General features: G+C 57.1%; 58 protein-coding genes and 1 tRNA gene (1 of these 59 cut by a window edge). 34 read left to right on the top strand and 25 right to left on the bottom strand.

The genetic code is table 11. The features are described from left to right. Positions 1-484, top strand: partial view of a dephospho-CoA kinase gene (gene coaE, locus A3K90_RS00365; RefSeq protein ID WP_303680636.1) — the 3' portion only. 176 nt of this gene lie to the left of the window's left edge; only the last 484 of its 660 coding nucleotides appear in the window; its start codon lies off the left edge, out of view; its stop codon occupies positions 482-484. Here coaE and A3K90_RS00360 read toward each other — a convergent pair. Both A3K90_RS00360 and tatC read right to left on the bottom strand, forming a co-directional pair. Continuing rightward, complete coding sequence (locus A3K90_RS00360; protein WP_011357955.1) at positions 452-1,477, bottom strand: alpha/beta hydrolase family protein; 1,026 nt, start codon at positions 1,475-1,477, stop codon at positions 452-454. The genes coaE and A3K90_RS00360 overlap by 33 nt on opposite strands. After that, complete coding sequence (gene tatC, locus A3K90_RS00355) at positions 1,474-2,457, bottom strand: twin-arginine translocase subunit TatC (RefSeq protein WP_011357954.1); 984 nt, start codon at positions 2,455-2,457, stop codon at positions 1,474-1,476. The genes A3K90_RS00360 and tatC overlap by 4 nt, the downstream gene beginning before the upstream one ends. Before the next feature lie 226 nt (positions 2,458-2,683). Between tatC and A3K90_RS00350 the strand changes: the two genes are divergently transcribed. Together A3K90_RS00350 and A3K90_RS00345 are read left to right on the top strand one after the other, a co-directional pair. Beyond that, positions 2,684-3,658 carry a polyprenyl synthetase family protein gene (locus tag A3K90_RS00350; RefSeq protein ID WP_303680635.1) on the top strand — a complete coding sequence of 325 codons (975 nt, stop codon included), beginning with the start codon at positions 2,684-2,686 and terminating at the stop codon, positions 3,656-3,658. A gap of 144 nt (positions 3,659-3,802) precedes the next feature. Continuing rightward, the gene (locus A3K90_RS00345; protein WP_238974561.1) at positions 3,803-4,468 is read left to right on the top strand and encodes a PASTA domain-containing protein; all 666 of its coding nucleotides are present in this window, start codon (positions 3,803-3,805) and stop codon (positions 4,466-4,468) included. Between the two features lie 25 nt (positions 4,469-4,493). Here the strand turns inward: A3K90_RS00345 and A3K90_RS00340 are convergent, their stop codons facing one another. The 3 genes from A3K90_RS00340 to A3K90_RS00330 form a co-directional block, all read right to left on the bottom strand. Beyond that, entirely contained in the window at positions 4,494-4,667 is a 174-nt protein-coding gene (locus A3K90_RS00340) for a hypothetical protein (RefSeq protein ID WP_011357951.1), read from the bottom strand. 302 nt (positions 4,668-4,969) lie between these two features. Next, positions 4,970-5,158, bottom strand: coding sequence for a 4Fe-4S binding protein (locus tag A3K90_RS00335; protein ID WP_011357950.1), 189 nt, complete (start codon positions 5,156-5,158; stop codon positions 4,970-4,972). Positions 5,159-5,337: 179 nt separating this feature from the next. After that, positions 5,338-5,526 carry a 4Fe-4S binding protein gene (locus A3K90_RS00330; protein WP_011357949.1) on the bottom strand — a complete coding sequence of 63 codons (189 nt, stop codon included), beginning with the start codon at positions 5,524-5,526 and terminating at the stop codon, positions 5,338-5,340. A 192-nt stretch (positions 5,527-5,718) separates the two neighbouring features. On the opposite strand from A3K90_RS00330, the gene A3K90_RS00325 reads away from it, so the two are divergent. After that, a complete protein-coding gene (locus A3K90_RS00325) occupies positions 5,719-6,954 on the top strand; it encodes a hypothetical protein (RefSeq protein ID WP_303680634.1) in 1,236 nt (411 codons plus the stop codon). On the opposite strand, the gene A3K90_RS00320 is transcribed toward A3K90_RS00325, so the two are convergent. From A3K90_RS00320 to A3K90_RS00290, 7 genes are all read right to left on the bottom strand, one after another. Next, entirely contained in the window at positions 6,927-8,345 is a 1,419-nt protein-coding gene (locus tag A3K90_RS00320; protein ID WP_303680633.1) for an ATP-binding protein, read from the bottom strand. The genes A3K90_RS00325 and A3K90_RS00320 overlap by 28 nt on opposite strands. Continuing rightward, positions 8,342-9,040 (bottom strand): response regulator transcription factor, encoded by a 699-nt coding sequence (locus A3K90_RS00315; RefSeq protein WP_011357946.1) that lies wholly within the window; start codon positions 9,038-9,040, stop codon positions 8,342-8,344. The genes A3K90_RS00320 and A3K90_RS00315 overlap by 4 nt, the downstream gene beginning before the upstream one ends. Before the next feature lie 10 nt (positions 9,041-9,050). Further along, entirely contained in the window at positions 9,051-9,584 is a 534-nt protein-coding gene (locus A3K90_RS00310; protein ID WP_011357945.1) for a DUF4405 domain-containing protein, read from the bottom strand. Positions 9,585-9,642: 58 nt separating this feature from the next. Next, a complete protein-coding gene (locus tag A3K90_RS00305) occupies positions 9,643-10,074 on the bottom strand; it encodes a YgiW/YdeI family stress tolerance OB fold protein (RefSeq protein WP_157858156.1) in 432 nt (143 codons plus the stop codon). 219 nt (positions 10,075-10,293) lie between these two features. Continuing rightward, entirely contained in the window at positions 10,294-11,250 is a 957-nt protein-coding gene (locus A3K90_RS00300) for a PhoH family protein (RefSeq protein WP_011357943.1), read from the bottom strand. After that, a complete protein-coding gene (rfaD, locus tag A3K90_RS00295) occupies positions 11,247-12,266 on the bottom strand; it encodes an ADP-glyceromanno-heptose 6-epimerase (RefSeq protein WP_303680632.1) in 1,020 nt (339 codons plus the stop codon). The genes A3K90_RS00300 and rfaD overlap by 4 nt, the downstream gene beginning before the upstream one ends. A 163-nt stretch (positions 12,267-12,429) precedes the next feature. Next, a complete protein-coding gene (locus A3K90_RS00290; RefSeq protein ID WP_011357941.1) occupies positions 12,430-12,852 on the bottom strand; it encodes an RNA polymerase sigma factor in 423 nt (140 codons plus the stop codon). A 167-nt stretch (positions 12,853-13,019) separates the two neighbouring features. Between A3K90_RS00290 and hisC the strand changes: the two genes are divergently transcribed. The 3 genes from hisC (at position 13,020) to A3K90_RS00275 (ending at position 15,566) form a co-directional block, all read left to right on the top strand. Further along, positions 13,020-14,093: a histidinol-phosphate transaminase gene (gene hisC / locus A3K90_RS00285; RefSeq protein WP_303680631.1), complete on the top strand. Its 1,074-nt coding sequence runs from the start codon at positions 13,020-13,022 to the stop codon at positions 14,091-14,093. Positions 14,094-14,099: 6 nt separating this feature from the next. Continuing rightward, entirely contained in the window at positions 14,100-14,642 is a 543-nt protein-coding gene (locus tag A3K90_RS00280) for an RNA methyltransferase (protein WP_303680641.1), read from the top strand. A 78-nt stretch (positions 14,643-14,720) separates the two neighbouring features. Beyond that, positions 14,721-15,566 (top strand): alpha/beta fold hydrolase, encoded by an 846-nt coding sequence (locus A3K90_RS00275; protein WP_011357938.1) that lies wholly within the window; start codon positions 14,721-14,723, stop codon positions 15,564-15,566. A 46-nt stretch (positions 15,567-15,612) separates the two neighbouring features. Here the strand turns inward: A3K90_RS00275 and pth are convergent, their stop codons facing one another. Both pth and A3K90_RS00265 read right to left on the bottom strand, forming a co-directional pair. After that, positions 15,613-16,185, bottom strand: a complete 573-nt coding sequence (gene pth / locus A3K90_RS00270; protein ID WP_011357937.1) for an aminoacyl-tRNA hydrolase — start codon at positions 16,183-16,185, stop codon at positions 15,613-15,615. Between the two features lie 84 nt (positions 16,186-16,269). After that, a complete protein-coding gene (locus tag A3K90_RS00265; RefSeq protein ID WP_303680630.1) occupies positions 16,270-18,348 on the bottom strand; it encodes a sodium-translocating pyrophosphatase in 2,079 nt (692 codons plus the stop codon). Positions 18,349-18,700: 352 nt separating this feature from the next. Between A3K90_RS00265 and A3K90_RS00260 the strand changes: the two genes are divergently transcribed. Genes A3K90_RS00260 through A3K90_RS00250 form a run of 3 tightly spaced genes read left to right on the top strand, consistent with a single transcriptional unit; the run spans position 18,701 to position 21,295 of the window. After that, complete coding sequence (locus tag A3K90_RS00260; RefSeq protein ID WP_041463845.1) at positions 18,701-19,153, top strand: LexA family transcriptional regulator; 453 nt, start codon at positions 18,701-18,703, stop codon at positions 19,151-19,153. Continuing rightward, entirely contained in the window at positions 19,131-20,465 is a 1,335-nt protein-coding gene (locus tag A3K90_RS00255) for a Y-family DNA polymerase (RefSeq protein ID WP_369690392.1), read from the top strand. Before A3K90_RS00260 ends, A3K90_RS00255 begins: the two co-directional genes overlap by 23 nt. Beyond that, a complete protein-coding gene (locus A3K90_RS00250; protein WP_303680629.1) occupies positions 20,462-21,295 on the top strand; it encodes a DUF1848 domain-containing protein in 834 nt (277 codons plus the stop codon). The genes A3K90_RS00255 and A3K90_RS00250 overlap by 4 nt, the downstream gene beginning before the upstream one ends. Here A3K90_RS00250 and A3K90_RS00245 read toward each other — a convergent pair. The 3 genes from A3K90_RS00245 to A3K90_RS00235 all read right to left on the bottom strand — a co-directional run bounded on the left by A3K90_RS00245 (position 21,292) and on the right by A3K90_RS00235 (position 24,709). Further along, the gene (locus A3K90_RS00245) at positions 21,292-21,897 is read right to left on the bottom strand and encodes a cytochrome b/b6 domain-containing protein (protein ID WP_011357932.1); all 606 of its coding nucleotides are present in this window, start codon (positions 21,895-21,897) and stop codon (positions 21,292-21,294) included. The two genes, A3K90_RS00250 and A3K90_RS00245, sit on opposite strands and share 4 nt — an antisense overlap. Further along, on the bottom strand, positions 21,894-23,504 hold the full coding sequence (locus A3K90_RS00240; RefSeq protein WP_041463844.1) for a tetrathionate reductase family octaheme c-type cytochrome: 1,611 nt from the start codon (positions 23,502-23,504) through the stop codon (positions 21,894-21,896). Before A3K90_RS00240 ends, A3K90_RS00245 begins: the two co-directional genes overlap by 4 nt. Positions 23,505-23,662: 158 nt before the next feature. Further along, positions 23,663-24,709: an endonuclease/exonuclease/phosphatase family protein gene (locus A3K90_RS00235; RefSeq protein ID WP_303680628.1), complete on the bottom strand. Its 1,047-nt coding sequence runs from the start codon at positions 24,707-24,709 to the stop codon at positions 23,663-23,665. Between the two features lie 78 nt (positions 24,710-24,787). Here A3K90_RS00235 and A3K90_RS00230 point away from each other — a divergent pair, with 78 nt between their 5' ends. The 13 genes from A3K90_RS00230 to A3K90_RS10245 all read left to right on the top strand — a co-directional run bounded on the left by A3K90_RS00230 (position 24,788) and on the right by A3K90_RS10245 (position 35,616). Next, a complete protein-coding gene (locus tag A3K90_RS00230; RefSeq protein ID WP_011357929.1) occupies positions 24,788-25,192 on the top strand; it encodes a hypothetical protein in 405 nt (134 codons plus the stop codon). An 88-nt stretch (positions 25,193-25,280) separates the two neighbouring features. Then, positions 25,281-26,000, top strand: a complete 720-nt coding sequence (gene purC, locus A3K90_RS00225) for a phosphoribosylaminoimidazolesuccinocarboxamide synthase (RefSeq protein ID WP_011357928.1) — start codon at positions 25,281-25,283, stop codon at positions 25,998-26,000. Then, a complete protein-coding gene (locus A3K90_RS00220; RefSeq protein ID WP_011357927.1) occupies positions 25,997-26,641 on the top strand; it encodes a DedA family protein in 645 nt (214 codons plus the stop codon). The genes purC and A3K90_RS00220 overlap by 4 nt, the downstream gene beginning before the upstream one ends. A gap of 103 nt (positions 26,642-26,744) precedes the next feature. Further along, the gene (locus A3K90_RS00215; RefSeq protein WP_011357926.1) at positions 26,745-27,650 is read left to right on the top strand and encodes a transketolase; all 906 of its coding nucleotides are present in this window, start codon (positions 26,745-26,747) and stop codon (positions 27,648-27,650) included. A 15-nt stretch (positions 27,651-27,665) separates the two neighbouring features. Next, entirely contained in the window at positions 27,666-28,202 is a 537-nt protein-coding gene (gene rsmD / locus A3K90_RS00210; protein ID WP_303680627.1) for a 16S rRNA (guanine(966)-N(2))-methyltransferase RsmD, read from the top strand. Between the two features lie 12 nt (positions 28,203-28,214). After that, entirely contained in the window at positions 28,215-28,721 is a 507-nt protein-coding gene (gene coaD, locus A3K90_RS00205) for a pantetheine-phosphate adenylyltransferase (protein WP_011357924.1), read from the top strand. Between the two features lie 17 nt (positions 28,722-28,738). After that, entirely contained in the window at positions 28,739-29,947 is a 1,209-nt protein-coding gene (locus A3K90_RS00200; RefSeq protein ID WP_303680626.1) for a pyridoxal phosphate-dependent aminotransferase, read from the top strand. 7 nt (positions 29,948-29,954) lie between these two features. After that, positions 29,955-30,716: a lysophospholipid acyltransferase family protein gene (locus tag A3K90_RS00195; protein ID WP_011357922.1), complete on the top strand. Its 762-nt coding sequence runs from the start codon at positions 29,955-29,957 to the stop codon at positions 30,714-30,716. Between the two features lie 41 nt (positions 30,717-30,757). Next, positions 30,758-31,753: a stage 0 sporulation family protein gene (locus A3K90_RS00190; RefSeq protein WP_011357921.1), complete on the top strand. Its 996-nt coding sequence runs from the start codon at positions 30,758-30,760 to the stop codon at positions 31,751-31,753. A gap of 67 nt (positions 31,754-31,820) precedes the next feature. After that, positions 31,821-33,929, top strand: a complete 2,109-nt coding sequence (gene metG, locus A3K90_RS00185; RefSeq protein ID WP_303680625.1) for a methionine--tRNA ligase — start codon at positions 31,821-31,823, stop codon at positions 33,927-33,929. 46 nt (positions 33,930-33,975) lie between these two features. Continuing rightward, positions 33,976-34,048, top strand: a tRNA-Met gene (locus A3K90_RS00180). Between the two features lie 254 nt (positions 34,049-34,302). Continuing rightward, positions 34,303-35,370 (top strand): DUF1343 domain-containing protein, encoded by a 1,068-nt coding sequence (locus A3K90_RS00175; RefSeq protein ID WP_303680624.1) that lies wholly within the window; start codon positions 34,303-34,305, stop codon positions 35,368-35,370. Positions 35,371-35,493: 123 nt separating this feature from the next. Continuing rightward, positions 35,494-35,616: an antitoxin MazE-like protein gene (locus A3K90_RS10245; RefSeq protein ID WP_338047141.1), complete on the top strand. Its 123-nt coding sequence runs from the start codon at positions 35,494-35,496 to the stop codon at positions 35,614-35,616. Between the two features lie 63 nt (positions 35,617-35,679). On the opposite strand, the gene cfa is transcribed toward A3K90_RS10245, so the two are convergent. From cfa to A3K90_RS00155, 3 genes are all read right to left on the bottom strand, one after another. Further along, positions 35,680-36,801, bottom strand: a complete 1,122-nt coding sequence (gene cfa / locus A3K90_RS00165) for a cyclopropane fatty acyl phospholipid synthase (protein WP_303680622.1) — start codon at positions 36,799-36,801, stop codon at positions 35,680-35,682. Positions 36,802-36,874: 73 nt separating this feature from the next. After that, the gene (locus A3K90_RS00160; RefSeq protein ID WP_011357917.1) at positions 36,875-37,489 is read right to left on the bottom strand and encodes an STAS domain-containing protein; all 615 of its coding nucleotides are present in this window, start codon (positions 37,487-37,489) and stop codon (positions 36,875-36,877) included. Between the two features lie 166 nt (positions 37,490-37,655). Continuing rightward, positions 37,656-38,417, bottom strand: coding sequence for a YdiY family protein (locus A3K90_RS00155; RefSeq protein WP_303680621.1), 762 nt, complete (start codon positions 38,415-38,417; stop codon positions 37,656-37,658). Between the two features lie 56 nt (positions 38,418-38,473). On the opposite strand from A3K90_RS00155, the gene A3K90_RS00150 reads away from it, so the two are divergent. The 7 genes from A3K90_RS00150 (at position 38,474) to A3K90_RS00120 (ending at position 44,315) form a co-directional block, all read left to right on the top strand. Beyond that, entirely contained in the window at positions 38,474-39,937 is a 1,464-nt protein-coding gene (locus tag A3K90_RS00150) for a sensor histidine kinase (RefSeq protein WP_303680639.1), read from the top strand. Between the two features lie 39 nt (positions 39,938-39,976). Beyond that, entirely contained in the window at positions 39,977-40,687 is a 711-nt protein-coding gene (locus tag A3K90_RS00145) for a response regulator transcription factor (RefSeq protein ID WP_303680620.1), read from the top strand. Between the two features lie 106 nt (positions 40,688-40,793). Then, positions 40,794-41,483, top strand: a complete 690-nt coding sequence (locus A3K90_RS00140; protein WP_303680619.1) for a fibrobacter succinogenes major paralogous domain-containing protein — start codon at positions 40,794-40,796, stop codon at positions 41,481-41,483. Continuing rightward, positions 41,480-42,121, top strand: a complete 642-nt coding sequence (locus tag A3K90_RS00135; RefSeq protein ID WP_303680618.1) for a fibrobacter succinogenes major paralogous domain-containing protein — start codon at positions 41,480-41,482, stop codon at positions 42,119-42,121. Before A3K90_RS00140 ends, A3K90_RS00135 begins: the two co-directional genes overlap by 4 nt. A 192-nt stretch (positions 42,122-42,313) precedes the next feature. Then, a complete protein-coding gene (locus tag A3K90_RS00130; protein ID WP_303680617.1) occupies positions 42,314-42,688 on the top strand; it encodes a VanZ family protein in 375 nt (124 codons plus the stop codon). Positions 42,689-42,883: 195 nt separating this feature from the next. After that, on the top strand, positions 42,884-43,666 hold the full coding sequence (locus A3K90_RS00125) for a hypothetical protein (protein WP_303680616.1): 783 nt from the start codon (positions 42,884-42,886) through the stop codon (positions 43,664-43,666). Between the two features lie 19 nt (positions 43,667-43,685). After that, on the top strand, positions 43,686-44,315 hold the full coding sequence (locus tag A3K90_RS00120; protein WP_303680615.1) for a hypothetical protein: 630 nt from the start codon (positions 43,686-43,688) through the stop codon (positions 44,313-44,315). A gap of 352 nt (positions 44,316-44,667) precedes the next feature. Here A3K90_RS00120 and miaA read toward each other — a convergent pair whose 3' ends face one another. The 5 genes from miaA to A3K90_RS00095 form a co-directional block, all read right to left on the bottom strand. After that, positions 44,668-45,591 (bottom strand): tRNA (adenosine(37)-N6)-dimethylallyltransferase MiaA, encoded by a 924-nt coding sequence (miaA, locus tag A3K90_RS00115; protein WP_303680614.1) that lies wholly within the window; start codon positions 45,589-45,591, stop codon positions 44,668-44,670. Between the two features lie 25 nt (positions 45,592-45,616). Next, entirely contained in the window at positions 45,617-46,198 is a 582-nt protein-coding gene (locus A3K90_RS00110; RefSeq protein WP_303680613.1) for a nucleoside triphosphate pyrophosphatase, read from the bottom strand. A gap of 7 nt (positions 46,199-46,205) precedes the next feature. Further along, positions 46,206-47,963 (bottom strand): sodium:solute symporter family protein, encoded by a 1,758-nt coding sequence (locus A3K90_RS00105; RefSeq protein WP_303680612.1) that lies wholly within the window; start codon positions 47,961-47,963, stop codon positions 46,206-46,208. Between the two features lie 79 nt (positions 47,964-48,042). Then, entirely contained in the window at positions 48,043-48,954 is a 912-nt protein-coding gene (locus A3K90_RS00100; RefSeq protein ID WP_011357911.1) for a PfkB family carbohydrate kinase, read from the bottom strand. Between the two features lie 73 nt (positions 48,955-49,027). After that, complete coding sequence (locus tag A3K90_RS00095; RefSeq protein WP_303680611.1) at positions 49,028-50,932, bottom strand: alpha-amylase; 1,905 nt, start codon at positions 50,930-50,932, stop codon at positions 49,028-49,030. Positions 50,933-51,033: 101 nt separating this feature from the next. On the opposite strand from A3K90_RS00095, the gene truA reads away from it, so the two are divergent. From truA to A3K90_RS00075, 4 genes are all read left to right on the top strand, one after another. Then, positions 51,034-51,795, top strand: coding sequence for a tRNA pseudouridine(38-40) synthase TruA (gene truA / locus A3K90_RS00090; protein WP_011357909.1), 762 nt, complete (start codon positions 51,034-51,036; stop codon positions 51,793-51,795). Between the two features lie 101 nt (positions 51,796-51,896). Next, entirely contained in the window at positions 51,897-53,402 is a 1,506-nt protein-coding gene (locus tag A3K90_RS00085; RefSeq protein ID WP_303680610.1) for a lytic transglycosylase domain-containing protein, read from the top strand. Between the two features lie 173 nt (positions 53,403-53,575). Continuing rightward, positions 53,576-54,766 (top strand): ArsA family ATPase, encoded by a 1,191-nt coding sequence (locus A3K90_RS00080; protein WP_011357907.1) that lies wholly within the window; start codon positions 53,576-53,578, stop codon positions 54,764-54,766. Positions 54,767-55,614: 848 nt separating this feature from the next. Next, positions 55,615-55,848 (top strand): integrase, encoded by a 234-nt coding sequence (locus tag A3K90_RS00075; RefSeq protein WP_303680609.1) that lies wholly within the window; start codon positions 55,615-55,617, stop codon positions 55,846-55,848. The last annotated feature ends 289 nt before the right edge of the window (positions 55,849-56,137 follow it).

The following is a 56,137-nucleotide window of genomic DNA, read 5'->3' as shown; positions in this document are numbered from 1 at the left end:
CAAGGACGTTTACTCTAAAACCCGTTCCGGCAAGCTCAGTCTCGACAGGAAGCGCATCGCAAGGGAGGTGTTTTCCCATCCCGCAACGCTTGGGGCGCTCAATAACCTTATCCACCCGAAAGTATACAACGCATTTCGCCAGAGGGCGCTTGAGGCCTTCGGGCGGGGGACGGCGATTCTTGTCATGGAGGCAGCCATCCTGTTCGAGACGGGTCGTGCCGCAGACCTCGATTTTGTTGTTGTCGTCGCCGCCGACACCGAAACCCGCATCAAACGGGCGGTCACGAGGGGGCTCGGCACCCCTGAGGACATACGGAAGCGCATCGCACTCCAGTGGCCTCAGGAGATGCTGGTTGCGCGGGCGGACTATGTGGTGTACAACGACATCGGGAAGACGAAGCTCAAAGAGGAGGCCGGGCGGCTGTACAGCGTTCTTGTAGAGGCCGCGGCTTCAGGCCCGGATTGCCAGAGCAAGCGCCGGTAGCGATACCTTGTAGCGGTAGGAGGTGCCTCCGTGCGAATCCATGAACTCCTCATGGCGGTGCGCTATGCCGTAACGCCGGAGTTCCCTTGTGAGAATGCGCAGTCCGAACTGGAGGTTGTACTCGTCCATTGTTCCGCAGTCAAGGAACAGCAGCTTCAAAGAGCTGAGCGCAAGGCGGTGCTCTTCGCCCTGCAGCATCTGCACCGGATCGAACCCGATCCACTCCTGCCAAACCTCTTCAATCGTTTCCGCGGTTTCGGGATCGAACGGCAGACGCATGTTTTCCGGTGCTTGCCGGGACCTGTCGGGCGAATAGGCTGCCGACATGGCGAGCAGGTCAAGCAGCGCGAACTCTCCCTGCGGGGGTTTCGGTGAAGCGAAGTAGCGCTCGTAAAATGCGGCGATGTTTCCGTTGTATCGTTCAAGTATCCTTGCGGCAGCGGGGAAGTTCGGCCTGTATGACAGGTCGAAGGCCATGTCGCCGCTGTGGCATGCAGCCGCAGAGAACACATCGGGGTGGCGCATGGCGAGCCGGAGTGCACCGAACCCTCCCGATGATTTGCCCGCGACTGCGCGGTGTTCACGTCCGGGCAGTGTTTTGAGATTCCGGTCTACAGCGCCGACGATCTCTTCAACCAGATAGGTTTCATACTTCCCCGTTGCCGCGGAGTCGACATACTGCGAGCCGCCGTAGCGCGTCATGCAGTCCGGCATGGCGATGATGGTCTCCTCCATCGTTCTTTCGCCGATCAGCCGCTCGGCAATTTCGGGAACCGAGGGCGTCATGAACGAGTAGTTGGTGAACGAGGCTCCGCTCGAGGCGAATCCGGCCAGGAGGTAGATGACGGGAAACCGCTTTTTGTCGTCGTAGGAGGGAGGGAGGTAGACCGGCATCAGCCGCAGGGAGGGATCGCCGAGCGGGTTGCCCTCCAGGGTCTTTCCCTGTACAGGAAGATTGATCAGACGGGGCTGATGTCCAGTAGTGCTGGTCACGAGCGTTTCAAAGCTGCGTTGTTGCGGTTGACATGCGCTGAAATCAGGATGCTTGCCTCATAGAGCAGGATGAGCGGTACGCCGATCACCAGCTGGGTGACGATGTCGGTCGACGGGGTGACGAGTGCCGCGACAATGAGCAGGGTGACAATGGCATGGCGCCGGTAGAAGCGCATGAAAGCCGGAGTCAGCAGTCCGATCTTGGAGAGTATATAGGAGATGAAGGGGAGCTCAAACACCAGCCCTGCGGTCAGGAGGGTGCCGATGAAGAAGCTGGCATAGTCCTGGACGGAGATGTTGTTCTCGATCAGGGGGGAGCCGAACGAGGCGAAAAAGGCCAGAGAGACCGGAAGGAACACGAAATAGCCGAACATGATGCCGAGGAAAAAGGAGAGCGAGATGAAGAGGATTGAGAATCGCCCTGCCGAACGCTCATGTTCATGCAGCCCCGGCGCCACGAACTGCCATAGCTGGAGAGCAAGAAAGGGGAACGAGACGATGAAGCCCGAAAAGAACACCGCCTGAAGATAGATCGATATCTGGCCGTAGGGCACAAGGTTCTGGAGCTGGAGGGTGCCGCTGCTTCTCTTGAGGGGGCCGATCAGCACGTTGTCGACGAGGAAGTCGGAGTATAAGGCCGAGAGGCCGGTGGCGAGGGCCAGGACCAGTGCCGAACGTATGAGTCTAGTTCGGATCTCGTCAAGATGTTCGATGAAGTGCCCCCCGCCTTCAGCATTGTCCTCCTGAGGGTCTTTCAGCTCATCGGCGGACGTTTTCCGGCCGTTGCCGACGGCAGCCAATGCCGGATCAATCGGTGTGAGGTCGAACAGCTCTCCCTGGTTTACATCGGGAGCGGGTTCAGGCGGCGTGCTGCCGTTTCCGACGGACTCGGCTTCTGCTGGCGGGGTCCCGGGCCGGGTGCCGTCCTGTTCAGTCCCTGAATCAGGGGGGGGTATGGAGGGTTCTTCGTCCTTCTTCATCGCTCGGTTCTCTGTGGAGGTGGTCGCTCGGGAGTCATGGCGCAGCTTTCAAAACATAGCAACAAAGATGCACGTTGGCAAACATTGTTTCCTGCTCGCTCCGATAGCGGCATCGCCCTGTGGTGCGCTACATGCCGCGTCGTTATTTTATTTGCATGCGGAATCGCGATATTTGTAAATTGCAGGGCATTGTATCGTCCTTTCACCCATTAAGACCGGGGAGCTGTTGAATATCAATGAAGTAACGGCATCGGTGGCCGATGAACTCGAGATTTTCCGGAAGAAGTATCGGGAGCTGCTGCATGCCCAGAATACACTGGTCGACAAGGTTACCCGGTACGTGCTCCGCCAGCAGGGCAAACAGATCCGGCCGGCGATGGTCCTGCTTTCCGCCGCAGTCTCGGGAGGCGTGACGGATGCGACCTACCGTGCCGCCATCATGGTCGAGCTTCTGCATTCGGCTACCCTGATCCATGACGACGTTGTCGACGGCGCCGAGATGCGCCGGGGGCTTCCCTCTATCAATGCGATCTGGAAAAACAAGATTTCCGTTCTCATCGGCGACTACCTCCTCTCCCGGGGCCTGCTCTATTCGCTCGACTCGGGTGACTACGGATTTCTGCATCAGGTTTCTGATGCAGTACGCCGCATGAGTGAAGGCGAAATTCTCCAGATACAGAAGACCCGGAGCCTGGACATCACCGAGGAGGACTATCTTTCCGTCATTTCCGACAAGACGGCTTCCCTCATTGCCTCCTCCTGCGCCATGGGTGCCCTCAGCGCAACGTCGGACGAGAAGAGCATACTCGCCATGAAGCGCTATGGGGAGCACCTGGGGCTTGCCTTCCAGATCCGTGACGATCTTCTTGATTATACCGGCGACTCAAAAAAAACCGGCAAGGAGATGGGCATCGACATCCGCGACAAGAAAATCACCCTGCCGCTCATCCATGCTCTCTCGAATGCTGCCCCCTCCGAAGCGAGGCGGATCCGCTCCATCCTGAAGAACTCCGGAAAACGCGCGCTGAAGCGGGGCGAGGTTATTGAGTTTGTGAAGCGTATGGACGGGCTCACCTATGCCGCAGGCGTGGCTGAACGCTTTGCCGACGAGTCGAGAGCTGCCCTTCAGCCATTTCCTGAGGGAAAGGCAAAGACGGCGCTTATGAACCTGGTCGATTTTGTAATGAACCGCCAGCACTGAGCTTGCCGCGCTATCCTGGTGCGGCCAGAAGCGCTCCTTGTGCTTTTATGAACCTGATTATGATTTTCTCTTGTTATGATGAAAAAAGCCGGACTGATTTTTCTTATAGTTTTTCTTGTTGCCGGGGTTATAGACAGGGTGATCATGCCCTGGTACGTTTCCCTTGGCAGTGCTGTCACCGTTCCCGATGTGACAGGCCTCCAGTATGACGATGCAGCTTCCAAACTGCGTTGGGAGGGGTTCGATCCGAGACAGCGCTACCACGTGAAGTACATAAGCGGCGTGGACTCGACCATTGTCTTATCTCAGTCGCCTGCCGCCGGCCAGAGGGTCAAAAAGGGGCGTGACATTTATCTCGTGTTGAACAGGAGGGAAAAACCGAGTTATCCCATGGCCGATCTCGTGGGACGCATCCAGTCCGATGCACTGCAGACCATGGCGCGGATGGATATCGCCATTGACGACGTGCAGATCAGCCCCGTCCGCAGCCGCGATGAGGACGGACGGGTGCTCTCCCAATCAGTTCCGGCAGGGGTATCGGTCAAGGCCGGTTCATCGGTTTCGCTGATAGTGGGACGCTTCGAAGAGTCGGATGAGGGAATGGAGAAGCTTATTGTGCCTGACGTGCTCGGCATGTCGCTTTCACAGGCCGACAAGGTCATTACAGAGGCTGGTCTCAAGCGGGGTAGGGTGACGAAGGAGTATTCCGCGATTCTGGTGCCGAACACCGTCATCAGCCAGCGTCCCGCGGTCAGCGCCTATGTATCCCCGGGGCAGGCCGTCGATCTTACCGTGGTGACCGCTGAATAGTATTGCACCGCCAGACTTGTAGCGGTTAGCGGTAGTTGGCTTTTTTGTATTCGTCCCTCAGCCCCTTGATTCCGGTCGTGCGGTCGTTTCCGTCGCTGATGATCCCGAAGTATTCCAGCACGATGCGGATGACGAGCCAGATGCCCGCCAGCAGCAGTTGCAGCGATGTAAGGATGGTAAGGAGGGCGTTTTTGATCATGCCGACATGCCGGGGTGGGTTGGTGTAGGTCGTTTAAGGATGATAACAAAAAAAGAGGCTGTCTCAAAAGGACAGCAACAGACACAAACGGGCTGCCTGCAATGGCGGCCCTTTTTCGTCACTCATCATTCCTTCGTCACTCCTGCGTCACTCATCCGTCAGTCATTGTTATGAGCTACTGAGGCTGGTGGTCCTCAGGACCCGCATCTCAGTACATCAAGGGTATGCTGTGAACGCAAAAAAGGCTGTCCCAGCGTTGATTCTGAGACAGCCTCTTTTCGATTGGGGCCCGTTTCCGGAGCTTATCCCTGAACGATGCACTCTGCAGGGCAGACTGCTGCACAGGCGGGAGCATCGGCGTAACCGGCACACTCGGTGCAGGTTGCTGCGTCGATGACGTAGATGTCGTCGCCGGCTGAAATTGCGGTGACCGGGCATTCGGGCTCACAGGCGCCGCAGTAGGTGCATTCTTCGGTAATGTAGAGTGCCATATTGACTTCCTCGCTTAAGAGTTGTTAAAACAGGTAAAAAAGAACGATTCAATACAAGTTTATCAATATAAGATAATTTCCCGCCCGAAAAAAAACTCCGCGCGCCTTTTCCTCCGGTTTCGTTGTACGAAGGCTACCCGCGAGTGCGATCCCACATGCCCCGAAGGTGGAACATCGGCTCATACTTTGATGATGCAGTCGACCGGACAGACGGCCACGCATGCCGCTTCATCATGGTAGCCGATGCAGTCGACGCATGCGGCTTCATCGATGACGTAAATCTCTTCTCCTGCCGAAATCGCATTGACAGGGCATTCGGGTTCGCATGCAGCGCAATAGGTGCATGTCTCTGTGATGCGGTGTGCCATGGTGGTTCTCCCTCTTTTAGATTGTCGATGTTCCTCCCGGCTACGGGAGGCAGGCTTCGTCAGTTTACAACAGCACCCGCCGGCGCAGAGTTCCTGTCCTTGCTTGGTGCAATTACGAAGTATTTGTTCATGTCCACGAATGGGGCTACATTTAAAGACGGAGCTTTCCGCCAGATTTTTCCCCCTCACGGAATGGAACGATGCAGTGTTTCACATCTTCCCGTTACCCGCCTTCCCGAGTGGTCGGTCCGGCATGGATCAGCCGGCTACGTCAAGGAGATTTCGGTTATCGGCAATGACATCATCCACAGCAGGGTGGTGGCCGACGTGCCGGTTGTGCTGGATTATATGGATAACGATCTCATCCATTCGGTCATTGACAGTCCCGTGCTTCGGGGCAGCCCGATCCACTGGATCTGGAACCTCCAGGATGTCGATGGTATGTCATGGGGCTATAAAAAAGACATCACCAATCTGTTATACCGGTGGTCTCCGAGCTTGAGGCTGATCGTGTTCTATAACCTTCGCCCGTCGTTCAGGACCATGATGGAGACTGCCGCATCGGTGGTTCCGGCTCAGATTGAGGTCATCTTTGCCGACAGTTTCAAGGACGCGGTGGAAAGCACCCTTGCCTTTAAGAGCGGTACCCTGCCGCAAGCGTCGTTCTGGGGCACTTCAAAGGATGAGGGGCATGCCCGCCTGCAGGAGTTTCTTTGTGCCGTGGCAAAGATGACATGGTTCAATATGCTTGATCAGGTTGTTCCTTTTCCGGCCGCTGACAGTCCATACTATCCGTTTCTTCGCTCCATTGCATGCATGCAGGACGACCTTCGCTCAAGAGCCGCCGAGCATCAGGCTGAGATGGCGGACCTCCGCCGCTCCTATGAGCAGCGTCTCGATCGGAAAAAACACCACATGAAGGCGCAGATGGAACTGCACCGGCAAGCCCTTCAGGGATTTGAAGAAGAACGATCAAGGCTGCTGTTGCAGTTGTGTTCGCAGGAACAAAAGTTGGAGAGTGTTTCGCGTTCGGTCGCCGAGAAAAGGGCTGCGCTTGCTGCGATTGCCCGAAAGGTTATGGCGCTGGAGGACGATGCGGGGCGGGGTGCGGGGATTGCTGCGACATGTCGATCGTTGTTTTCCTCCGGAAGCTCCGCTCCGATTGCGGATGCTCAGGCGGGCATTCGTTTTGCCGAACGGGACCGGGCCTTCATCACACTTCTGGAGAAGATCCATCCGAGCCTTACGCCGCGGGAGCTTCAGACGTTGCTTCTCATGAAGCACAACACTACGAACCGGGAACTGTCGGGCATGATGGGTGTTTCTGCGCGCGGAGTGGAGAGCCTGCGCTACCGCATCCACAAAAAGCGCGGCATCGGCAGGCACCGCTCGATCAAGTCCTACCTGCTGGAACTGTCTGAAGGGTAGGGGAAGAGCAGTCGGAACGTGGCACCTTCTCCAGGCCGGCTTTCCGCCCGTACCGTTATTCCCTGCAGGTCCGCCAGTTTTTTGACGATGGAGAGCCCTAGCCCCGAACCTCCCGAACCGATGCTTCTGGACGCGTCGACCCGGTAGAATCGCTCAAACACCGCCTCGAGCTTACTTTCCTCGATGCCCTTCCCCATATCGCTGATGGTGCAGAACGGCAGTCCGTTTTCCGTGCCGGTTCTGATTGTGACCGTTCTTGACCGGGGGGAGTAGTTCACAGCATTGGCGATGATATTGTCAAGGATGATGCCGAGCATTTCCCGATCAGCCGCTACGATGAAGCTTGACTCCTCTGGAACCCGGATGCTGATTTCCTTTTCTCCGGCGCGCGATTCCTGTCGCTCAGCTACCTCACGGATGAGTGCATTGATGTCGATGGAGCGGAGGGTGGCGGATACCTCTCTGGCATCGTGGCGTGCAAGCAGGAGGAGTTGCTCTATGAGGCCTGCCATGCGATGCAGCTCCAGCAGACAGAATCGGATGCGCTCTTCATAGTGCTCCCGCTCCCTTGGACGGCGGATGAGCACCTCCAGGGTGCCCTGCACTGCAGAAAGTGGGGTTTTCAGTTCGTGGGATGCGTCTGCCGTGAACTGCTTTTCCCGGTTGAATGCCTCCTGGAGGCGGTCGAGGAGCGCGTTGAACGTTGCAGAGAGCCGGTAAAGCTCATCACGGTTCGCTGGCAGGGGTATGCGGCGCTCGAAATGTTCCCTGGTGATGTTTTCGGCTGCCATGATTGCTTCTTCGACCGGTCGGATGCTTTTGGCTGCAATGGCGCGGGTGAGGGCGAAGAGGGTTATGAGTATGGCTGGAAACGACAGCATGAGAACACTTCTGAGGTCTAGGAGCATGGCGATGGCGTCCCCGAGAGGACGCGCCACGCTGATCCATCTGGGTTGAGGGTCTCCGTTACCCTCAACCGGGAGCTGGATCTGCCGGACCGCAAGCCCGCCGACCGTCGTGTTGAAGTAGATGGTAGCGGTGGAGCCCGTCTTTACCTGAAGGGCGTTCAGTCCCAGATTGCCGGAGCGGGAGATGGGGGTGCCATCGGCAGCGGAGTACTGTATGAACTCCGTCCTCAAGCGTTCACGGCGGTGCTTGCGGTGCTCATCGTCCTCTTTTTCCCGGTCAGAATCCTCCATTTCCATCGGGCGCCGGTCATTCAGGCGTCCATCCGTGATGCTCACAACCCTTGCGGCCGCCATCGTCAGCTCCTGGTCGAAGTGCCGGTAGACCACACCCTCTACCATCAGGTAGACCGTGGTGAAGACCAGTGCGATGAGCACGGCTGTGGCTGCGGTGTAGTATACCGCTATGCGGTTCCGAAGACTCACTCGTTACTCTTCTCCTCGTTGTTTGCTTCAGGTGTTCGGATGACATAGCCGACCCCGCGGACGGTCTTGATGAGGCCCGTGCATCCTGCGGCTTCGAGTTTGCGGCGGAGAAAATTGACATAGACGTCGATGACTGAGGTGTCAGCATCAAAATGGATGTCCCAGACATGCTCGATGATGCGGCTTCTCGTACAGACCCTGTCAAGGTTCCTCAGGAGGTATTCAAGCAGGGCGAACTCTTTGGGTGTAAGGGTGAGATCATGCCGATTGCACCCTGCCCGGTGTGTTTCCGGATCGAGCCAAAGTGCACCTGCAGTGAGCGGGCCCGTGGTTGGTGTGTTCTGTCGCAGGCGGGCGCGGATCCTGGCCAGGAGTTCTTCGAATGCGAACGGTTTTTTTACATAGTCGTCCGCACCCGCCCCGAGGCCGAAGACGACGTCGTCGAGGGTATCGCGGGCGGTGAGGAAAATGACCGGAACTGCCGAACCGGCTTTGCGGAGCTGGCGGCAGACTTCGATGCCGCTCAGTTTCGGCAGCATCCAGTCTATCAGGCAGAGGTCGTAATCGTTGCTCATGCCGAGCTCAAGCCCGCTTTCTCCGTCGAAGGCCGTGTCGACGGCAAAGTGCTCCTCTTCAAGACCCTCCTTGAGAAAGCGGGCTATTCCCGGTTCGTCTTCAATGATCAGCAGTCGCATGGGTTCCTGTTCAGTCGTTGCCTTTTTCGTGTCCGTTTTTCCCTCCGACGAGGATTGCCAGCACGTCACCGGCTTCCATGCCGCTTGCATCAGCAATGGCGCTTACGGTCATAGATGGGTCGGTATCCTTGATGCCCCGCCTCTTGAGGCGCATGTCGAGAGTTTCAGGGGTATCGTTGACGACCAGCGCCACGGTAGTGAGCGAAGAGGACTCAAGAGCGCGCACCAGACTTCGGGCGGTCCTTTTTTCTGTTTTCTCATGCTCTTCGTCACCAAAGAACGGCATTACTGAAAGAGCGGTCACGAGCATTGCCGCGGCAAATACGGCAAGGGCTGAGTTTTTTGAAAAGTACAGGCTGAACGCTTTCCAGTTTGCGAGGAGATGGACGGAAACGCCGCCCACAAGCAGCCAGCTGAGCCACTTGTGGACAGGTTCGACCAGCCCCGTTTCAATATGGAAAAAAATCAGCACTCCTGTAACTCCCGAGATCAGGAAGGCGCCGGCGGCGATTGGAGTTGCCCAGGATTTCATGGTCAGTTTCATAGCTTGAACGGGTTGGTTGATGATTTTGGGTTATAATTTATTGACGTATCAGGTTTGTTCAGCGCCCGGGTCCCATGGTGCCGGGACGCATCTGCGGGCCCACCGCCATCCTGCCCCTGTCTGCCCGCTCGATTTGTTTGACCTCCACGCAGGTTTGCCGTCCACGGCGCTCGGTCTTGCCGAATACCCTGACCAGGGTGGTATGGTCGGCGTTGAAGCCATTCCATGTCCGGTTCCTGATTTCCAGGAGCGTCTCCCCGCTGCGGTCGCGGAAGGTGTAGCAGTCGCCACGGCGTTTGTTGACGATGCGGCCTTCAAGCATGACCCTCGAGTTCTCAGGCATGTCCCGGACGGATGCGGCCGCTGCGGCACGGGGTCCCTTTGGCTGCACAACGGCCGCATCGGGGCCGCGGTACGCTGCAAAGCCCGGGGTGCTGAGGAGCATGCTCGTGGTACCCAGAAGTGCCATCAGTGTCATTTTTTTCATCATAATCTCCATTCTGTTGTTCATTGGTTTCATCTTTCTCTGCTGCAGCCGGCTGTGTATGGTATCCAACCGACTGATCATAACATAGCCCCGCAATCCTTAAACGGAGATGAAGGGCGGCTTAAAATTCGCTTAAAAATAAAACACCCCCGGTAGTGCGGGGGTGAGAGGCTGTCTGGACGGTATGTCCATCGGCGGAACGGAGCCCATTGGCGGGAGGGGTTATTTTTTTTCGTGGATTTCGTAAGCGTTTATGATGTCACGCACGAGTTTGTGACGCACCACGTCGGATTTGTCAAGGTGCACGAAACTGATCCCTTTGATCCCATTGAGGATCTTCTGCGAGTTGCCGAGTCCTGATTCGATTTCCTGCGGAAGGTCGACCTGGGTGACGTCGCCGGTGATGATGGCTTTGGAGTTCAGCCCGAGACGGGTGAGGCACATTTTCATCTGTTTCGTCGAGGCGTTCTGGGCTTCGTCGAGGATGATGAATGCGTTGTTGAGGGTTCGGCCGCGCATGTAGGCGAGCGGAACGATCTCGATGATCCTTCGTTCGGTGAGCAGACGGAGTTTTTCCGATGTCAGCATGTCCTGCAGGGCATCGTAGAGAGGGCGCAGATAGGGGTCTATTTTCTGGGCGAGGTCGCCGGGCAGGAACCCGAGGCTTTCGCCGGCCTCGACGGCAGGCCGGGCTAGGACGATGCGCTTGACGGTCTTGGCTTTCCATGCGGCGACCGCGATGGCCACAGCCGTATAGGTCTTTCCCGTTCCGGCCGGACCGATGGCAAAGACGATATCGTTGGTTTTGGCCTCAGTCACCATCCGCCGCTGCCCGTTGGTTTTGGCCCGTACGGCATAGTCCTGCGTCGAGACGATGATGTCCTCATCCGCCGCTTTTCCTTCTCCGCTCTCTTCAACGGGGGAGATGGTGAGGTGTATGAGGGTATTGAGGTCACTTTCTAGGATTTCTCCGTGCCGGAGAGCGAGCTGGCGCATTTCATCGATGATCCTGCCGAGGGCCCGGACATCGTCCCCTGATCCTTCCAGCGAGAGCTTCGCGCCTCTTGAGCTGATGCGGACGTCGGGAAACGCTTTCTTGAGGGTTTTCAGGTTTGCGTCGTGCGGGCCGAAGAGGATGACCGGTTCGATGCCTTCTATCTCAATCTGCCTGGTAGTCAAGTTGCGGAGGGTTGTGGGTTGGCCTTCGTGTCTGTATTCATGTCGAGAAACGGGCTCTCGTGCATGAGGTAGCGCTGTACATACTCCCTGACGCCCTCTTCAAGCGTCGTGAACGGCTTATCGTACCCGCATCCCCTGAGCGAGGCGGTTTCCGCCCGGGTATGGTACTGGTACTTGTCCCGCAGCGCCTCGGGCATCGGGATGTACTCGATCGAAGGGTCGCGGCCGAGGGCTGAAAACGTTGCTTCGGCAAGCTCGCGAAATGTCCTTGCCGTGCCGGTTCCGGCATTGAGGAGGCCGGTGGCGGAGGGGTTTTCGAGCAGCCAGGCCATGATGGCGGTGCAGTCCCGGACATAGATGAAATCGCGTTCCTGCCCGCCGTCCGTGTAGCCTTCCCGGTGCGATTTGAAGAGCTTTACTTCCCCTGTTTCCAGAATCTGGTGGTATGCTTTATAGACCACGCTCGACATGTCTCCCTTATGGTACTCGTTGGGGCCGTAGACATTGAAGAACTTCAGGCCGGTTGCTGCTCCGAGGACGCCGTTTTGGATGGCCCAGCGGTCGAAAAGCTGTTTGGAGTATCCGTACATGTTCAGGGGTCGCAGCCGCTCGACGGCTTCTGTGCCGTCCGTGTAGCCCTCGGCTCCGTCGCCGTAGGTTGCCGCGCTGGAGGCATAGATAAATCTTACGCCCTCTTCCATGCAGTAGGCGGCTATCTTCTTGGAGTATTCGTAGTTGTTCCTGAGAAGGTGGTCGGCGTCGGTCTCGGTGGTGGAGCTGTTCGCACCCATATGGATGATTGCCGTCACATCCTGGAGCGCATGGCGCTGAAGCAGGGCGGGGAAGTCGTCTTTATGGATGAAGTCCCGGTATCTTAGTCCGGAGAGGTTGCGCCACTTCGGCGGGGTGGTGAGGCCGAGCTCGTCAACGATCGTGACGTTTTCCTCTCCGAGGATGTTGAGTTCGGCAAGCATGGCGCTTCCTATGAATCCTGCGCCGCCGGTGATGATGATCATGCGGGGATGATGAAAATTGTTCTCAGGGCTGTCCTCTGGGTTCCCTGCAGCGGGCACCGTCTCTAGTTAAGGACCAATATAGTGAGGGAGGGCGTAAAACAAAAGACCGCCCGGTGAAGGAGGGCGGTCTTTGCACGACTGTTGCATTGGGGCCCTGAGCGGCTCAGGCTGAGACTTTCAGGAGCATGTCGGAGACAAGCAGCTTGCGGCCGAGGAAGAGCCAGGTGCGGATGGTCTCGACCGGTTTGCCGATGATTTCCGAGATCTCGGCGTGCTTCAGCCCTGAAATCTCGTTGAGCAGGACGCTGAGTTTTATGTCGGCTGCCCACTGGCGAAGCACGGCCATAAGATTCCGTTCCGGCTTGCAGTCGATGCTGTCGATGCAGAAGTCTGTTTCCTGGCCGTACCGGTCTATGTAGCACTCGCGGAACGTCTTGAGGATGGCGGTTTCCTCAGAGCGCATATCGGCATTGACATAGGTCATGTTGACCAGCTCGCTTGTGGCCTTCTCGCTGCCTGTCATCCAGTATGCAAGACTGTATATGTCATCAAGCAGGTCTATCGGGGATTTCTTGATCGTCGTCATTGTTGTCCTCCTTCTAGGATTTAGATACAGGATATTTTTTGTCTTGTTTTAAGTTACGAATAAAAAGGATCATTGTCCAGTTTATTTTCGTGAATTCTCGGAAAAAGATATTTTTCAACGGACCAGAGAACGTAATCAATATGTAAGCAACTCCTCTCCGCATTCCCATGCAGAACGACATCCACCGACACCTCAATCCGGCTCTTCAGAAGATAGGCGCATACGTGGTGGAGGGGGGCCAGGAGGCACCTGTGAAACTCAACCAGAACGAGAGCCCCTTTGACGTTCCGATGTGGCTCAAGGAGGCCATCGCCAGAGAGTTCGTCCGCGAGCCCTGGAACCGCTATCCCGACATCCTGCCCTACCGGGGGATCGAGGCCTACGCGGAGTTCCTGGGGGTTCCGGCCGGCCGCGTCATCATGGGCAACGGCTCGAACGAGCTGCTCTACACCATATTCATGGCGTGTCTCGGTCCGGGCCGCAGGATCCTGATTCCGGAGCCTTCGTTTTCATTGTATGAGAAGATCGCCCTCCTCATGCAGGCCGACATCGTTTCAGTGCCTATGCGTCGGGGACTGGATTTCGATGCCGACCTTATTCTTGAAAGGGCTAAAGCTGAGGCTGTGGACCTCATCGTGCTCTCCACGCCGAACAACCCGACCGGTAAGTCCATTTCTCCTGATGACATCCGGCGCATAGCCACGGAGTCCGGTGCCATCGTGCTTGTCGATGAGGCCTATATCGAGTTTTCACGCCATCCCTCAGCCCTTCCCTTAGTCGATGAGCTTCCGAACGTGGTGATCCTCAGAACCATGTCGAAGGCGCTTGCCCTTGCCGGCATGCGCATCGGTTTCGCTATAGCGCCGGAAGCGCTGATGGCCGAGCTCACAAAACCCAAAATTCCGTTCGCATCGAACCGGCTTGCCGAGATCACCCTCCGCCATGTGCTCGCGAATTATTCTATTGTTAAGGATTCGGTATCGTATATTCTGGATGAGCGTGAACGAATGTACTCTGAACTTGAGGGAATGGATGGCCTGCAGCCGTTCATGAGCGACACGAACTTCCTCATCATCCGCGTTGCCGATCCGAGGGCGGTCTTCCAGCATCTTCGTGGAGAGGGTATTCTGGTGCGGAACGTCTCGGGATATCCGCTGATGGAGGGTTGCCTGCGATGCAACATCGGGCTCCGGGACGAGAACCGTCGCCTGCTCGACGGGCTTTCCAGGGCGCTTCGCTAGATGGCAATGGAGGGCTTCCGCAAGCTTGAGGCCAGTGAGATGGGGCGGTTCGACCCCGGCGAGTATCCGCCCACGGACCGCCATCCCGTCGTGCTGCTCCTGCACAACATCAGGAGCATGTGGAATGTCGGTTCACTGTTCCGGACAGCCGACTGTGCAGGCATCGAAAAGATCCTCCTCTCGGGCTATACGGCAACACCGCCGCGCAAGGAGATTTCGAAGACCGCACTCGGGGCCGACTTGAGCATGCCCTGGGAGTACATCCAGGACCCGCACCGGGCGGTTCTTGAGATGAAAGCTTCCGGCCGGAAGGTCTTTGGCCTTGAAATTACCGAAGGGAGCCGGCCCTACACGTCGCTTTCGGTTGTTGATTTCCCCCTCTGCCTGGTGCTCGGCAATGAGGTTCAGGGGATTGATGACAGTCTGCTCAGGCTCTCGGACGGGGTTCTTGAAATTCCGCAGTACGGAACCAAGCACTCCCTGAACGTGTCAGTTGCCGCAGGCGTGGCGCTTTTCGAGCTGGTACGGGTGTTTCGGGCAGACGGGTGAGGTTTTCCGGCATTCCGGAGTTAGTAGGGGGTAGGGAGTGGGTAACTATAGAGAACGGCGTTTCAAAAGTGTTCTTCAATGCTGCATTACAAGACATATCAACTGGTTGAACCTGGGGCCCCGTGGGTCGTGTTCGTGCACGGCGCAGGCGGAAGTTCCTCGATATGGTTCCTTCAGATCAAGGAGTTCATCCGCCACTTCAACGTGCTGCTCGTCGACCTTCGAGGCCACGGGCGATCCAAGGCAGTCGCCGGATCAAAGGAAGACCGCCACTACAACTTCGAGGACATCACCCGCGACATTCTGGAGGTGCTTGACTCCCTCAAGATCCGTGAGGCCCACTTCATCGGCATCTCCCTCGGCACCATCCTCATCCGCAACCTCAGCGAACTGGCTCCCGAACGGGTCAGCTCCATGGTGATGGGCGGGGCCATCATCCGGCTCAACGTCAGGGCCAAGGTGCTCGTCACCCTCGGCAATATGTTCAAGCGTGTGGTGCCCTACATGTGGCTCTACAGCTTCTTTGCCTGGATCATCATGCCGCGGGAGCGCCACAAGAAGTCGCGCCTGCTCTTTGTGAACGAGGCGAAAAAGGTGGCGCAGAAAGAGTTCATGCGCTGGTTCCGGCTCACCTATGAGCTCACACCGCTCCTGCGGTACTTTGAGGAAAAGGATACCGGCATCCCCACCCTCTACCTGATGGGGGAGGAGGACCATATGTTCCTGCCGGCGGTCCGCATCATCATTACCCGGCATACCAACTCTTTTCTGCAGGTCATCACCAACAGCGGCCATGTCTGCAACGTCGACCAGCCCGTCGAATTCAACCACCGGGCAATCATGTTCCTTCAGGAGATATCAGGAGGTATGGATGCGGTTGCCGGGATCGAGGAAGCTGCACCCGCATGCCTCGTTGCCTGCTGAACGAGAGAGCGCGTCATTCTGCAATCATTCTGCAATCATTCTGAAGTTATTCTGCCGACTTGTTGTAGTGGTTCATGGCGTGCTCGATGCCGTTTTTGGCAAAGTCCAGAACGGCTTCCCGGCATGATTCGAGTGTCCGGTCCATCACAACCCGCTCTTCCGCACTGAATTTTCCCAGCACAAACGACGAAAACGACCCCGGCGGCATCTCTCCAAGGCGGATGCCGATGCGAAGGCGCGCGAACTCGTCGCTTCCGAGCGATTCGATGATATGCTTCAGGCCGTTCTGGCCGCCGGCCGAGCCTTTTGCGCGCAGGCGCATGGTGCCGGAGGGGAGGTTGAGGTCATCGCAGACGACGAGGATGTCGTTCTTCTGTACCTTGTGGAAGTTCATGGCTGCCACAACGGCATGGCCCGAGAGGTTCATGTAGGTGGTCGGCTTGATGAGCATCAAGGTCTCTTGACGGTGCGTGATCTTTGCGGCAAGGTATTTTCCCTTTCCGGAGCTGAACGATGAGCCGAACGCGGCGGCGAGGCTGTCGACAAGGTCGAAGCCGATGTTGTGACGGGTATTGTTGTAACGGGATTCAGGGTTCCCGAGGCCGATGATGAGTTTCATTGCTTGAGACCTTCAGAGAGAGGGTGAAAACAGGGACGGCCTTCATTTGAAGGCCGTCCAATGGTACGAAAAGCTGCCGAGTTATCAAAGCAGCGGGGCAATCACGAGCGCCACAACCGCAATCAGCTTCATAAGAATGTTGAGGCTCGGGCCGCTGGTATCCTTGAGCGGGTCGCCCACCGTGTCGCCGACAACGGCGGCCTTGTGGGTATCGGACCCTTTACCGTAAACCACTCCGTCGAACTCGATCTTGCCCTCGATGCGTTTCTTGGCATTGTCCCATGCACCGCCGGCGTTCGACTGGAAGATGGCCATCAGCACGCCCGATGAGGTCACGCCGGCAAGCAGACCGCCGAGCATGTCCTTGGATATGAACCCGACCACTACAGGAACGAGCACGCCCATGAGGCCGGGAAGGATCATTTCGCGGATGGCTGCCTTGGTGGAGATGTCGACGCAGTGCGCAAACTCTGCAGGAGCAGTTCCTTCGCGCAGGCCGGGGATTTCACGGAACTGGCGGCCGACTTCGTTGATCATGTCGCTTGCTGCGCGCCCTACCGCTCCCATGGCCATGGCGCTGAATACGAACGGCAGCATGGCACCGATCAGCAGGCCTGCCATGATGATCGGCTCTGCGATGTCGAGAGAGGTGATGTGGGCCTGCTGGCGGTAAGCAGCGAAGAGGGCCAGGGCCGTCAGGGCTGCGCTGCCGATGGCAAAGCCTTTGCCTATGGCGGCGGTGGTGTTTCCGACTGCGTCAAGCTTGTCGGTCCGTTCACGCACTTCGGCCGGGAGCCCTGCCATTTCGGCGATGCCGCCGGCGTTGTCGGAAATCGGTCCGTAGGCATCGACGGCCAGCTGGATGCCGGTGACGGAGAGCATGCCGAGGGCTGCGATGGCGATGCCGTAGAGGCCTGCAAAATAGTGCGAGGCGACGATTGCTGCAGCAAGCACGAGGACGGGAAGGGCCGTCGACATCATGCCGACGCCGAGGCCTGCAATGATGGTTGTTGCCGCACCGGTGATGCTCTGGCGGGCGATGCCGATGACCGGTGCCTTGTCGGTGGAGCAGTAGTACTCGGTGATGAGGCCGATCATGACGCCTGCGGCCAGACCGATGATGACGGCATAGAAAACATTCAGCGAGCTGTAGACGATGCCCTCAGCCGTCCAGCTTGCGGGGAGGTATGCTGTGATGAGGAAGTAGCTGAGCACCGCCATGACGATGGATGCTCCGAACTCGCCCATGTTGAGGCCGGTCTGCGGGTTGCCTCCCTCTTTCACCTTCACGAGGAACGATCCGGCGATGGAGACCAGGATGCCGACTGCGGCAAGCACCAGCGGAAGCATGACGGCGGCGATGGGGTTGGGGAACCCGATAGTGTTGAATACGGGGATGAACGCGGCACCGAGCACCATGGTTCCGATGATCGAGCCTACATAGCTCTCAAAAAGGTCGGCGCCCATGCCGGCCACGTCACCCACATTGTCGCCCACGTTGTCGGCAATGGTGGCGGGGTTGCGCGGGTCGTCTTCCGGGATGCCTTCATAGACCTTTCCTGCCAGGTCGGCACCGACATCGGCCGCCTTGGTGTAGATGCCTCCACCCACGCGGGCAAAGAGCGCGATGGACGATGCCCCGAGCGAAAAGCCGGATATGAGGTTGATGACTTCAGCCATGTCCGTGAACATCTGGCTGTAGATGATGAAGAGTCCGGACAGGCCGATGATGCCGAGCCCGACGACGGAAAGCCCCATGACGAGACCGCCCGAAAAGGCGATGTTGAGCGCCTCTCCGAGGCCTGTTCTTGCAGCATGGGTGGTGCGCACATTGGCTTTCGTCGCCACCCTCATACCGAAGTATCCGGCCAAAGCGGAACAGAACGCTCCGACGACGAAGCTCACGGCGATGATCGGGGATGTACCCTCTCTGCCGCTGTTGGCGAAGGCGAGAAGAACTGCAACCGATGCGACGAAGATGACGAGGACCTTGTACTCGCGCTTCAGGAACGCAATGGCCCCGTCGGCGATGTGCCCGGCGATGGTCGACATTTTTTCAGTACCTTCCGGCTGCTTTGAAATCCAGGAGGCTTTGAACAAGGCATACAGCAGCGCAAGTACTCCGGTGAGAGGAATTGCGTACAGCACAGTTGAATTGTCCATGGCTTTTTTTTGTTGGATGTTTGAACGTGCGAACGTGCGAACGTGCGAAATCCACTGTTCCGGTGTGAGGAACAGTAGATCCGGGCTTCAGGGAAGCCGATGCTGCAAAAGGCCAAAGAACAGGACCGGCGTGCCGGCTTATGATGGAGTCTAAGTCATAGTAAAGATGAAATTTACGATTTATGAAGCGGACTGCAAACTTCAGGGCGGGCTCCGGGGCGTTATTCACGGTTCCGATCCTGTTAATTCTTTCGATATGGCGTATCATAAGGGTATATAGGAGGCCCCCCTCCGGGCGGGTTCTCTGCTACTTTTCTTGCCGGCTCCTGGAATGTTTCGTTTATTAACCCTCATGCGACTAAGCAGCATACACCATACTCTTTTCCTTGATTTCTATCGGGCCGACCTCTCGGTTCCGCTGCCGCTTCCTTTGGCTGAAACGGCTGTTTCGGCAGGGTTTCCCTCGCCGGCCGAGGATCATCTCGAAGTTACCCTTGACCTCAACCGGGCCCTCGTCCGCCACCCCGATGCAACCTTCTATGCGCGGGTGAAGGGGAGTTCGATGATCGAGGCCGGCATCGCCGAAGGCGACATCCTTGTCATCGACCGCTCCCTGGATGCGAAGGAGGGCGACATCGCGCTCTGTTTTCTGGATGGGGAGTTCACCGTCAAGCGCATTGCCATGGATGACGGGGTGCTCATGCTCATGCCTGAAAACAGCGCATACAGCCCCATCCGGATCGGCGAGGAGAGCGATTTCCAGGTGTGGGGTATCGTCACGTATGTCATCCACAAGTCCCGCTGAACGGGGAGCGCTTATGTTCGCCCTTGCCGACTGCAACAACTTCTATGTGTCCTGCGAGCGGGTCTTCAACCCCATGCTTTGTGGGCGGCCGGTGGTGGTGCTTTCCAACAATGACGGCTGCGTCATCGCCCGCTCCGAGGAGTCGAAAGCGCTTGGCATAGCGATGGGTACTCCGCTGTTCCGGTGCCGGGATGTGATTGGCCGCCACGGCGTCGCAGTCTTTTCTTCCAACTACCCCCTCTACGGTGACATGTCTTCACGGGTGATGAACACCCTCGGGGCCATGGCTCCGGAGCAGGAGCGCTATTCTATCGACGAGGCTTTTTTCGACCTCTCCGGGTTCCGGCGTTTCGGCCTCAGGGAGCATGCGGCCCTCATGCGACGCACCGTGCTCAAACACACCGGTATCCCCGTCAGCATCGGCATCGCCCATACCAAGACCCTCGCCAAACTTGCAGCGAAGGCGGCCAAGAAAGACCCCTCGTGCGGCGGCGTGCTCATGCTTGAGGGGGCGGACCGGGTGCGCCGTGCCCTTGCGTCCACCCCTCTGGAGGATGTCTGGGGTATCGGTCGGCAGTGGAGCCTGAAACTCGCTTTGCAGGGTATTCAAACCGCAGCCGACTTTGCCGGTATGCCTCCCGCGCTTGTGCGCCGGCTGCTCGGGGTCACCGGCGCAAAGGTACAGGCTGAGCTCCAGGGGCACCGATGTCTCCCGCTGGAGCTTGTCCGGCCCATGAAACAGACCATCTGCACCTCCCGTTCGTTCGGCCGGAACGTTTTCTCGGTTGAGGAACTGCAAGAGGCTGTTGCAAGCTTCGCTTCCCGGGCCGCTTCGAAGCTTCGCCGTGAGGGCTCGACGGCCTCGCTTCTCACCGTCTTCATCTCCACGAGCCCGTTTGCCGCTTCCGCTCTCCGGCGCGAGGCCTCACGCACCGTCTCTCTTCCCCGTGCGGCCGACGATGCCATGACGCTCGTCACGGCCGCCTCCCGGGTGCTCGAGGCGATCTACCAGGGCGGCCACCCGTACCGGAAAGCCGGTGTGCTTCTCGGAGCCATTGCTCCGAAGAACCCTCCGGGAGAGTCATTCCTGCTCTTCGGCGACGAGGGTGAGGGGAGAGCTGAAGCGCTCCAGCAGGTCATGGAACAGGTCAACCTCCGCTACGGAAACGGCAGCATCCGCCTTGCCGCGGAGGACTCCCGGGCCTGGGAGCCGCTTTGCCGGCACATCTCCCCACGCTACACCACTTCCTGGGAGGAGATCCTCCGGGTTCCCTCCGCACCGCAGGCCCCACCCGCTCCCGCTCACAGGTGATCATCAGCGCAAGCCGCCGGACCGACATACCGGCATGCCACGGGGAGTGGTTTATGGAGTGCCTGCGAGCGGGTGAGGTGCTGGTTCCCAATCCCATGCGGCCGAGCCAGGTGAGCCGCATTGCCCTCAACCCCGATGCCCTTGAGGGCATCGTGTTCTGGACGAAAGATCCAGGCCCCTTCATGCCCTTCCTCCCGGAGCTGGACCGCATGGGCTACCCCTACTACTTCCTCTTCACCCTCACCCCCTACGGCACCGACATCGAGCCGTGCCTTCCTCCGAAGCCGCTTCTCGTGGACCGGTTCCGGTGCCTGTCAGAGCATCTCGGTCCTGAACGGGTTATCTGGCGGTACGATCCCGTGATCCTTACCGCACGGATGGACGTCCAGTGGCATCTGGAATCGTTCGCTCACTTCGCCCGTGAGCTCTCGGGTTATACCCGGCACGCCATCATCAGCTTCGTCGACCGGTACCGCAAGACACAGCGGGCGATGCAGGCTCTGGGAACGCTTGAGCTGGATGCTGCAGCGATGGAGGCTGTTGCGGGAGGCTGTGCCCGTATTGCCGCGGAGTGCGGTATGGAGCTTTCCGCCTGCGCCGAGGCGCTGGACCTGTCGCAGGCGGGCGTACGCCCTTCGAGCTGCGTCGACAGGGATCTGCTCCTCCGGATTTCGGGCCGTGCTCAGCTGGACCTTGGGCTCGGGCGGAATAGGGAAGGAGGGAGAAAAAAAGATCCCGGCCAGCGCCACCAGTGCGGGTGTGCGCCAAGCCGGGACATTGGAACCTATGGAACCTGCAGCCACCGCTGCCTCTACTGTTACGCCTCCTAGTCCTCCACCTCTTCCCAGCCGGTGATCATGGCCTTGATGTTGGAGGTGACGGTGTGGCCGGTGGTGGTCATGTAGACGTGCATCACCACGAACCCGATGAGCAGGTAGGCAAGGAGCGTGTGGATGTGGGCCACCGGCTCGAGCCATGCCGGGTTCATGCCGAGGTCTACCAGCTCATTGAAGTAGTAGTAGATGAACCCGAAAATGATCTGCAGCGGCAGGCCGACAAGCGTGAGGCCGAGATAGGTGATACGCTGCAGCGGGTTCAGCCGGGAGATCTCGTTTTTCTTGAACGGGTGCGGCTCGTTGCGGAAGATCCCGATGACATAATAGCGGGCCTGCATGAGGATCTTCTCGACCAGGTTGCCCTCCGTCAGGTACTGGCGGAAGTCACCGGTGGTGATGTACCAGAAGAAGGCCAGGACAATGAAGCTCAAAAGCGCGACGGCAAAAAAGTTGTGCACATGGAATGCCGCTTCGTAGCCCATGATCTTGAAGAGCCCGTGAACCTCCATTCCCGTGAAGAGAAGGCCGAAGATGATGAGGGCCTGCATCCAGTGCCAGAAGCGCTGAAACCGTGCATACAGATAGATTTTCCTCATGCTCTCTCCTCCCGTTCCTTGTGTTTTTTTGTGGTGTAGTAGCGCACGATGCTGTGGATGATGACTCCTCCCAGTGAGCCGACGGTGACGAGGAGTCCGATGATTTCAACGAACAGGTTGACATCTCGGCCGGGAAGGTAGAATCCCGAGAGGTTTTCAAGCCGTCCTCCGCGGGCGTGGCACTCCACGCAGCCGAGCGCATCTTCTTTAGGTGAAACCATGTGCGAAATCGGCCAGAACATTTCGGTTTCTACGAACCCGTAGCTGCCGCTGTACTTAAGCCCGGACTCCCTCATGCCCGCTTCTATCGAGCGCTTCCAGTCGAAGTCCGACCAGTAGGCGCCGGAGCCTTTCGGGCCGAAGAGTTTCGGCTTGACGAAGTGCTTCAGCTCCGTGTCGTAGGGCTGGAGCCCGCGGTGCACCTTGAAGGGCCATATGCGGGAAAGTGTATCGCCGGTCATGCCGGAGGGACGGTTGACCGACACCACTCCTTTGTCGTTGATGGTGGTGTGGAATGTCACGTAGTTCATTTCGCCATTGAACCAGCGGTACTCGGGCCGAGCGTTTTTCTCCCAGCGGAACTCGCCCTTTTTGGTGACGTAGGTCGGCATGCCGGCAGCGTCCTTTTTCGTGATCATTTTTCCCTTTTCGTCGAACTTGCCCGCCTTCGACCAGTCCCACCACATTTTCGTCGGGCGCTCTTTTGCGATATGGGGGATATGGCATGTCTGGCAGGCCACCTTGTCGATATGGTCGTTGAGCTTCTTGTTCTTCCGGTGCGGTTCGAGGCTGTGGCACGAGGCGCAGGATGTCGGGAAGTCGTCGGCCAGGGGATAGTCGAAGCCGTGGGTATCACGAGCCATAGGTGTGTAGCGGCTGCCGGGAACCTGATGTCCTTCGGTTTTATGGCAGTCGACGCAGGTCATGTTCAGCTCGTTTTTGCCCGTCGCCATGTGCACGTCGAGCGAACGCGGCCCCTTTATGAGTGAGCCGTCCAGGTCTCCGTGCTTCACCGCGTCGGCCCCTCCGCCTTCAAAATGGCAGATGCCGCAGTTCTGGCGGTCCGGGTTCTGCACGTTCCGGGCAACGTAGGAGAGGTTTACTTTGGGGTACTTCTTCTTTTCCTGCACCGTCGCCTCGTAGGCGGGGTGGCCGGCTCCGGCGGGCAGCTTTTGGTACGTGCCGGTTCCGTCATGGCAGATGAGGCAGTCGACGTTCTGTTCGCTCCTGAAGTCGAACTGCTTGTCTTTCCATCCGTACCCCACATGGCAGGACGTGCATCGCGCTTCGTTGCTTTCAACGGAGATGCAGAAGTTGTTCACCACGTTTTTCTTGCCGAGCATCTTGCCGTCTTTCATCGGCACTTCCCAGGTCCAGTGCTTGGTGCGGTGGACCTGTTTTGCAGCTTCGGTGTGGCACTCGAGGCAGGCTTTTGTGACTTCGGGCCCGCTTTTGAACTCCCGCTGCAGCTGCCGGAATTTGCTGTGGTCGGCCGTCGAGACCGAGAGAGAGTCCTTGGGGAGGTGGTAGACCGCTCCGGAAAGAGGCCCTGAGGCAAAGAGGATGAGCATAACCGGCAGAATCCGGCCCACGAGCACTTTCATCATGGGTGGTTTGTTTACGGTTGCAAAAGAGAGAGAGAGAGGAAGAATCAATTAGCAGTAATGTACGTATAAGTTTTTTATAAATAACAAGATAACGATTGTTAACGGACTGTATCGGCCAGTCGGAAAGGTTCTTTTTGCGGGGGAAAAGTACGCAGGAATCAGTGCGGGTGCGACGTGGTGGCGACTTTGAGCAGGAGGGGGAGATGGTCGCTGTAGCCGCCGCTGTATTTTCCTCCCTCATAGGTTCTCCAGGGCTTTTTCCCGGATTTTGTGAACATGGGGCGGAAGAAGAAGCAGCTGAACGCACCGGGTTCATCGGTGCGGATGCCGGGGCCGGAGAGCATGCCTTTTGAGACCAGGATCTGGTCGATCCGTTCCCACTGGCCCCGGTAGGAGTAGCTGCCGGGCTGGCTGCTTCCACCCCAGCAGTTGTAGAGGGTGCCGTCCTTGGCTCGTTGGGCCTGCAGACGATTGAGGGTGCCGCGGAGGGTGCGCCTCACCGATCGGTCCTGGGGGCTGTCGTTGAAGTCGCCCATGACGATGATGTCGGCATCCGGGTTCTGGAGGAGGAGGCTGTCGGCCGCAGCCCTTGCCACCCTGGCGGCCATGATGCGTTTCTTCTCAGTCAGGGCGCTGCCGAATGCGCGGGAAGGCCAGTGGTTGAGGATGAGGGTGAAGGGGCGGCCCCGGTTCTTGAACCCGGCGACGATGATGTCCCTCGTTGGACGCCCATCCTGCGGAACGCTGTAGGTCTTCATTCCGGTGAAGTCCAGGCGCTCCGGATCATAGGCGAGCGCGATGTCGATGCCTCTCAGGTCGGGGGAGTCATGGTAGAGGGCGCGGTACCGGGCTCCCTTGATTTTCTGGAGGGCACGGCGGAACACGGCACCGTTCTCAACCTCGGCGAAGGCGAGCACGGCGGGAAGCTGGCCGTAGTCAGGATGGGTGGCGATCGCCTGCATGACGTAGGCGATGCGCATCTCTTTGAGAAGGAGTTTTTTAGGGGTCCAGTGCAGCCGGCCTTCCGGGGTGAACTCCTCGTCGGAGATCCCTGGATCATCCGTCGTGTCGAAGAGGTTCTCGACGTTCCACCACAGGAGGAGCAGGCTTTCGGGGCGGTCATCTACAGTCTTTTCACCGCCTTTGGCCACTCCATGGAGAAGCGAGAGGAGCAAAAAGGCGGAGAGTATTTTTTTCATTGTCATAATCAGTATGCTTTATGTAACTTAATCGGGATTTTTCCAGTTTCAATTTTTATTTCATTCACTGCAGGGGAACGCGGTATGGATCGGAAACGAGATGTCAAGGACCGTGCCAAGGACATTCTTGAAGAGACTCTTGACAGGGAGGCAGTCATCGTCCTGACCAGAATTTCCGAAGAGATGCAGCTGGTATTCGAAGCCCATCCGGAGCCCTCTCTGGAGGATGTCGAACGTATTGTCACGGCTTTTTTTCTTGAGAAGGGCAAGACAGAGCCGTTTATCGAAGACTGGATCCATACCTCCTGTGAGCACAGTCGCTCGCGAGGGCTGGATGACAGAGACCAGCCGAAAGCCATGCTCTCCGACCTCGGAGTGTTCCGGTTCATGAGTTTCCTCAAAGATCGCGGCCTAACCGACGACCAGATCACGATCGTGCTTACCGGCGCGGTACAGCAGGCTGCTTCAGAGCGTACGGACGGGCGCTGAGCAAATCCTCTTTCCACCTGCGCCCCAGAGGGCGCCGCCATCCTTTTTCACCCGTTTGTTATCACCTACTCACCAACGTAACCGCATAATGAAAAAGACAACGCTCCTCCATGAAGGCAAGGCAAAGAAAGTGTTCCTGACCGATGAAGCTGATCTCGTCATTCAGGAGTTCAAGGACGACGCCACCGCATTCAACAACAAGAAAAAGGGCACTATAGCAGAAAAGGGGGTGGTGAACAACGCCATTTCCTGCAAGCTCTTCACCATGCTGGAAGGCGAGGGGGTCCGCACCCATCTGGTAGAAAAACTCTCCGACCGCGACATGCTCTGCAAGAAGCTTGATATCATCAAGGTCGAGGTTGTCGTGCGAAACATCGCCGCAGGTTCTCTGGTGAAGCGCTACGGGTTTACGGAAGGAAGTGTGCTCCGGGAGCCCATCGTCGAGTTTTACCTCAAGAACGACGATCTCGACGACCCGTTGATGAACGAATCGCATGCCGTGGCTCTCGGTGTGGCCAGCCTTGATGAACTTGCCGTGCTTGGAACACGCGCCCTCCGGGTCAACGAGGTGCTGAAGCCCTTTTTTGCCGGCGTGAAGCTCAAGCTTGTCGATTTCAAGCTAGAGTTCGGCCGCCATCACGGCGAAATCCTGCTCGGCGACGAGATCAGCCCCGACACCTGCAGGTTCTGGGACCTCGAGACCAACGAAAAGCTTGACAAGGACCGGTTCCGCCTTGATCTTGGCGGCATTGAGGATGCCTACAGCGAAGTGCAGAAGCGGGTACTCGGCTCAGGGGCGCTTTCATGATGGAACCTGCGATACAGTGGCTGCAGCAGGCAGACCCTCTTTCGGTCTACCTCCTGCTGTTCCTTGTCGCTTTCCTTGAAAACGTCATTCCCCCGATTCCGGGGGACGTGCCGGTGGCTTTTGTCGGCTACATGATCTCCTTCAGCACGATTTCGATGGGCTGGTCGCTTTTATCGGCCACCCTCGGTTCCACGGCCGGGTTCATGCTGCTTTTCCTCTTCAGCCGGGGGCTCGGCGTCCGTCTCTATGCCGACGATGCAGGGCCCGTGAAGCACTGGCTCTCCCGCAGTCTCCACAAGCTTTTCCCCCCCGGTGACATGGTGGTCCTGCGCAGGAAGTTTTCCCGGCACGGCTACCTTGCCGTCCTGGTAAACCGGTTCCTGTTCGGTTCACGGGCCGTCATTTCCATCATGGCGGGCCTCATGCACCTGCATGTGCCCCGGGTTCTTCCGGCCGCATTTCTGAGCTCGCTCCTCTGGAACCTGCTCCTGCTCTACGGCGGCTACTTCCTTGGCAGCAACTGGCAGGAGGCCTCAGGCTATCTTGCGCTCTACAGCGTGCCTATCACGATTCTTTTCGCGCTCTTCCTTTTTTTCGCCCTCCGCAGATTTCACAGGGAGAGAAAGCGCGAAGGTGAGTGAGTTTTTTTTGTTATTTCTGCCAAGCCCTTTAACTTTCGGCTTACCGGGCAAGAGCCACTGAATTTCCCTTTATTTTTCATACACGAACGCAGTACTACTCCCCATGGCAACTTTAAAGCGCTATCCTGCTGAAAAAAAAGGCGAGCTACTTGAGCTCGGCTCACTTGAAGACCTCAAGGCTATGGCCCGCCAGGTCCGCCGCGACATCGTCCGCATGCTCTCAATGGCCAGTTCCGGCCATACCGGCGGCTCCCTTGGCATGGCAGACATTTTCACAGCCCTTTACTTCAGGGTTCTCCGCCACCGCCCCCATGATTTCTGGGACCATGGCGACCAGGACCTGCTGTTCCTCTCCAACGGGCACATCGCTCCGGTATGGTACAGCGTCCTTGCCCGTTCAGGATACTTTTGCCTCTCGGAGCTCGGTTCCCTCCGCCAGCTCAACTCCTATCTCCAGGGCCATCCGACGTGTGAGGCAGGGCTTCCCGGCATCCGCATCGCGTCCGGCTCACTCGGCCAGGGTCTTTCGGTTGCAACGGGAGCCGCGCTCGGCCAGCGCATGAACAGGCAGGGTGGACATGTCTTCTGCCTCATGGGAGATGGCGAGTGCCAGGAGGGCCAGATCTGGGAGGCTGCGATGAGTGCCGCCCATTACGGCCTCGGCAACATCATCGGCATCGTCGACTACAACAACCAGCAGATTGACGGAGAGGTGGAAAACGTCATGGGTATCGAGCCCTTCGCAGACAAATGGCGTGCATTCGGCTGGAACGTCTATCACTGCGACGGCAACGACATCGAGGACTTTGTCGCCACCGTCGAGAAGGTGAAGCTGGCGGCAGCCCCGAACCCTTCAGTCATCCTTGCTGTCACCATCATGGGCAAGGGGGTTCCGTTCTTTGAAGGCACCATGGAGGACAATACCAACTGGCACGGCAAGCCGCCCTCGAAGGACGATGCCGAAAAAGCGCTTGCGATCCTCGAAGAGACCCGCTTCGGCGATTTCTAGGGCAACGGGCCTCCAGTGCAGATCATCGCGGGCAGATACCGGGGCCGCAGGATAACGACTGCCCCCCTGCAGGATGTTCGTCCGTGCAGCAGCAGGGTGAAGAAGTCGATTTTTGACATCCTTCACTCCAGAATGGATTTCGAAGGGTCCTGTGTGCTCGACCTTTTTGCAGGCTTCGGTTCCCTTGGCTTTGAGACCCTGAGCAGGGGAGCCACCAGGGTCACCTTCGTCGACCGTCATCCCGTTTCGCTCCGCTCCCTCCGGAAAACGGCAGGAGAGCTCAAGGTGGAAGAGATGGTCTCTATTGTGAATGAAGACGTCACCCTGTTTCTGCAGACGGAGACCGGTTCCTTCGACCTGATATTCGCTGACCCCCCGTATGCATGGGAAGACTATCCCAGGCTGATTGAGGGCATTATGGCAGGAAGCCTCCTCGAAGAAGATGGCTGGCTGCTCATCGAGCACGATGCGCACGGTGATTTTTCCCTTTCGCCCTACTACTCGTTCCACCGTGACTACGGTATGACGAGAATTACTTTTTTTCAGCATTGAATTCCCTGCACCATGAAAAAGAAAGCCATATATCCAGGCACGTTTGACCCGTTTACCAACGGACACCTCGACGTACTGGAGCGGGCGCTGACGATTTTCGAGGAGGTAACGGTGCTCATTGCCGAAAACAGCAATAAAAACACCCTCTTTACGGTGGAGGAGCGGATGGACGCAATCCGCGAAATCACCATCGGTATGGACGGGCTGCATGTGGAAGTGCTGCATGATGGTCTTTTGGCCGAATATGCCCGTGACGTGGGCGCCAATGCCATCATCAGGGGGGTGCGCCAGGTAAAGGACTTCGAGTACGAGTTCCAGCTCTCGCTTTTGAACCGCCACCTGAATCCCGATGTGACCACCGTCTTTCTCATGCCGAATGTCAAGTACACCTACATCGCCTCCTCCATCATCAAGGAGGTCGCAATGCTTGGCGGTGACGTCAGCAAGTTCGTGCACCCTTCCGTGCTCTCGATGCTGCACCGCAAACGAAAAGAACTGAAACCTAACACCACATCATAAACGAATAACAGACCACTATGCCGACCACCACTTCGCCTGCAGAAAAATACCTGACACGCCGGGTCAGGAGCATGCAGGAATCGCAGACCATGAGGATTTCAGCACTTGCCAACGCCATGAAGGCCGAGGGCAAGGATATTGTCAGTCTTTCAGCCGGGGAACCTGATTTCCCGACCCCTGACTTCGTCAACCTGGCCGGCATCGAGGCCATCCGTTCCGGCTTTACCCGTTACACGGCCAACTCCGGCATCCCCGAGCTGAAAAAAGCCATTGTGGAGAAGTTCCGCCGCGACAACGGCCTGGAGTTCCAAACGAACCAGGTCATGGTGAGCAACGGCGGCAAACAGACGCTTGCCAACACGTTCCTCGCCCTCTGCGAGGAAGGCGATGAAGTGCTTATTCCGGCCCCGTTCTGGGTCAGCTTCCCCGAAATGGTTCGCCTGGCAGGTGCAACCCCGGTAACGGTTCCGACCTCGATCGAAAACGGCTACAAGATGACTCCCGCCGACCTTACGGCTGCCATCACCCCTGCAACCCGCATGCTGGTCCTGAACTCTCCCTCGAACCCTTCAGGCTCTGTATATAGCGAGGCGGAAGTGCGTGCGCTGATGGATGTGCTCAAAGGCCGCGAGATCTTTGTCCTCTCCGACGAGATGTACGACATGATCGTTTACGGCGGCGTCAAGGCGTTCTCGCCCGCCCGCATCCCCGAAATGAAGGAGTGGGTGATTGTCAGCAACGGTGTTTCGAAAACCTATGCCATGACCGGCTGGCGCATCGGCTACCTCGCCGGCCCCAAATGGATCATCGATGCCTGCGACAAGATCCAGTCGCAGACCACCTCGAACCCCAACGCCATCGCACAGAAAGCTGCTGTCGCCGCCCTCGAGGGCGATCAGTCGGTTGTCGAGGAGCGGAGGCGTGAGTTTGAAAAACGGCGCGACTTCATGTTCCATGCCCTCAACGCCATTCCCGGCGTGGAGGCAACGCTTCCTGAGGGTGCATTCTACATCTTCCCCTCCATCAGGGGCATCATCGGCAGGACGCTTGGCGGAAAGGTGATGAAGGATTCGGCAGACGTGGCCGAGTACCTCCTCAAGGAGCATTACGTGGCGACGGTTCCGGGTGACGCGTTCGGTGCCCCCGAAAACCTCCGCCTCTCCTATGCGGCCTCAATTGCCTCTCTGGAGGAGGCTGTCCTCCGCATCAGCCGCGCATTCCAGTGAGGACTTGATGCTGTATGTCCGGCGCAGCAGGCTGTACACCCTCTGGTTCGGCTGGTACTCGCGCCGGCAGTTCAGGCGGTTTTTCAACTCCGTGAGGGTGTTGCTGGACCCCGCCCTCAGGGAGATGGACCTCCGTGTGCCCGTCATCTTCCACTGCAACCACGCATACTGGTGGGACGGGTTCTGGTCGCAGCTCCTCACAGAGGAGTACTTCTGCCAGAACCTTCACATCATCATTGAAGAACGACAGCTCCAAAAGCACCGGTTCTTCACCCGTCTCGGGGCATTTTCACTCAACAGGGAGAACCCTCGCAGTGCGGCCCGGACTCTCTCCTATGCGGCCGAACTGCTCCTTGCCCCCTCCGAGAGGCAGAACGCGCTCTGGCTCTTCCCGCAGGGAAGGATCGAGCATGTCGACCGGCGCCCGCTCGGCTATTACCGCGGGGCGGCCTCCATCGTGAAGCGTGTTCTGGAATCCAGAGAGAGCATTTACCTTGTTTCAGTTGTCAGCCGGATTGAATATCTTGAAGAACAGAAACCTGAGCTGTTCCTGTCGATCGCTCCACCAGAGAAAGTCACCCGGGAAACGTTTCCTGGCACGGAGCGGCTGACCGGCCTCCTTGAGGAGGAAACTTCGGCCCGGCTCGACACGCTCAAAGAGAACGTCATAGCCCGCCGGCTTGAGGGGGCCCGTACCCTTCTTAGGGGAAAGGCTTCGATAAACCGGCGGATTGAAACCTTAAGGCGCTTTTTGCGCCCCATACATTAAGGCGCTTTTTGGCGCCTCACCTAAGGAGTGAAATAACGACTATGGGTAATGTTGTATGCAGCTGCCTTCAGGGCGACAACGCACAGGTCAGGCTGCGGCTTTCACAGCTGCTGCACAGCGAAGTCGAAGAACTTTACTCCGGCTCCGCTGATGAGGTGACCGGCGTAGAGGGAGATATCTGTGAAGTCGAGCTTGCAGGCTGTCTCCGTGACTTTTTCCTGAACAACACAGCCGTGCCGCTCGATGTCGGCCAGGAAGTCATCGTGGAGTCAGACGGGGGGTATGATTTCGGTATGGTCTATTCGACGGGCCGGATAGCCCGCAAGAAATTCGTTCTCAAGGGGCTCGACCGGAAGCATGAAACCCGTCCGGTAATCCTTCGTCTGGCTACCCCCGAGGATCTCGTGATGCTTAAGGATGTGATGAAAAAGCAGGATGAGATCCGTGACGTCTGCATTGCGAAGGTACGGCGCCACGCCCTTGAGCTGAAACTGGTCGACGTGGAGCTGCGCATGGACCAGCAGAAGCTTTCCATCTACTACACCTCGTCGCACCGCGTCGATTTCCGCAACCTTGTGCGCGACCTTGCCGGGGAGTTCCGTGCAAGGATCCAGATGGTGCAGATCACGACGCGCGAGGAGGCCCGGCGCGCCAATGCGTTCGGCCCCTGCGGGTGCATGCTCTGCTGCTCGAGCTGGCTCCAGAAGATCCATGCCAATCCGTTTGCCGACAAGACCCAGTATGCTGATACCGGCAATGCCGACAGCCACGCCTTCAACATCACCGGTCTCTGCAACAAGCCGAAATGCTGTCTCGGGTTCAGTAAAAACGATCCGGCCGCTTCCTCCTGCAAGGGGCCGCAACTGCCCGTCGCCGGCACATTGCTCTCGACCCCCGACGGCCCGGCCGTCATCGACAGCGTCGACTTGGAGAAGAAAGTGGTATGGATCGTTTATGAAGCGGGTTCGCGCAAACGCCGACTGCCGCTCGAACGCTTCAACGCCATGTTCCTTCAGAAACGGGAGCGCCGCAGCTGAGGGTTGCGGGGGGATCCACCGTCCTAGTACAAACAGTTTTTACCAGCTTTTTCCAGATTCAGTTTTTATGGCCCAGTTCAAAAGAACGCTTGTCACTACCGCTCTTCCGTATGCAAACGGTCCTGTCCATCTCGGCCATCTTGCCGGCGTATACCTTCCGGCCGACATCTATGTCCGCCACAAGCGCCTGAAAGGGGAGGAGGTTCTCCATATCGGCGGTTCAGACGAGCACGGCGTGCCGATCACCATTACGGCGGAGAAGGAAGGCATCAGTCCGCGTGACGTGGTCGACCGGTACCACCGGATGAACCTTGAGGCGTTCCTGAAGTGCGGCATTTCATTCGACTGTTACGGCCGCACCTCATCGGAACTCCATCATGAAACCGCCCAGGAGTTCTTCCTTGAGCTGGAGCGGAAGGGGATTTTCAACCGCAGGACCGAAAAACTCTTCTACGACGCCGAAGGCGGGCGCTTCCTCTCGGACCGCTATGTGAGCGGTACCTGCCCCATCTGCGGCAGCACCGAAGCCAGCGGCGACCAGTGCGAACAGTGCGGCACGCACCTCAGCCCGATGGAGCTCATAAACCCGAAAAGCAAGATCTCCAACGCCACCCCGGAGCTACGCGACACCCTCCACTGGTATTTTCCGCTCGGGCGCTACCAGGCTGAACTTGAGCGGTTCGTCAACTCCCACGAGGATGACTGGCGCCCGAACGTCCTCAACTACACCCGCACCTGGCTCAAAGGGGGCCTCAACGACCGGGCCATCACGCGCGACCTCAACTGGGGCATCAAGGTGCCGCTCGGCGAGGCGGAAGCGGTAGGCAAGGTGCTCTATGTGTGGTTTGACGCCGTCCTTGGCTATATCTCCTTCACCCGGCAGTGGGCTGAGGAGCAGGGCGACCGGGATCTCTGGCGGCACTGGTGGCAGGACCCCGAAACCCGTCTCGTGCAGTTTATCGGCAAAGACAACGTTGTCTTCCATACCCTCATGCTCCCCGCCATCCTCATGGCCTGGAACGAGGGTCGGGAGGATGGGATATACAACCTCGCCGACAACGTGCCGGCATCCGAGTTCATGAACTTCGAGGGCCGGAAGTTTTCCAAGTCGCGCAACTACGCCGTCTATCTCGGTGAGTTCCTCCAGAAGTTCCCTGCCGATACCCTCCGCTACAGCATCGCGATGAACTACCCGGAGAACAAGGATACCGATTTCAGCTGGACCGACTTCCAGAACCGTACCAACGGTGAACTGGCCGATACGCTTGGCAACTTCATCAAGCGCTCAATCGACTTCACCAACTCGCGCTTCGGGGGCGAAGTGCCGCACAGCTGCACCGTTCAGGAGTGGGAAGGGCTCGGTATCGACTGGTACGCCACCCAGAGCCAGCTCGACCAGGCTTACGAGGGGTTCCATTTCAGGGAGGCCGCAACCATCGCAATGGACATTGCGCGTGCAGCCAACCGTTTCCTTACCTCGGCAGAGCCCTGGAAAGCCATAAAGACCGATCCTGAAGCTGCCGGAAGGACCATGGCGCTCTCGCTGAATCTCTGCCATGCACTCTCCATTGCCCTTTATCCTGTCATTCCCGAAACCTGTGACCGCATCCACAGGATGCTTGGCTTCAAGGGTGGAGTGGACGGCCTTGTACGCAAATGTGAGCCCATCCTCAAGACACTTCTTGAGCCAGCTCTTCCGATGGGACACAAACTCAGCCCCGAGAGTGAAATCCTGTTCAGAAAGATTGAGGACCAGGAGATACAGCCCGAACTCCAGAAGATCGAGCAGCTCGTCCGTGAAGCCGAAGCGCGCGAAGCGGGAGCCATTGAGGTGAAAATGGAGTTCAAGCCGGCAATCGGGTTCGACGACTTCCAGAAAGTCGACCTTCGGGTCGCCACGGTGAGGGCCGCCGAAAAGGTCAAAAAGGCTTCGAAACTGCTTAAGCTGCAGGTGCAGGTCGGCTCAACCCAGCGTCAGGTGCTTGCCGGCGTTGCCGAACACTACAGCCCGGAAGAGATGGTAGGCAAAAACGTGCTGCTTGTAGCCAACCTTGCGCCCCGCACCATCCGCGGTGAGATTTCCGAAGGGATGCTGCTTGCCGTCGAGGGTGAAGGGGGGCGGCTTTTCATGGTTGAACCGCAGGGAGCGAAAATAAATGGCCAGAGTGTGCAATAATAATTTGGAAATGATTCGGGATTCCGTACATTGTGCATACAAACACCGTGGGGTGGAGCAATTGGTAGCTCGTCGGGCTCATAACCCGAAGGTTGCAGGTTCAAGTCCTGTCCCCACCACAAAGCAGAAGCCGGTCCTCATAAGGGGAACCGGCTTTTCGCGTTTTCCGCGGTGGGGGAGCCGGTCGAGCTGGTTTCCTCCGGCTTTTCTTCCTGCTCGTTTTTTCCCTTTCATAATTACCTCTCTCATCATCGCTCTCTTTCTCGTTCCGGGCTCGCTGATTCAGTGGGAGCGCGCCGAGGCAGGAGAGCAGCTGCTCTCTGGCATCGACAGTCTGGAGGTAACCGGCTGCAGTGATCTTAAAGGCCTCCGGGTGGGCCTTATCACCAATGCGGCTGCACGGACCAAGAGCGGGGAGCAGGGGTATCGGATGATGCTCCGCCAGGGGGTCCTTCTCCGCTATCTTCTTTCACCAGAGCATGGGTTCGCCCTCGATGTGGAGGCTGGAGAGAAGGCCGGGGGAGCGGTTCTTTCCGGTAGCCTCCCGGTCCATTCGCTCTACGGGGCCTCGCGCCGACCCGATCCCTCGCTGCTTCGGGAGGTCGATATCCTGGTGTTTGATCTCCAGGATGTCGGTGTGCGCTGCTATACCTATATCTCCACCATGAAGTATGCCATGGAGGCATGCAGCGAGGCGGGCATTTCCTTCATGGTGCTCGACCGCCCCAACCCCATTTCACCGCTTGGGAGGGGAGGGTTCATGCTCGAACCCGCATCCACCTCGTTCGTCGGTTCTCTCGATGTGCCTTTCCTCCACGCCATGACGGTCGGTGAAATAGCCCTTTTCATCAAAAAAAGGTACTGCCCGGATCTGTCGCTGAGGGTCGTGAAAATGAGCGGGTGGGACCGCGGGCGCTTCGGCGATCAGTTTTCCGGCTATAGTTTCCGGAGCCCCTCCCCGAACATCCGGAGTGTTGAGGGGGCCATCCTCTATCCTGCAACGGTGTTTCTTGAGGCAACCAACGTCAGTGAGGGCCGCGGGACAGGCCATCCCTTCATGCAGTTCGGTGCGCCCTTTATTGACGGGGAACAGCTCGCCCTGCGTCTGAATCTGTACGCTCTTCCGGGCGTCCGCTTCAAGGCGGTACGGTTTGTCCCTACGTCGTCGAAGTTCAAGGGCGAGGAGTGCCGGGGTGTGCGGCTGCAGGTGACCGATCGCGACGTGTTCGATCCCTTCATGACCGCTTCCGTCATACTCTCTCTGCTCCATAACCGCTACCCGCAGGAGTTCGGCATCGACCGCCACCGGACTTTCTTCGACCGCCTTGCCGGCACGCCCCGGTTCCGTGAAATGATCACCTCCGGCATGACGCCCCGCGATATCGTGGCTGAAAGCCGGCGTGAGGCTGAGGGTTTCCGGCCCCTTCTGCTGTATCCCTGAGGGTTTCCTTCCGTAAAAAGGCTCCCGCAAGAATACAGGGGACTCATGACCGGGAGCAGACAGAAAGAAGACAGAAGTATCTCCAGCTGTTACGAATGCGAGGCCTGAGGTCATTTATGGTCGTTGTTCCGGACACCCGGCATTGCAGGATTTGGCGATGAGTGCCGCCGCCAGTCTCGTCTGTTGGTACATGATCGTATAGAACCCGACGTGGTCCGCTTTCTTGAGAATGCCGCAGACCCGTGAGGGCTGGAGGACATGAACGCGCGGCAGGGGAGCCCCAACAGGCATACCATGGTCTTCAAAGGGCTATCGCGGCACGCCCTTTTGGCTGTTCATACCCTTTTTTGAAAGCAGCACCTGCCAGAGCTGGATGTTGCGGGCCCTGAAGGCTCCTGCAAAGCTCAGGAGATAGTAGTTCCACATTCTTCTGAATGTGTCGGAGTAGTGGTGGCGGAGTTGTGGCCAGGCGGTTTCGAAGTTGTGGTGCCATTCCATGAGGGTCCGGGCGTAGTCCAGGCTGAATACGTGCCAGTCTTCAAGCATGAACCGCCCTTCGTAGGCCCCGGTGATCTGGCTTGCGGCAGGGAGCATGGAGTTGGGGAAGATGTACTTTTCACTCCACGGGTCGCCGCTTGTCGAGGGCCTGTTGGTGCCGATGGTGTGGAGGAGTGTGACACCGTCTTTTTTGAGGCAGCGATTCAGGGTGTCGAAGTAGGTTCGGTAGTTGCGGTACCCTACGTGCTCGAACATGCCGATGGAGTAGATACGGTCAAAGGTTTTCCGGATGTCGCGGTAATCCATGAGCTCTATCTGTACATCTCTTGTGCGGCATCGCTCCCGTGCAAGGCGGTGCTGTTCGCCGGATATGGTCACCGCCGTAACCTCCACCCCGTACTCCTCGGCTGCGAACTTTGCCGCCCCTCCAAAGCCGCATCCGATATCGAGCACCTGCATGCCGGGCTTGAGGTCGAGTTTATTGAATACGAGCCGGAGTTTCTGTTCCTGCGCCTGTTCGAGCGTATCGGCATCCTTCCAGTATCCGCAGCTGTACATCATCCTGCTGTCGAGCATGGCCTGGAACAGGTCGTTGCCGGTATCGTAGTGCGTTCTGCCGACGGTCCATGCCCTCCGGGGTGCCTGGCGGTTCATCAGCCTTCCGAGGCTGTGCTCCAGGAACCCCCGGAAGCCTGATACCTTTTTGTCGACGCCTGCCCGGAGCACCCTGTAGATGAACTCATCAAGGGCGCGGCAGTCCCACCATCCCTCCATATAGGATTCACCGGCTCCGAGATGGCCGTCGGTGAGTATGCGGCGATAGAAACGTCTGTCGTGGACCTTGATGTCCCAGGGTTCCGGCCCGTTCACCTGGATGCCGGCAGGCTGGAGCAGGCGCTCCACATGGCTCCGGCACAATGAAAAATCCCCCATGGCATAGACTCCTTTGCAGTCTTTCCTCGGGGGATGTTGCGGTCAGTTACTCCGGTATTGAAGGGGCCATCGTTCAGGCCCGTGTGCTTTTCTTTCCGTTTCTGCCGATCGTGGGTCCGGCGGTTTTTTTCGGACGACCTCTCTTCTTGCTCCCTTCGCCTTCAACCCGGTCATCGCCGGTCAATTCTTCTTCATCATCATCGAAAGATGATACGCCCATATCATCTTCATCGATCACACTGTCAATGTCGTTCTCGTGGAGCAGGTCCAGCTCGTCACCGACTTCGTCCGGGTGGTCGTATGCTGCGGATTTAGATTTTGCGCGCGAGCAGCGCCGGGTTTTCATGGCGGGTTCGACCAGCGTCACCACCTCGTTGATCGATGAGAATATATAGAGCTGCTTGTCGAGGTTGGTGAGTTTGAGAAGATCTTTGATCTGTTGGCAGAGAGCGACGAATATAGCGAGCCCGTGGGCATGGTTGGCAAGCTGATGGGTGAGGAGTATGGAGCTGATGCCGCATGAATCGATCGCCTTGACATGGCTGAAGTCGATGATGAGGTTGGTGCTGCCGCTTTCTATGAGATCCTCTACGGCTTTCTTGTACGAGGTGCCGTGCCGGAAATCAAAGACGGTTTCCTCGATTTTCAGAATGGTCAGTTCCTTGCGGTTCGATACTGAGTGCTTCATTGTAAATTCCTACGATAAAACCTGTAAGATATTACGGGCAGAACCTGTTAAGACTTTCCCGGAAACAGCCGGTCTCCTCCTTGTCCCACAGAATTATTATAGGCAAAAAATCCACACACAAAGAATTTTTTTTATGCGCTGAAAATGCCGCACCTCGTGGTGATTCCTACCAGTTGTACCCGAATTTCAGGCGGTAGGAGAGGTCCCAGGGTTTGATGTTTTCCCCGACGTCGCCGCTGTACTCGGCCTTGAGTTCCGCACTGGTGCTGAATCCTCCCCGGATCGGGATTTTCAGGCCGGTCCAGGTGTCGAGGATGACACCCGAGAGGCTCTCAACGTTCACGAGGCCTTTCTGGTGATGGTAGAGCTCGAGGGTGTCAGTAAGGAGCGTGTGGCTGCAGTCAAGCGACCAGGAGCCGGCCATGTAGTTGTTGCCGGGTATGGCCGTGAACCGCTCACTCACCAGATCCGCTCCGAGTTCGGTGCTGAGGCGGGTTTCGGGGGTGTGGATGAACTGGAGCCCGAGATAGGGGCCGGCGGCGAAGCGGAGGTCGAGTCCAGCGATGCGGTCGGTCTTGAAGTCCACCTTCGCGCCGTAGTAGCGGAGAGGGGAGGCGATGTGGTCGTATTTGGCGAGCACGTACCATTTGTCGTTCGTCGTTTCTCTTTCCGTGGTGTCGTACTCCAGTTCACCTGACAGCTTTACCCGGTGGCGGAGATGCCGCCACTCCATGGCTGTGTCTACATCGGCTTCGTCAGATCGCGTATTGCCCCGGTCTAAGTTCAGCGACAGTGCGGCCTCGCCTTTGAAGAGGTGTCCATCGCCGGTCACCCACGCTTCGGGGTTGATCTGCTGCACCGGCAGCAGATCGGCCTGCACGAGGGCGGTGGACTCCATGATCCTGCCGTCTTCCAGAAGGATGCGCATGGGTTTCTCTGTGGCTCCGTCTGGCAGGCATCAACACGATTGCTTTGCAGGGCAGTGTGTATACTTCGACGGCCCTCAGTTCCAGTACTGATCGTTATATTGTATGGCTTTCAGCCTTTTTCGGTGCCACCTTGATCCTGTTTCTGGTCAGCCTGATCCTGTTCTTTTCCAGCAGATCGCGGTATTTTCTGTTTTTTGCACTCTATGTTCTTAGCATCTTCTTGTCGCTCGTGATCATTACCGGCATGGATGCGTTTTTCTTTCCTGATTGGTTAAGGCCCTATAGCGCCCTCATGCTGCGGGCCAGTCTTGGCTTTCTGCTTTTGGCATTCACTCTCTTTATTGCTGAGCTGTTTCAGGAGAAGATGACGGCACTGGTTTGGAGGTACTTCCGCCTCCTGGCTTTCCTGGCCCTCCTGACGCTTGCCGCCAGTCCCTTCGTATTCTTTGGCAGTGTGGCCTCAGTGGTGATGATGATCTTTGTGGGGGTGATTCCTGTGCTTGTATGGTTGAGTTTCAGGATGATGCCGTCGGTGCTCTCAGGTCTTGTGTCTGCTTTCGTGTTGCTTTTGAACATGAGTGGCTACTTTGTCTATTATTTGCATTTGATCGGCATCATCGCAGATTCCATCATTGCAACATATGCCGTGGAGGCATCAATGATGCTGCATGCTTTTTCAATATTGCCTGCCCTTGTGGTCCGCCTCTGGCAATCAGAGCGAAGGCGGGTAGAAGATACGAAGATGACAGCGCTGGAGGCAGAGGCACTTGCCGAAAAGATCAGAAAGGAGCTCTCTATCTGCAACGCCCGGCTGGAAGTATCACTTGCCGCAGAGCGATCGGCTACCCAGCGCATCGAGACCTTTCTGTCTATTGTGTCACATGATTACCGGGCACCTCTTGCCGTCATCAAGGGGAATGTGGATCTTATTTCCCGGGTTGAGCGGGAGGAGGGACGCTCGGAAGATCCCTCTGTAATCAAGATCCAGCGCGCAGTGAAGCGCCTGAATGAGCTGATGGATGTGTCGCTTGCAAAGAGCCGTCTTTTAAGGGATGATGATCCCGGGCATGCAACGGAACTTGAAGTACGGCAACTGGTGCAGGAACAGGTTGCTGCAGTCAGGCTCTTATGGCCCGACCGCACGATAGATATCGAGATGGGCGTAAACCATGATGAACCCTCCCCTGTTGCCGGCCTGTTCGATATCGTACTGTATAATCTTCTTGACAATGCATTGAAATATTCTCCGCAGGATACATCTGTTACGGTCAGCTGTGCTGTTCGTGACCGGGTGGTGGCGCTCTGTGTCAGCAATGTTACCTTGTCCGACTTTCATGAACAGTCCGAGCGCCTTTTCGAACAGTTCATTCGTGGAGGCAATGCCGTTGGCAGCGCGGGAGCCGGTCTTGGCTTATGGGTGGTGCGACAGATCGTTGAACGCCATGGCGGGCAGGTGTTCCTGAAGCGCCTGAAAAACCGGAAAGTCATTGTTGATGTGCTTTTGCCGCTTTCATCGTGAGTTGTCACCGATTTCTTTATAACAAAGGTTGTAGCACCAATGGTACCACTCTTTCCCCTTCCCTCTGACGGATCACGCGGTATTCTGATTGTGGAAGATGATGCTGATCTTGCAGACAGCCTGGCCGCGTATCTCAGGTTCGACGGCTATGTAGTGACGGTCGTCGGATCGGCTTTTGCCTGTTACCGCGCGCTAGGGGTGACAGGTTATGCATTGGCCATTCTTGATCTGTCACTCCCGGATCAGGACGGCCTGGTGCTGGCAAAATACCTGCGCTTCAACACCTCGATGCGCATCATCATCCTGACTGCCCGTACCTCGATTGATGACAGGGCCATGGGGTATGATGCAGGGGCGGACGAGTACTTTGGCAAGCCAGTTGATTTTCAGGAGCTTTCAGCTGCTGTATCGAGGCTGCTGATGTCGAGCGGGGCGGATGATGGGGTAGCTTCTCATGGCTGGACACTCCTAAACTCTACCTGGGAGCTGGTTTCCCCCATGGGGGATCGTTATGTACTCACTTCGAAGGAGTTTTCTCTTGTACAGGCCCTTGCTTTCGGAATCGGCGTGGTGGTACCTCATGAAGAGTTGCTGAGGGCGCTCGGCTATACCAATGACGAATATGGCAGGCGGTCACTTGAAACGATAATGTATCGCTTGCGTAAGAAAATTACCCAGGATGATGGCATCCCCATAAAAACATCGCATGGTAGCGGTTACACATTCACTGCGCCACTTGCTCTGGTGTGAGAAAATGTGAGAATTTATGTGTTTTATTATGGCGTTTTCCTTTCCATGTTAGAAGGGGTGTATCAGGTGTGATACAATTTCTTATGATGGATAAAGGGAGTTCGCATTGCTTGCATTTCTTCATTATACCCCTAAACCTCAAACCCTCAATGAGGTTCTTCTTGCCGAAGCGGGCGCATCGGCTACCCGTTCGGTACGTATCGGGCAGCAGGAGTGGATGGCTGCCAATCTTTCAGTTCCAGTGTTTCGCAATGGCGACCCAATTGCTGTAATAAATGATTTCGATACATGGAGCCAGGCAAGAGAGCCTGCCATGTGTTGTTATTCCGGAGATACGGGATTGTCAGGATTATATGGCTGCCTGTATAACTGGTATGCCGTTACTGATCCGCGGGGGTTGGCCCCGGAAGGGTGGCGTGTTCCAGCCGATCAGGACTGGAATGCCTTGATTGATGCTGTCGGCGGCGACAGGTACGCCGGTATCGTGCTGAAGATGAAGAAGACGCCGTTATGGAAATCGCCTAATTATAACGCGCATGACATGGTCGGGTTCGGAGCGCTTGCCGGCGGTTATCGTGATATGTATGGCGTATATCATTTCCTTCGTTCCTACGGGTATTACTGGTCGTCAACATTTTGTCGCAAAAACTTTGCCTGGTGCAGGAGGTTCGGGTACTCGGAAACGAGCGTTCAGCGCCTTGCCTCAGTGGTTGGTTCTGCCATGTCGGTGCGCTGCGTCAGGGATATTTCGCAGGGGCGACCTCTTGAGTTTCTTGACATCGGAGAAGGCATATGAATGAAAACGCAAAGAATGAACACGAAAATACTGCAGGGCTGAGAAATCCTTCAGCTGAGGATAGGTTCCATTCGGTTCAGATTGGCGGGCAGGAATGGATGGCCGGGAACCTTGATGTCGGCACATTCCTCAACGGTGATTCCATCAATCTGGTGCAGGAGGGTCGTGAGTGGGAGCATTGTGCGCGGAATGCGATTCCGGCCATGTGCCGGTATACGGGTCACGAAGATGACGGTGGTACGGATTTTGGTGCCCTCTATAACTGGTATGCTCTTATTGATCCCCGCGGGCTGGCTCCTCGAAGCTGGCGCCTGCCATCTGATGACGACTGGCAGCAGTTGATTGCATCTTCGGGCGGAGCTGAGTATTGCGGTACGGCTCTCAAGATGGAAGGCAATGATCTCTGGATGAGCCCGAGCGCCAGATCGAGCAATGCCTCGGGATTTTCAGCATTGCCCGCAGGGATGCGCGATATGTACGGTATTGATGCACATCGTAATACCTATGCCTATTTCTGGTCAGCGACCATGGCCTCACAGTATTCAGCGTGGATTTATATGCTGGGATATTTTGATATTGCCATCCACCGGCTTGGCGGCGCTATCGGCAGTGGTTTTTCGGTGCGGTGTGTTCGATAGTTTACTGCTGTTGACATGGCTTCAGTCTGAACGGAGGGTACACACCCTCCGTTCTTTGTTTTCATTGGTTCACCATTTACATTGTATTTTGAATCACTGCTGTCCCGATAACCGGCTCTGTCTGGGTGATGCTGCAGAAAGAAAAATCGAATCGTCATTTCGACACAACGAAAGCCGGTAAGCTGAGGGGCTATGGTTAAGATTGCAGGGCGGGTGGTCACTTTGGGTATGCTGGTCTGTCTTTTCATGGTTGCTCTTGCTCAAAAAGGTGAGGTGCCGCTTGCTGATGGCTTGAATGACAAATGGGCACATCTTCTTGCATTTGCTGTTTTGGCTATAGGGTTTTCGGTATGGTGGCAGATAAAGACATGGTTGATGGTTCTGGGCCTCATTTTCTATGGTGTGGCAATCGAGGTCGCGCAGTTGTATGTTCCGTACCATCACGCAACAGTGCTTGATCTTCTTGCTGATAGTGCCGGCATTGCTGTTGGGGTGATCCTGCTTTTCTTCTGGAGGCGCTACGTCAGCCTGTGCTGGAGTTACAGGGGAACTCGGCCGGGTTCATGAATGCAGCCCTCCCTCATACGGCTGGCTTGCCAGTGTCGACTTTGGGTGAGGGCTCTTGTGATGAGCGCAGTATATGGGGTGTACATTGGCATTCCATAGGGTGTTGCGACCTCCGTATGTATTCTGTATTCTTTTACAAGAGAAGGGTTCTCCCACAGTTAACCTTGTGTTAAACAAATCCTACCCCACCCCCTAATGAAGCGTTTCCGGTATTTCACCAATGCCGCTGTGGCGATACTTGCGGTAATGATTCCATCTGCGGCGGGTGCTGCAGAACTGACTCCGCCATCATATCTTCCGAATTACCATGGAAAATCCGTTACCACCCCGGTGGCATGGGGAGCTTCGGATAATGTCTTGTTCATGGGTATCGGCGGCACAACCCCCGCCCCATACTCTGACAAGACCGATGGCGCTGCTGTTTTCGGGTTTGGAGTTGGTGATCCACAGAAGAATGTCGGCCTGCAGGTCGCATTTGTATCGGTCGATATCAGCGAGTGGAAGGAGTACTCGTTGGGCTTGCATTTATCGCGTGAAATTGGCAAGGCTATGGGAATAGGCATTGGTGTGGAGAGCATCATGCTGACCGATGGGGGTGATGCTACTGAGAGTTATTATGTAGTATATAGCCAGGGCATTCAGTCTGATACCTTCGTAAACCCCAAAACCGGTAAGTCAAAACTCCATTACAGTGTTGGTGTCGGTACGAACAGGTTTGGAGAAAAAAGTCCTATGGACGTTGCTTCCGGGAAGGGGAAGTATGGTACGTACGTGTTTACCAATGTAGCATATGAGGTAGCAGATTCGTTCAATCTGGTTGCCGACTGGAACGGGTTGAATCTGAACGCAGGCATCGCAAAAACAGTGATTTTCTCCGGTATCCCTATTGTGACAACAATCGGTGTGGCGGACTTGACGGAAAATTCAGGTGATGGGCCGCGGATGGTATTTGCTTTGGGCACGGGATATAAGCTTTAAACTTTTTAGGGAGAATGTAATGAGAAGCATTGCTGTATCTGGAGTGATACCTGTGGTCGGATCTCTCTTGTTGTCTGGTTTTGCGGTGGATGCCGGTGCCGTAGGAACTGGTAATGTGTCTGATGTCGCTGCACAGTCAACGGTTTCAGTCGTTGCCTCAACGGTCGCTAGCGTTATAAGCTCCATTCCTCAGATTGTTGTTCCACCTGCACCTGTCGTACCAACTGTTCCAACAGCGCCTGCTGCTCCAGCAGCACCTGCGGCACCAGATGCGCCAGCTGCGCCATCTGCTCCAGATGTTGATAAAAAAACCTTTGTCATCGAAAAGTCTACTTCCAGCGAAGGCGTTTCGGCTGACCCGTCTGCACCGGATGTGGATAAAAAGACGCTCGTCATCGAAAAGTCATCATCTTCTAATAGCACTCCGGATGACGCGTCTGCGCCCGATGTAGACAAAAAGACCCTTGATGTCGATAAAAAGACGCTCGTAAACGAAAAGTCATCTTCTGAACCAGGCCAGCAGTCGGAAAGCCAGTCGGAACAGGGTGACGCAGGCGAGGGGCAGCCGTCAGATAGCCAGACGGAAAAGGGTGATACGGGTGATGGGCAACAGGATTCCGGAGAAAGGAACAGTAAAAAGAAGCGTTGACATCCACCAATGGCGCGCTGAGTATCCCTGCATACGCTCCCGGTTTAACGACCGGGAGCAAAAGCTTAAGGGAGAACTGATCGGCTTACAGAGAGAAAAGAACCGGATGGGCCCCTTAATCCGCCTTAATCCCTTTTGATGTGCATGCATCTCAAGTATCTTGACCGTATCCTACTATGCCTTCGGATACCGACGGCGTAGCTTGTTATGGTTCATGTTCATCAATTGAGCGAGGGAGAAGCTGTCGCAAGATGGGCCGGCGATCGGTTGCGTGTTTGTGTCAGCTAGTGCCTGGCGTCGTTGCGGGAGTGATGCAGGGTTTGGGGGCGGGCAAGCTGATGGGGCACACTTTTTATGCTTCCATGCACTTCTTCAGTGTCTCCGTCGTCACGGGGGTTCGCAGCCATATGCACTGCATTCGGTTGCGCATGAAGGTCAGCTGGCGCTTGGCGTAGTTACGGGTATGCTGCTGGATGAGGGTAATGGCCTCGTCAAGGGTTGTAAGGCCCCTGAAGTGGTCGAAGAGTTCCTGATAGCCGACGGTGAGAAGTGCCGGCAGTGACTTGTTTTCAATTTCGATCCGGTACCGCTTCCAGAGCTGTTCAGCCTCAATGAGGAGCCCTTCCTCCATCATCGATTCCGTGCGCCGGTTGATCTGCCGGTAGAGTTCTTCCCGGGGAATATCTATCGCAAAGGTTTTGAAGTGCAGCGAACTCGGGGGGGACGGCTCTCCGCTCTTTTTTGCCTGCAGTTCCGTTACGGTCCTCCCCGAGATCTCAATGATTTCGAGGCTGCGGAGCAGGCGGTGGGTTTTTGTCGGGTCAAGCGTTTCGGCCTGTTCCGGGTCCAGCTGTTTGAGTCGTTCATACAGGAGTTCGCCTCCGAGGTCCGCCAGTTGCTCGCTGAGCTTCCGGCGGATTTCTGCGTTTTGGGGGGGGAGTTCGGCAAAGGGACTAATGAGCCCCTCCAGGTACAGCGCCGACCCTCCGGCCACAATGACCCGTTTGCCGCGCCTCTTGATCTCCCGGATGCGTGCTGTGGCTTCAAGGGCGAACGCGCCGGCGCTGAAGGGCTCCGTGATTGCTCTTTCGTTGATGAAGTGGTACGCTACCTCCTGGAGCATCTCCCGGGAGGGCTTGGCCGAGCCGATGGTGAGTTCACGGTAGACCTGGCGGGAGTCGGCGGAGAGGATCTCCGCACCGGTTTCAAGGGCGAGCCGGTGGGCGAGGGCCGACTTGCCGGACGCCGTCGGTCCGGTGATGACCGGTACCGTCATGTTTCCAGAGCCTCTTCCCACGGCCTTAAACAACCATTTTCTGAATGGCCGTCCATACCGCTGAGAGCGGCAGGCCGACAACATTGTAGTAGCATCCCTCTATCCCACTGACATAGGAGGCCATCACCGGGTCCTGGATGCCGTAGGCCCCCGCCTTGTCAAAGGGGCTTCCTGTGGCGATGTAGCGCATGATCTCCCTCTTCGGCATTGCGTTGAATGTGACCCGGGTGGTTGCCATGGCGGTATGCTTCCGTTCTCCGTAGAGAAGCGCATACCCCGTGTGGACAGAGTGGGTTCGTCCCTGGAGGCTTTGGAGCATGGCAAGGGCCTCCTCCTCTCCCTGTGGTTTCTGCAGGATCAGCCCGTCGTGTTCGACCACTGTGTCGGCGCTGAGGATGATGGAAGAGCTGGATTCTTCGGGGTAGAGACGCCGCGCCTCCCGAGCTTTTTCTTCCGCTATCCTCCGCACGTTCTCTTCAAGAGAGGCAGCGCATTCGAACTGTTCAGGCGTATCAACCCTTACAGCCGTGAAAGGAATGGCCAAGAGGGCTAAGAGTTCGCGACGCCTCGGCGACTGCGATGCAAGCAGAATGTTCGGTGTCCTCATCCTCCTATCAGTTCAGGGTGTTCCAGCCGCGCCGGTTGAGGTCCATGAAGATGAGTGTTCCGGCAACGGCTCCACCAGCCAGATAAAGTGCTCCTGTCAGCGGTTCACCGAAGATGATGCGGCCGGTGCCGAAGAGTATGGCGTAAACCATGGCAATACCAAGCGCCCAGTCGAAGAAGAGCCGGAGAAATCCGGTGTCTGAGTGGACATCGGGAAGGTTTTTTGCGACAGGCTCCCAGAGGACCCCGCCAACCCTGGTCTTGCGGTAGAAAGCCTCAAGGTGCTTTCGCTCGGTGGGCGCGGTGAGAAAGGTGACGGCCAGAGTGGCAGTGATGGTAAATGCGACGATGATGAAGATCGACGAGGGGAACACGATCTGTGTAAAGAGCGACAGGTATCCGTAAGCGAGGAACGGGGCGAGCATGGAGGTGATTTCACTCCATGCGTTCAGCCTCCACCAGAACCAGCGGAGGATAAGCACGAACCCGGTGCCTGCTCCGCACTGAATGATGAACTCCCATGCACCCGTGATGGTGTGGAGGACAAAGAACGTGATGTAGAGGGCGAAGCCGGCAGTGAGGCCGGTGGTGATTTTTGAGACTGCGACGTAGTGCTTTGGCGAACCGTCGATCGTTATGAAGCGGCGGTAGAAGTCGTTTATAAGGTAGCTGGTTCCCCAGTTGAGGTGGGTGGCAAGGGTCGACATGTAGGCGGCCAGGAATGCTGCGATGAGGAGGCCCTTGAGGCCCGGAGGCAATACGGCCTGCATGACGTAGACGAACCCGTCCTCCTTCTCTGCCGCCGGCAGGTCGGGGAACATCACGAGGCTAGCCAAGCCGACGATGATCCATGGCCACGGCCTCAGGCAGTAGTGGGCCACGGTGAACCATAAGGTGGCCAGCAGTGAATGCTTTTCATCCTTGGCACTCATCATGCGCTGTGCGATGTAGCCTCCGCCTCCGGGCTCGGAGCCGGGGTACCAGGATGCCCACCACTGGACGAAGGCCATAGCTGCAAACGAGGCGAAGGGGAGTGCGAAGGCACCTGTTCCGCCGGAGTCTTTAGCGGTGATGGCAGGGAAAAAGTCGAACATCCACTCCGGAAGCGCTGCCTGCAGCCCGCCTGCATTGACGACTGCCGGCGACTGGACGGCAAGAACCGCCAGGATGATGCAGCCCGCGATGGCGATCACGAACTGCACTGCATCGGTGATGGAGACGCCCCAGAGGCCTGAGAGGCTGGAGTAGAAGGTGGTGAAGAGGACGAGGGCTATGATGGTCAGCTGCGGGTTCAGTTCAGGGATCATGATGCTGATGATCTTGAACATGGCGAGGTTGACCCACCCGATGATGACGGCGTTGATGAAGAGTCCGAAGTAGATGGCCTTGAACCCGCGGAGGAACCGTGCGGCAGGGCCGCTGTATCGCAGTTCGATGAATTCGAGGTCGGTGAGGATTTCAGCGCGGCGCCAGAGTCGGGCGAAGAAGAAGACGGTGAGCATGCCTCCTGAAACGAATGTCCACCAGACCCAGTTGCCGGCAATGCCATGGCGTGCGACAAAGCCTGTTACGGCCAGCGGCGTGTCGGCGGCGAAGGTGGTGGCCACCATGCCGGTCCCGGCGATCCACCAGGGAAGCTTGCGGCCGGACAGAAAGAACTCTCCGACGTTCTCGGAGGCTCTCCGGGAGAACCAGAGTCCGATGAAGAGCGTCAGGAGGAGATAGCCGATGATGAAACTGTAGTCGAGGGCGTTGAGTGCATTCATGGGCTTGGAGGGGATCCGGGGGATTCTCTGCCCCCCGGGTTCATGGGATAATGGCCCTTAGGCCCTTTGAACAGTGGGCTCAGACGTCGATTCTGGAGAGTTCGAGGAAGCTGTCGTACCGGTCTTCGATTTCAAGCATATCAAGCGCTGCAATCTTTTCAGTGCCGAACTTCTCGACGCAGAAGCTGGCCATGGCGCTGCCGTAAAGCACTGCTTTGCGCAGTTCCATGTCGGTCACTTCCCCGCAGCGGGAGAGATGGCCGATGAATCCGCCGGCAAATGTGTCTCCGGCTCCTGTCGGGTCGTAGATGGACTCAAGCGGGAACGCCGGTGCGGCGAAGATGCCTCCGTTGGTGAAGAGGAGTGCGCCGTGCTCGCCTTTCTTGATGATGAGGGTCTTGGGTCCCATCTCGCGGATGATGCGGGCGGACTTGACGAGGTTTGGGTCGCCGCTGAGCAGGCGTGCTTCACTGTCGTTGAGGATGAAGACGTCGACGTGCTTGAGGGTTTCCTTAAGCGCTTCGGGCTTGCCCTCGATCCAGAAGTTCATCGTGTCGAGGATGACCATTTCAGGCTTCTTTATCTGTGTAAGCACCTTCAGCTGCAGTTCGGGGTCGATGTTGCCGAGCACGACGATGCCGGTATCCTGGTACTGGTGGGGGATATGGGGGTCGAAATCCGCGAAGACGTTGAGCTGGGTGTCGAGGGTGTCACGGGTGTTCATGTCATAGTGGTAGCGGCCGGCCCAGCGGAAGGTTTTGCCGTCTTCGATGACCTGGATTCCCTTGGTATCAATGTCCCTGTCGTGCAGAAGCTGGAAGTGTTCTGCCTCGAAATCGGATCCTACCACGCCGACCATCTGGATTTTGTCGGCAAAGTAGCTTGCCGAGAGGGCGATATAGGTGGAGGATCCACCCAGAGTGTTCATGGAACTGCCGAAGGGGGTTTCGATGTCATCGAATGCGAGGGAGCCGACAATGAGTATGGGCATGGTCGAGGGTCGTTTAGTGGTTCGGGTAAAAGTACTCAAGATACGATTTTACGCAGTATGATTCCAAGGTGCCTCAATTTTCATCCGGAAGGAGAAACAGCCTGCACCGGCCGGGCTCCAGGGTGAGTTCGAGCCGGTGGCTTTCCACCCTATACACCTCTCCTGTAAGGAGATCCTCAAGCGCCCCGGACTCTTTTTTGAATTCAATATGGCCTGTTTTTATGCTGCTTGGACAGCTGTTGCCGATAAAGAGCAGCGAGCGGCCTCCGGCCGTCCGCTTCAGTGCAAAGATGGCTTCATCGGAGACGATGGGGATAACGAGGGAGCCCTGCTCTCCGGAGAGTATGATGTCGAGATGGCGGCTTCGCACGTCGAGTACTTTTTTGACGTACCCGTTCAGCGGCTGCAGGCTGTTCGTCCTCTCCCAGTCGAAGCTTGCGGCGCTGAAGAGGGGAAGGGTTTCCGGGGGCCACATGGCGCGGTCTTCATCATTGAAGTTGAGCCCGAGGTTGACCGGACGCCATTCAAGGATCTCCATGCCGGAGTGGATGAAGGGAACGGCAGGAAGGACGGCTGACAGGGTGAAGATGAAGGTCGAGAAGCTTCTTCCTGCCTCCTGTTCACCGTAGCGGAACGGAACTCTGGGGGTGTTGTGGTTTTCTCCGGTCCCGAAAAAGGGTAGGGCCACGCCGGTCTTGTTGAGGAAATTGAGCAGCCCCCTGATATAGATGATGTCGCTGACGACGAAGGGGAACGAGCCGAAGACGGCGTTGAAGCCCTCGTCGCGTATGGCCGGGGTCGGGTCGAAGTTCTCATCCCAGAAGACGAAATCGGGCCTTGTTTTCCGTGCCCGCGTGACGATCTCTTTTTTCAGTGCTGCCGGCAGTGCGTGGCCCATGTCCATCATGGCGCCGTCGATGCCGTACTCACGCTGGAAGCGGGGGATGATGCCCGAGATCTCCTCCCAGAGACCGGTGTTGTGGGTTTCAGGGTTTGTGAGCGCGGCATCGTACATGCGTATGGTGTTGTAGGCGATGTAGTCGAACTCCGGAGGTGTATGCATGCGGAGGTAGGTGACATCGGTCCAGGCGGGCTGCCGGTCGTCCGGCGGCCAGTCGGAAAACGCGCTGGCGATTCTGCATGCTTCACCGTCGGCATCGATTCCCCTATACCCGCCTTCCTTTTGGGGCTCGGCCGTAACGGGGTGGCGGGCGAACTGGTTGCGATAGCTTTCCGAAGGGGCAGGGAGGCCTTCCATCTCGTGGCGGTCGACGAGGCTGTAGATCTCGTTCAGGGTATCCTGCTGAAAGTGCGGCGGGCCGTAGGATTCCGGGGGAACGCTCTCTTTCAGCCAGTAGAACCACTCTGGATGTTCCCCTATCCAGCGGCTGTCGACGGAGGCAGTACGGAAGACGAACTCCAGCACCACGTGCATGCCCTGAAGGTGTGCGGCCTCAATGAATGCCTTGAGGAGGGTTTCGGGCTGGAGTCCGAGAGCTGGCTCAGCCAGCATCGGGTCGAGCCGTAGCGGATCCTGAACGGCGTAGGGGGAACCGAGGGTGCCTTTCCTCTCTTTTTCGCCTATGGTGGTGAGAGGGAGCAGGTAGATGGTATTGGCACCAAGTTTTTTTATATAAGGAAGCATTGCGATCGCCTTCAGGAGCGTGCCGGTCTCCCTGAAGCCGGAAGCGAGGGGCTCCGGGGCTATCCGGCCGTCCCCGTCGTGATCGAAGGCGCAGCCGAAGCGCACAAAGAGGTTGTAGACGACGGCTTCCCGGTGCCAGTCGACGGCTGTGTCCGCTGATGGGGAGGCCAGCAGTTCCCCAAGCTGCTCCAGATGCCAGAGGACCGGATCTACTGCGATTGCTCCGGGTTGTTCATCCACCCACATCCGGGGGACGCGGTAGCTGGATGATTCCGGGGCGGGGGAGAGGGCCCGAAGGGCGCTCTGGACAATCTCTAAATGCTCTCTATGCACGATGGGGGCTGTTGTATATGAATTGAATATCAGTTCTGGTTGAATATCTGTTCCTGTTCAGTGCATTGTTGGCACTGACGGAATGAAATGTAGCAATTCTCATGAGGAATATCAGACTGCGCGTAGAATATGACGGTACTCCGTATGCAGGATGGCAGCGCCAGCCGGGCGGCATCGTGACCGTACAGGGGGAACTGGAGGCGTGCCTCAGCCGTATCCTGCAGGAGAGGGTCAACCTTGCAGCAGCCGGCCGTACCGACCGGGGCGTGCATGCCCTCGGTCAGGTGGTGAATTTTCAGACCGCCTCATCGCTTGAGCTACAGCGTATCGCGCATTCACTCAACTGCCTCCTGCCGGATACCATCAGGGTTGACTGCCCTCAGGAAGTAGACATGGAGTTCCACGCCCGGTTCAGTGCTGCCGAGCGTCAGTACCGTTACTTTCTCATGGAAGAACCCTCGGCCGTTTTCGGACGTTTTGCCGGCTGTTCGTCCAGGCCGCTTGACCTACCCCTCATGCACTCTCTTGCCGTAACCCTCAAGGGCATCCATGACTTCAGCGCTTTTTCGCGTGAGGACCGGGACGGAACGGGCAGCCTGTGCTCGGTCCGCATGGCCGGATGGTACCGCCATCGGGGGTTTCTGGTCTTCCATATTGCGGCCAACCGGTTTCTTCGGAGCATGGTTCGCGGACTGGTGGGCGCGATGATGGACATAGGTGCGGGCCGGCTCGATCCATGCTCCTTCAAGGCGATGCTCGATGCCGATGCCCATGCCCGGAGGGTTCGGCCGGCAGCCGCCTCCGGCCTCTTTCTTTCCCGGGTGGTGTATCCGGATGATTACGGATGCCGGAAGCTGAGATAAGCCGCTTCCGTCGCTTGTAATAATGGGGAACTGTTCATATGTTGATCGGGGGCGTTTCCTTCGTACCCATTAATCTTCCATATACGTTTCCCGTGCCACCTGTGATCATCAGGATCCCTTATGCCCTTCCGGGGCTGTTGCTTCCTTTGCTGCTGCTCCTTCTTGCGCCCATCGGGCGTCCAGCGGCCGCGGCCTCCGCTCCCGATGTGTTCTCGAGCGCCTCGCTCTCGGCGTCGCTCGACAGCCTCATGCAGGCATCATACTTCAGCGACGAGCATTTCGCCGTTCCGTCCGGTACCGAGACGCGTTCAGGATTTCCGCTGCAGTTCGTCCCCCAGTACAGCGATTCGGTCTATGCCGCAAGAATCGAGGCCCTCAACCGTAAAACGCCTTTCAATCTGACCTACAACAACCATGTCAAGGGTTTTATAAGGGTCTATGCGGTTGACAAGCGGATTGCGACGACGAAAATTCTCGGACTCACCCGCATCTATTTCCCGATGTTCGAGGCCGCCCTTGCCCGCCACAATGTGCCGGCGGACATGAAATACCTTGCCATCGTCGAGTCGGCCCTCAATCCCACTGCCGTGTCCCGGGCCGGGGCAAAGGGGCTTTGGCAGTTCATGTACGGAACCGGCAGCCGCTACGGTCTGGAGTCATCATCATTCATCGAGGACCGGTTCAATCCCCGGAAAGCCAGTGATGCAGCTGCACGCCACCTTCGCGACCTCTACAACATATACGGTGACTGGTTCCTTGCTCTCGCCGCATATAATTCCGGACCCGGAAACGTCAACAAGGCCATCCGGAAAGCCCGGGCAGCTTCGGGGTCATCGGGGAACAGGGATTACTGGACCATATGGCGGTATCTGCCCGCTGAAACCCGCGGGTATGTGCCGGCGTTCATCGCTGTCCACTATATCATGAACTACCACAGGGAGCATAATCTCGAGCCTCTCCTGCCGGGTTTCCTGTACCGTGACATCGAGTCCGTCGAGGTACGCCGCCCGGTCTCCTTCGAACGGGTGAGCCTTACGCTCGGCCTTCCGATCGAGGATCTCCGGTTCCTCAACCCGCAGTACAAGATCGGATTCGTCCCGGCAGGGAACACGGCAAAAGGGGAGCTTCGCATCCCGGAGCAGTATGCCCGCGTCTTCTCCGACCGTGAAAACGACCTCTACGATCCCGTCGTGACCGCACTCGATATCCCGGAGGGGATAACTGATACAGCCGAGGTTGTTCCGGATGTTTCCCCCCTGCAACCTTCTCCCCCGGCCCGCATCACGACCCACAGGGTTGCAAAGGGGGAAACTGCGGCCTCCATCGCACGCCGTTATGGAATAAGCATACGGGAACTTGCTGCACTTAACGGCCTTGGCGGCAGGATGCTGATCCAGCGCGGTCAGCGGCTCAGCATCGCCACCACGGACACAGGGAGCCGGAAGAATTCCGGCAGGGATGTGCGCTACCACAGGGTGAGAAGGGGAGAGACCCTTTCGGACATCGCCTCAGAGTACCGGATAAGTGTCCGACGTCTGGCGGAGTGGAACCGGATCTCCAATAAGAAAATCATCCGAACCGGACAGAAACTTCGGGTGTCTCCCTGAATCACTTCCTCCTGTCAGGGAGGTAATAAGTTGCCGAGGTGGTGTTCAGATTAATTGATTAATTTATTATCTTTAGCCTTTTCATGTTTGCATGGCGGCAGACGGCATGTGGTGGACACAGCTTGGGGACACAGCTTTTTCAATAATTCCTTAAATGAGAATCATTAAATCGTATGCGTAATATCATTTTTACCGGAAAGGGCGGCGTTGGTAAAACCTCAGTTGCTGCAGCCACGGCTCTCAGAGCTGCTGACATGGGGTACAAGACCCTCATCATGTCCACCGACCCGGCTCACAGCCTCGGTGACTCACTCGACGTCACGCTCGGACCTTCTCCCGTCAAGGTTGCTGAAAACCTCTGGGGTCAGGAAGTCAGTGTGTTCGGCGACCTCAATCTGAACTGGGACGTCGTCAGGGAGCATTTTGCCCAGCTGATGGAGTCGCGCGGTGTCGAAGGCGTCTACGCCGAAGAAATGGGCGTTCTGCCCGGCATGGAAGAGCTGTTCTCTCTCTCCTACATCAAGCGCTACAATGAAGAGCAGGCCGATTTCGACCTTCTGGTCGTCGACTGCGCGCCGACCGGCGAAACCCTCCGCCTCCTCTCGCTTCCCGAGACATTCGGCTGGTTCATCAAACTCATCCGCAACGTCGAGAAATATATGGTGAAGCCGGTCATCAGGCCGCTCTCCAAAAAGATCAAGAAGATCGACGATTTCGTCGCACCTGAAGAGGTCTACGAAAAGGTCGACAACCTCTTCTCTTCGACCGAAGGCATCATCGACCTGCTTGCCGACGGCAGCAAGTCCACCGTCCGCCTCGTCATGAACCCCGAGAAGATGGTCATCAAGGAGTCCATGCGTGCACTGACCTACCTGAACCTCTACGGCATCACGGTCGACAGCATCACCATCAACCGGATCATGCCGGATCACACAGAGGACCCCTATTTCAAGAAATGGCGTGCCATCCAGCAGCATTACATCGAGCAGATCAAGAGCGCGTTCGCCCCGATTCCGATTGCAGAGGTTCCGCTGTTCGAGGGTGAGGTCGTGGGTCTCGAGATGCTCCGCAAGGTCGGCGAGAAAGTATATGGTGAGACCAACCCGCTTGAGATCCTCTTCAAGGAGAACCCGATCGACATCAAGAAGGTATCTGAGGGTCATTACAAGGTTCGCGTCCGTCTTCCGTTCATGGACCACATGGGTCTTGAGCCGAAGATTCTCAAGCTCGGCGATGACCTTACCATCCGTATCGGCGACTACCAGAAAATCGTTGCCCTGCCGATCTTCCTTGCCGGCATGGAGTCCACCGGTGCCTCGTTCGAGGACAAGTGGCTCAGCATCGATTTCTCCAGGCCGGAATAAGCCCCCATGCATCCCGGGCCTCCGGGGTGCACTTTTCTCTAAAAGCCTGCCGTACTCCGGTGGGCTTTTTTTATTGGGTGCGGCCCAGTACAGGCCCACTCTTGGTGTTGAAACTCATCCTGTGGGTTGAGCTCGGCGAACGACGAGGGGCGCAACGGAGTCTCTTATAAGAGAAGCAACAGTTGACTGGCATTGTCTGCCGTAGACTGTCTGCCGCGCTGTATCGAGTGTAGTGTATTCTTGTGACGGGTGGTATAATGAAGGACTAAAGTAACTCTTATGTCTTTTCCCCATTACCCTGCCGCACGTTTAGTGTCAGCTCCGAGTCTTGGAAACTCTTTATATGGACGACGGTGTAGTTGCATTGCGGTTCCTCTGACCCCCATTTTTCTTCTTTTGCTTCTTTTCGCCTCTCCCGGTATGCTTCATAGTGCGACTGAGACTGAAGTGCTGGGCCGTTCCATCAGGAACGCAGCCCTCACCGGATATCCGGACGGCAGGGAAGCCCCGGCTATCCTGCAGAGCAGCATCAAGCGTGATGTCATCCTCACTGTTCTCTGGCAGGTGTCCCGTTCAGGGCTCAATTTCAAGGCGTCAGGCGCTTATCGGTGGGGTGGCCTGGAATTTGATTTTGCGTCCGGAAAAAGTGTCGTCGGTATTGAATCAGTACAATTGCAGGGTTCAGCCCCATATGGATCAGTCTCAAACACGGGGAGGAGAGGAGCCGGCACTCCATCGGGGAGAGCGTCTTTGGAGGAAAGGCTAACCATGTGACCCTCCCCGATTCGCTGTAAGGACTGCAACCCTAAGGGCGCATATTCGCCGGACGACGGATGAAAAGTTTGTACATGGGCAGGTTTTCGCACTGGAATGAAGGAGTCGTCATGGACTTTTTCGAGAAGTATTTCCGCTGGTATAACACGGAGCACTACCATTCACGCATCGGATATGTGACCCCGGAACAGATGCATCAGGACCTTGCAGCAGGGATTATCGCTGAAAGAAAAAGAGCATGGGGAGAGAAGCAGAAACTTCGTAAAATGTACTGGTCAGCAAATCAAACAACCGGAAGCGGGCTGTAGTTTATTGGAAACCCGTTTCGCGACATCACCCAAAAATCGCGCCGATGAATTCTTTGGTGTAGCAGGTTATGGCGGCGCAGTCCGTTGCCATCGTGACGGTAGCCATGGGCGGGGACTTCGTGCAAAACGCCTGTGTTAGTGCGTCTCTCATCGGTATGGGCGTTGGTTCACATCAAACATGATTCGTTATGGAGAAGACACAACATCTCTCCAGTCTTTCCGGCGGTATCGGCCAATCCCGCCTGACTGGGCTGATTGACAGCATTGCTGAGGGCACTTCTGACCCCAT

This window comes from Pelodictyon luteolum (genome assembly GCF_001622165.1).
GTDB lineage: Bacteria > Bacteroidota > Chlorobiia > Chlorobiales > Chlorobiaceae > Chlorobium > Chlorobium luteolum_B.
Note: the sequence above shows the minus strand (reverse complement) of the source record. Positions and strands in the feature narration are given on the sequence as shown.

Coding starts and splice junctions, on each gene's coding strand:
- tatC (WP_011357954.1), bottom strand. CDS start 2,457: ATGAAGAAGGACGAAGAACCCTCCATACCCCCCCCTGATTCAGGGACT.
- A3K90_RS00345 (WP_238974561.1), top strand. CDS start 3,803: ATGCCCTGGTACGTTTCCCTTGGCAGTGCTGTCACCGTTCCCGATGTG.
- A3K90_RS00340 (WP_011357951.1), bottom strand. CDS start 4,667: ATGATCAAAAACGCCCTCCTTACCATCCTTACATCGCTGCAACTGCTG.
- A3K90_RS00335 (WP_011357950.1), bottom strand. CDS start 5,158: ATGGCACTCTACATTACCGAAGAATGCACCTACTGCGGCGCCTGTGAG.
- A3K90_RS00330 (WP_011357949.1), bottom strand. CDS start 5,526: ATGGCACACCGCATCACAGAGACATGCACCTATTGCGCTGCATGCGAA.
- A3K90_RS00325 (WP_303680634.1), top strand. CDS start 5,719: ATGGAACGATGCAGTGTTTCACATCTTCCCGTTACCCGCCTTCCCGAG.
- A3K90_RS00315 (WP_011357946.1), bottom strand. CDS start 9,040: ATGCGACTGCTGATCATTGAAGACGAACCGGGAATAGCCCGCTTTCTC.
- A3K90_RS00310 (WP_011357945.1), bottom strand. CDS start 9,584: ATGAAACTGACCATGAAATCCTGGGCAACTCCAATCGCCGCCGGCGCC.
- A3K90_RS00305 (WP_157858156.1), bottom strand. CDS start 10,074: ATGATGAAAAAAATGACACTGATGGCACTTCTGGGTACCACGAGCATG.
- rfaD (WP_303680632.1), bottom strand. CDS start 12,266: ATGATCATCATCACCGGCGGCGCAGGATTCATAGGAAGCGCCATGCTT.
- A3K90_RS00290 (WP_011357941.1), bottom strand. CDS start 12,852: ATGACGACGATCAAGAAATCCCCGATAGACCTGCTTGATGACATATAC.
- hisC (WP_303680631.1), top strand. CDS start 13,020: ATGCAGAACGACATCCACCGACACCTCAATCCGGCTCTTCAGAAGATA.
- A3K90_RS00280 (WP_303680641.1), top strand. CDS start 14,100: ATGGAGGGCTTCCGCAAGCTTGAGGCCAGTGAGATGGGGCGGTTCGAC.
- A3K90_RS00275 (WP_011357938.1), top strand. CDS start 14,721: ATGCTGCATTACAAGACATATCAACTGGTTGAACCTGGGGCCCCGTGG.
- pth (WP_011357937.1), bottom strand. CDS start 16,185: ATGAAACTCATCATCGGCCTCGGGAACCCTGAATCCCGTTACAACAAT.
- A3K90_RS00265 (WP_303680630.1), bottom strand. CDS start 18,348: ATGGACAATTCAACTGTGCTGTACGCAATTCCTCTCACCGGAGTACTT.
- A3K90_RS00260 (WP_041463845.1), top strand. CDS start 18,701: ATGCGACTAAGCAGCATACACCATACTCTTTTCCTTGATTTCTATCGG.
- A3K90_RS00255 (WP_369690392.1), top strand. CDS start 19,131: ATGTCATCCACAAGTCCCGCTGAACGGGGAGCGCTTATGTTCGCCCTT.
- A3K90_RS00245 (WP_011357932.1), bottom strand. CDS start 21,897: ATGAGGAAAATCTATCTGTATGCACGGTTTCAGCGCTTCTGGCACTGG.
- A3K90_RS00240 (WP_041463844.1), bottom strand. CDS start 23,504: ATGATGAAAGTGCTCGTGGGCCGGATTCTGCCGGTTATGCTCATCCTC.
- A3K90_RS00235 (WP_303680628.1), bottom strand. CDS start 24,709: ATGACAATGAAAAAAATACTCTCCGCCTTTTTGCTCCTCTCGCTTCTC.
- A3K90_RS00230 (WP_011357929.1), top strand. CDS start 24,788: ATGGATCGGAAACGAGATGTCAAGGACCGTGCCAAGGACATTCTTGAA.
- purC (WP_011357928.1), top strand. CDS start 25,281: ATGAAAAAGACAACGCTCCTCCATGAAGGCAAGGCAAAGAAAGTGTTC.
- A3K90_RS00220 (WP_011357927.1), top strand. CDS start 25,997: ATGATGGAACCTGCGATACAGTGGCTGCAGCAGGCAGACCCTCTTTCG.
- A3K90_RS00215 (WP_011357926.1), top strand. CDS start 26,745: ATGGCAACTTTAAAGCGCTATCCTGCTGAAAAAAAAGGCGAGCTACTT.
- coaD (WP_011357924.1), top strand. CDS start 28,215: ATGAAAAAGAAAGCCATATATCCAGGCACGTTTGACCCGTTTACCAAC.
- A3K90_RS00200 (WP_303680626.1), top strand. CDS start 28,739: ATGCCGACCACCACTTCGCCTGCAGAAAAATACCTGACACGCCGGGTC.
- A3K90_RS00195 (WP_011357922.1), top strand. CDS start 29,955: ATGCTGTATGTCCGGCGCAGCAGGCTGTACACCCTCTGGTTCGGCTGG.
- A3K90_RS00190 (WP_011357921.1), top strand. CDS start 30,758: ATGGGTAATGTTGTATGCAGCTGCCTTCAGGGCGACAACGCACAGGTC.
- metG (WP_303680625.1), top strand. CDS start 31,821: ATGGCCCAGTTCAAAAGAACGCTTGTCACTACCGCTCTTCCGTATGCA.
- cfa (WP_303680622.1), bottom strand. CDS start 36,801: ATGGGGGATTTTTCATTGTGCCGGAGCCATGTGGAGCGCCTGCTCCAG.
- A3K90_RS00160 (WP_011357917.1), bottom strand. CDS start 37,489: ATGAAGCACTCAGTATCGAACCGCAAGGAACTGACCATTCTGAAAATC.
- A3K90_RS00155 (WP_303680621.1), bottom strand. CDS start 38,417: ATGCGCATCCTTCTGGAAGACGGCAGGATCATGGAGTCCACCGCCCTC.
- A3K90_RS00145 (WP_303680620.1), top strand. CDS start 39,977: ATGGTACCACTCTTTCCCCTTCCCTCTGACGGATCACGCGGTATTCTG.
- A3K90_RS00135 (WP_303680618.1), top strand. CDS start 41,480: ATGAATGAAAACGCAAAGAATGAACACGAAAATACTGCAGGGCTGAGA.
- A3K90_RS00130 (WP_303680617.1), top strand. CDS start 42,314: ATGGTTAAGATTGCAGGGCGGGTGGTCACTTTGGGTATGCTGGTCTGT.
- A3K90_RS00125 (WP_303680616.1), top strand. CDS start 42,884: ATGAAGCGTTTCCGGTATTTCACCAATGCCGCTGTGGCGATACTTGCG.
- A3K90_RS00120 (WP_303680615.1), top strand. CDS start 43,686: ATGAGAAGCATTGCTGTATCTGGAGTGATACCTGTGGTCGGATCTCTC.
- miaA (WP_303680614.1), bottom strand. CDS start 45,591: ATGACGGTACCGGTCATCACCGGACCGACGGCGTCCGGCAAGTCGGCC.
- A3K90_RS00110 (WP_303680613.1), bottom strand. CDS start 46,198: ATGAGGACACCGAACATTCTGCTTGCATCGCAGTCGCCGAGGCGTCGC.
- A3K90_RS00105 (WP_303680612.1), bottom strand. CDS start 47,963: ATGAATGCACTCAACGCCCTCGACTACAGTTTCATCATCGGCTATCTC.
- A3K90_RS00100 (WP_011357911.1), bottom strand. CDS start 48,954: ATGCCCATACTCATTGTCGGCTCCCTCGCATTCGATGACATCGAAACC.
- truA (WP_011357909.1), top strand. CDS start 51,034: ATGAGGAATATCAGACTGCGCGTAGAATATGACGGTACTCCGTATGCA.
- A3K90_RS00080 (WP_011357907.1), top strand. CDS start 53,576: ATGCGTAATATCATTTTTACCGGAAAGGGCGGCGTTGGTAAAACCTCA.
- A3K90_RS00075 (WP_303680609.1), top strand. CDS start 55,615: ATGGGCAGGTTTTCGCACTGGAATGAAGGAGTCGTCATGGACTTTTTC.